This window comes from Haemophilus sp. oral taxon 851 str. F0397, from assembly GCF_000242295.1.
In the GTDB taxonomy this organism is placed as follows: domain Bacteria; phylum Pseudomonadota; class Gammaproteobacteria; order Enterobacterales; family Pasteurellaceae; genus Haemophilus.
Genome location: NZ_JH591072.1, coordinates 1 through 57671, shown reverse-complemented (window position 1 = coordinate 57671; position 57671 = coordinate 1). Strand labels below are relative to the sequence as shown.

The window sequence follows — 57671 nt, the reverse complement described above, 5'->3', positions numbered from 1 at the left end:
CCACTTCAGCGGGGGCGTATGAGGCGAAAATTATTGATTTGGTGGAAACCTTTAACTATTTGATTGGCTTGCGAGTAAGTGAAATCAATGACAAGCGTGAAAATGGCTTAGTTACGGTACAAGGCACAAATACAAGCGGCGAAAAAACGTTGGTGATCTGGCGTGATTGTGAAAAATACGACTATGACAGACTTAATGATTATTTAAACCGCCACAAAATCAATCCGCAAGAAAGCGAATTTGACGTAGTTTATATCAATGGTGACCATAATGTGGTAACCGCTTGGGAAGATTCTGATGGCGGTCTTAAAACGTTAAAAGTGCGATCAATTGAAAGCGAATTTTTAGCAAGAATGTTTGGGGAATAATTGCAATGGCGAAAAAAACGAAACCACAAAGCAAAACCACGTTTCACGATCATTTAATACTGAATCGTTATTTTTTATCGCTTTTTAATGCAGAGAAATTGCAAGATCTGAAAGCTCGTTTGGGGGATGATGGTCAGATTGAAAACGGTCAAACTCATTTCTTTGATGCGTTGGTGCATGGCCAGTTATTCCATACAGACGACATTAGCGAAAATGATTTATTGCGTTATGACAGAAACATTGTTCGCCATTGGCAAAAAATTACTGAAAAGCGGAATGATATTAGCGGGCATGTATTACAGATGAAATATTTTCAGTATTTGTCGTTATTGTTTACTGAAATTTATTTGGATTTTTACTTCAATCGCCAAGCGGCATTTCAAGCTGCTTTAAATGCACAGTTGAAAAAATACCAAACCGAATTGGGTGATAAAAATGCAGAAAAACGCACGCCATACACTGCAAGTGATTTAAACACGATTGCCTTTTGGAATGCCACAGGAAGTGGTAAAACCTTACTGATGCACGTGAACATTCTGCAATATTTGGATTATTGCCCTGAAAAAATCGACAAAATTATCGTATTAACACCAAGAGAAGGCCTGAGTAATCAGCATGTTATAGAGCTAGAAGAATCTGGTTTTTCGGCAAGTTTGTTTGATAAGAACCGTATTTCACCAAATTTATCCCTGAATTTTACTTCGTCTGATACGGTATCGGTAGAAGTGATCGATATAAATAAACTGGGAGAAAAATCAGGTGATAAAACCGTTGCTGTGGCAGAGTTAGATGGGCATAACCTTGTGTTAGTCGATGAAGGACATAGCGGTTCAAGTGCAGAAGATGGTGCATGGCAAAAACGTCGTGAAGCCTTAATTTCAGACGGCTTTGCTTTTGAGTATTCTGCAACACTTGGTCAAGCGGTGAGCGATAAAAAGAATACTTTATGTGAAAAATACGCTAAATGTATTTTATTTGATTACTCTTACAAGTATTTTTATGCCGATGGTTATGGAAAAGAAAGTTTGATTTTGAATCTGAAAAATGACTATTTTGCCGAACATGAAAAGCTCTATTTTACCGCTTGTTTGTTGTCGTTTTACCAGCAAATGTATCTGTTTGAAAAATTTTCAGACAAATTGACCACTTGGAATATTGAAAAGCCATTGATGGTATTTGTTGGAAAAAGCGTTGCAGACAAAACAAGTTCAAACGAAACTGCAGAGCAAAAACAAGAAAAATCCGACGTACAGAAAATTTTGGACTTTTTAGCGTTTTTCCTTAATGAGGCTGAATTAGCAAAAAGTTATTTGGCGGATTTGGTCGCAGATAAAGCCCGACTTTTAGATAATGCCGATAACAATATTTTCTTACAACGATTTACTGCATTAATGGACTTTGTTGGGCGTGAAGACGATTTGTATGCGGATATGCTCAAACGTTTATTTAACGCAGATAGCCAAGCTCGATTGCAGCTTAAATTGTTGAAAAAAGCATCTGGCGAATTATCACTTGCAGTGGGGAGTTATCCTGCTTTTGGGGTAATCAACATCGGTAGTGCAGCAGATTTTGCTAAAAGTGCAGAAAATAACCCTGCATTTGATACGACAAGTGATGAATTTGGTGAAGGTTTATTTGAAACTATCAACCAAAACTCAAGTTTAATTAATGTACTGATTGGAGCAAAAAAATTTACTGAAGGTTGGTCTAGTTGGCGAGTTTCTACAATGGGATTGCTCAATATGGGCAAAAAAGAAGGTAGTCAAATCATTCAAATGTTTGGGCGCGGTGTGCGCTTAAAAGGACGTCATTTTTCTTTGAAACGTAGTATGAGTGGAGAACGCCCTAAAGGTGTGCATTTAGAAAAATTAGAAACGCTCAATATTTTTGGCATCAATGCAAACTACATGGATCAATTCCGAAAATACTTGGCAGAAGAAGGCGTAAATCTTGATGAAATTATTACTATTGATTTTAAAGTGCAACCGAATTTACCCAAAGGGATAAAACTGAAAACACTTAAATTGGACGAAGAATATAAAGGTAATCGTCAGAAGAGCTTTAAACGTACAGAAAATGTTTATTTGTTTGAAATTCCTGAAAAATGGCAGGGTAAAGTAAAAGAACCGATTGCCATTCTTGACTGCTATCCTCGTTTGGAGTCTGTTGTAAGTAAAGGGAATCAACTCGAGCAAAGTTTAGATAAGCAAAAGAAACAAGGTCTTTTAGATAGTCGGCTATTTAATTTATTTGATTGGGATAAGATTTATCTCACGCTACAAAAAAGTAAAATGTTGCAATCATTAAATAATCTGCGATTGGATAGAGAGCGATTAAAAAAATTTGCCTACCGAAATGATTGGTACAAGCTCTATATTCCGCCAACAGAATTGGCAGTAACAGATTTTTCTTCAGTGCAAAAACAAGAAGGGTTGATGTTAGAACTGTTGACCGATTATTTAGAGGCATTCTACAAAGCGATGAAAGGGGCATATGAAGGTCAGTTTTATCGTGAAATACTTGTGGATGAAGAAAATGGTTCAATGGTGGAAAAGTATGAATTTACTGTCAATTTGAAAGCAGATGGAGGAGGTTATCAAGCCAAATTGGAAGATTTGAAAACACGAGTAGAATCGGGGGAACTAGCGAAAGTTTTGGGTTGGAAAGCACCAAACATAGAAGCGATTTGCTTTAATCCGCATTTGTTTTATCCAATTATGACCTTAGAAAATCAAGCGGCTTTACCTTTTACAATGAAGCCACTTTCAATGAAGGAAAAAAGTGAAATTCAGTTTGTAGAAAATTTGAAAAATGTACACTCTGCTGGTTTACTTAGTGAATGGACTGGTGGTAAAGAGTTGTATTTGCTACGCAATGCATCAAATAAAGCTAAAGGTTTGGGCTTTGCACTTGCGGGCAATTTCTATCCTGATTTTTTACTTTGGTTGGTGGATAAAGAAAATGGCAGACAATGGCTGACTTTTGTTGACCCAAAAGGCATTCGCAATATGACATGGGAACACCCGAAATTTAGCTTGTTTGAATCGGTTAAAACCTTGGAAAAAGAATTAAAACTCGGTTTAACACTTAATAGTTTTATCTTATCTATTACACCATATTCAGGCTTACTTAATGATGGGGCTGCAGCTTTGTATGATAAAACTGAAGAAGAATTTATCGATAAACATATTCTGTTTATGGATAAAGCTGATTATCTGCAAAAAATGTTTACGATGATTTTGGCTGATGCTGTTTAGAAAGAGGAAAATATGGTAACACCTTATCACGCTCGTTATTTTGCTAATGAAATCACGTGCCGCCGAACAGATGATAACCGTTTATCGCAATCACTATTTGATGCAAAGGTAGATTTAAATCCCCATCAAATTGATGCGGCATTGTTTGCACTTAAAAATCCGCTACAGGAAGGTGTCATGCTTGCCGATGAAGTTGGTTTAGGAAAAACCATTGAAGCAGGTTTAGTGCTTTGTCAAAAATGGGCAGAACGTAAGCGGAATTTGTTGATTGTTTGCCCTGCCATTTTGCGTAAACAATGGGGGAATGAGCTAGCTGAAAAGTTTGGTTTGCCAACAATGGTGGTAGATAAAACGGTTGTCAATCAAGCAATGAAAAAAACAAGCAGTGGAAAACTGTTTAATTTTTGCAAAAATCAAATTGGCAATAATGTGTTGATTGTTTCGCATCAGTTTGCTAGCAAAGAACAAGCAACATTTAAGCAGTTTGATTGGGATTTGGTGGTTATTGATGAAGCTCACAAGATGCGTAATGCTCACAAAGCCGACAACAAAATGGGGCAAGCAATGCGCAATGCCTTTGGGGGCAAGAAAAAACTATTGCTAACGGCCACACCTTTGCAAAATTCGTTGATGGAACTGTATGGCTTATCGACTTTGCTTGATGATCATATTTTTGGCGACCGCAAATTTTTCCAAAAAGAATTTGTTCGACGTGGCAATGTGACTGAACTCAAAGAGCGAATGGAAAGTTTTGTTAAACGTACGCTACGCAAGAATGTATTGGAATATGTGCGTTATACCGAACGTAAGACGATCACTCAAGAATTTATGCCAACGGCAGCAGAATTTACCCTTTATGAGAAAATCTCAGAATTTTTACGTAAAGAAAGTAGCTACGCGTTGCCAAAGCGACATAAACATTTAACGGCTTTGATCTTACGAAAACTGTTAGCCTCAAGCCCGCAAGCAGTTTTGGGGACGTTAAAAGCCATTTTGTTAAGGCTTCAACATTTACAGCAGCTGGAACAGAATCAAGATGAACCATTAAGTGAAATTGAAGCATTATTTGATGGTGAAGAATTAACCACAGAAGATGTAGAAGCCGATGAGTTGGAGGTGGAAGAGATAGAAGTTTCTGTTAGCGATGAATTAAATCAAGTAGCGTTACAGGCCGAAATCTCTGAAATTGAAGGCTTTATTCGTTTAGCAGAAGGTTTGCAACAAGACAGCAAAATTCTCGCATTATTGACCGCACTTCAAACCGGTTTTGCTGAAATGGAGAAACTGGGAGCAAATCAAAAAGCGATTATTTTTACCGAATCGGTACGCACGCAGAAATACCTTTTTGATTTTTTAACGCAAAATGGCTATGCCGATAATGTGGTGCTATTCAGTGGCACGAATAACGATCCAAATTCTGTAGCGATTTATCAAGATTGGCTTGTTCGCCATCAAGGCACAGAAAAAATTACAGGCTCGGCAGAAGTGGATAAGCGTTCGGCATTGATTGAGCATTTTAAAGAAAAAGCTCGAATTATGATTGCGACAGAAGCTGCCAGTGAAGGGGTAAACTTGCAATTTTGTTCATTACTGATTAACTATGATTTACCGTGGAATCCGCAGCGAGTGGAGCAGAGGATCGGGCGTTGTCATCGTTATGGGCAAAAATTCGATGTCGTGGTGATCAATTTCTTAAACAAACGAAATCTTGCTGATCAGCGCGTTTTAGAGTTGTTAACGGAAAAATTTAAATTGTTCCAAGGCGTGTTGGGTGCATCTGATGAAGTGTTAGGGCGAATTGAATCTGGTGTGGATATTGAAAATCAAATTGCGAATATTTATGCCACTTGCCGTACTGAAAACGAAATTCAGACAGCCTTTGATCAGTTACAAGCCCAATTTGCCGATGAAATTGAAGGAAGAGTGCAAGAAACAAAAAATGCATTGGTTTCAAGCTTTGATCAGTCAGTGCTAGAACGCCTTAAAGTGATGACAGAAGACCGTTTAAATGCAATGGAGCAGTGGTTTTGGGGATTAACGCAATTTGCGCTAAATGGTAAAGCTCAGTTTAATCAAACAGATTGGTATTTTTTACTCGAAAATTCACCTCTAGGCGGTATACCACTTGGGCGATATTTATTGCCACGCAAAGAACGTACAACAACGTTGCAAGGTTATGAATATCGCTTAAATCAACCACTTGGGCAATGGTGTATCAATGAAGCATTAAATGCTCATACACCAAATGCGACATTAGTTTTTGATTACACAAATTTTCCTGAAAAAATTAGTTTAGTAGAACAATCTCAAGGAAAATCTGGTTGGTTACGTTTAAATAAAATCAGTGTAGAGTCGAATGCGGAAAGTCAAGAATCGTTAGTATTTACTGTGTGTGATGAGCAAGGTAATTTGCTAGATAAAGAATTTGCACAAAAGCTATTTTTACTTTCTGCAGATTTGCAAAATTCTGTTCAAAATCCACCGCTTTTTTTTGAAAAGTTAGTAAGAGAACAAATAGATTCGGAAAAAGCTCGAATTAAGGCAGAAAATGATGCGTTGTTAAAAGCTGAAAGTGTTCGTATTAACGCTTGGGCAAAAGATCAAATGCAAGCTGCTGAAGATTTAATTAGCGAACTCAAAGAGGCAATGCGCGGCAAAGAAAAGGAATTGGTGCTAGCAGATGATATTGAACTACAAATTCAGTTACAAGAAGAGGTAACCAAACTGCGTAAACAGCTTCGCAGGGCTCGTAATGAATTGGATGATGTGCAAGATGAAATTGCCGAGCAGGAATTACAACTATTAAAAGAATTGAAAGGTAAAATTCATCAAACAATGCAGGAAAGTGTAGTGTTTGAGATTTTCTGGATGATTCAATAAACAGACATAAAGTACGATAACGGTATGTTTGTAATGACGTTTGTGGAGAATGAAACAACATAACGATATTAATTTTTTGGTTACCAAACTGACAAATTTCAACAAGGTTAAATTCTTCACAACATACACTTTTATTGTCATTTACAGTAAGGAAACGAATGATTACACCTCGTTAGCAATGTAAGTGCAGAGAATATAATGTGAAGATTTTATGGCGCTCTCAAGCGATTTAATGAGTTTCTTAATAATTAACCCCACTCAAAAAAGTGGGGTTAATTGCTTTATATGCGTCAGAAATTTGGTTTATGCAGGAACGCGTTCTGCTACGAGCATTTGTAGTTTTAGTAAAATAACATTTAATACTACACCATAGGCTGGGACGAACAAGATAATTCCTATAAATAATTTAAATAGATAATCTACAAAGCCGAGTTGTGCCCAATGTTCAGCCATGAAAGGATCTGCACTTTGGTAGAAGGCGATACTGAAGAACACAAAAGTATCCGCCATTGAGCCAAATGTCATTGAGCTAGTTGGTGCCACCCACCATGTTTTTAACTGGCGTAAACGGTTAAATACGATCACATCAAGTAATTGTCCTATAACGTAAGCGGCAAAACTCGCAATAGCAATACGGAATACAAATAGATCAAAATGCGTTAATGATTCGAAACCTTGGAATTTGCTTTCAGAGAATAAAACAGATATGACATAACTCACAACAAGAGCAGGAAGCATAACTACAAAGATGATTTTTCTAGCATCTTCTGCACCGAAAATGCGAACAGTTAAATCAGTAGCCAAAAAGATAAATGGGAATGTGAGCGTTCCCCAAGTGCTGTGGAAAGAAAAGTCATTTGCTGCACCAAGTGCGGTTAATTTTAGCGTGATTTCAAAAGGGATTTGTACAAAGTAATTGCTCGCTGCAATGATGAATATGTGGAAAAAGCTGAGCCAGATGATTGCACGACGTTTTTGTTGATCATTAAAGATCGGAGAGGTTAATTTCATGTTGTACCTTTTTAGTTTAAATAAATCGGGGTTAGGGAACCCGAGGTTGAATATAGGGGGCTAGATAATACGCATATTTTAAATAATTGCAAGATTTGATGTCATTTGAGTTTTATTTTATGAAAATTGATGAACGATTTTACAGACTTTATTCTATTTGCATTTTTCATCAAATTTGAAAGGGGAGAAAATGGAGTTACACAATATTCGCGATGAATATACGAAACGAGCGCTTTCACAACATGATTGCCATGAAAATCCAATCTCGCAATTTGAACAGTGGCAGAGAGAGGCAATTCATGCTCAAGTCAATGAGCCTACTGCAATGAATATTGTGACTGTTGATGAACAAGGTCGCCCAAATAGCCGAATGGTTTTGCTAAAAGAACTCAATGAGCAAGGATTTGTCTTTTTTACGAATTATCTTAGCCGAAAAGGCTGTTGTATTGAGCGTAATCCTTATGTTGCGCTGACTTTCTTTTGGTCTGAATTGGAACGCCAAGTGCGAATTGAAGGTAAGGCGGTTAAAATCCCAGCAGAACAATCCGATAAATATTTTGCTACCCGCCCTTACACCAGTCGCATAGGAGCTTGGGCAAGTGAGCAAAGTGCGGTGGTTTCTAATTATAAATCTTTGTTAGCAAAAGCCGCATTGGTTGCCGCTAAACATCCGTTAAACGTGCCTCGACCAGATTATTGGGGAGGCTATTTAGTCGTGCCAGAAACCGTGGAGTTTTGGCAAGGGCGACCAAGCCGTTTACATGACCGAATTCGTTATCGTAAAGCAAGTGATAATTGGATCAGAGAAAGACTTTCTCCTTAGTAAATTGAGCATAAAAATAACCGCACTTTAGTTGTATCCCGAAAGTGCGGTTAATTTTTTACAAATTTTCGTGCTAGCGTTGTTTATTAATGCGTGCTAGTACTTGTCGTTGTACGGTTTGCACGTTTACGATCGTTTTCCGTTAAAAGTTTTTTACGGATACGAATCGATTCCGGTGTCACCTCAACTAACTCATCGTCATCGATAAATTCAATCGCTTGTTCAAGACTGAATTTTACAGGTGTAGTCAGCACAATCGCATCGTCTTTACCTGAAGCACGCATATTGGTAAGTTTTTTACCTTGTAAGCAGTTCACGGTTAAGTCATTTGAACGGCTATGAATACCGATAATTTGACCTTCATAAACTTCCACGTTTGCATCAATCATTAACTTACCACGCTCTTGTAAGCCAAATAATGCGTAACCCAGTGCTTTACCTGTTGCATTAGAAATCAACACACCATTTTTACGTTGACCGATATCTCCACCTTTGATTTCATCGTAGTGACTAAAGCTTGAGTAAAGTAAGCCTGTACCAGAAGTCATGGTCATAAAGTCACCACGGAAGCCAATTAATCCACGGCTAGGAATGATGTATTCTAAGCGAACACGACCTTTACCGTCAGGCAACATGTCTCGAACTTCACCTTTACGGATACCTAGTGCTTCCATCACAGAACCTTGATGTTGTTCTTCCACATCAATAGTCACTTGTTCGTATGGTTCTTGTTTTTTACCATCAATATCACGGTAGATTACTTTAGGGCGAGAAACGGCAAGCTCATAACCTTCACGACGCATATTTTCGATTAACACAGAAAGATGTAATTCACCACGACCAGAAACACGGAATTCATCTGGGTTTGGGGTTTCTTCTACGCGTAACGCTACGTTGTGAACCAATTCTTTATTTAAACGTTCAAGAATTTGACGTGATGTAACGTATTTACCTTCTTGGCCCGCAAATGGAGAGGTATTTACGCAGAAGAACATTGTTACTGTTGGTTCATCAACAGTTAATGATGGAAGTGCTTCAACTGCATTGATATCACAAATCGTATCAGAAATATTTAATTCACCTAAACCAGTGATCGCCACGATATCGCCCGCGTAAGCAACATCTTCTTCATAACGTTGTAAACCAAGATGACCAAGTACTTGACCGATACGACCTTGACGAGTTTTTCCTTCACTATTGATGATAGTAACTGGTTGGTTTGGTTTAATCGAACCACGCTTAATACGACCAATGCCGATAACACCTACATAGTTGTTGTAGTCTAATTGTGAAATTTGCATTTGGAATGGCGCATCAAGTTCTACTTTTGGCGGTTCTACATGTTTCACAATAGCTTCAAATAACGGAGTCATATCTTCTGCTAATTCTTCGTGCTCAAGACCTGCAACACCATTTAATGCTGAAGCATAGATAATAGGGAAGTCTAACTGTTCATCTGTTGCACCAAGATTTACGAATAAGTCAAATACTTGATCCACAACCCAGTCTGGACGCGCACCAGGACGGTCAACTTTATTAATCACGACGATAGGTTTTAAGCCATGAGCAAACGCTTTTTGGGTCACGAAACGCGTTTGTGGCATCGGGCCGTCAAAAGCATCAACAACTAATAGAACAGAATCTACCATAGAAAGCACACGTTCAACTTCGCCACCGAAGTCTGCGTGCCCCGGTGTATCTACGATGTTAATGCGGTAGTTATTCCAGTTAATCGCGGTATTTTTTGCAAGAATGGTAATTCCACGTTCTTTTTCAAGATCGTTTGAGTCCATAACGCGTTCATCTACATCACCACGAGTGGATTCAAAAGTACCAGATTGTTGCAGAAGTTTATCTACAAGGGTGGTTTTACCATGGTCAACGTGCGCAATAATTGCGATGTTGCGCAGTTTGTTAATATCGATTTCGTTTTTCATTATCTAATGCTTCGAGTAGGGTGCAATTTTGCACGGTATATGATTTTATAGAAAAGGTGCAATTTACAGCACCTAATATAGGTTGTTGTCTCATGTTGAAGAAAACGGGACATTATACCTCAGATTTATTTACGTAGTCTCATTTTCTTTGCTTTCAAAGCGTATTTTATATCATTAGGTAAACGTAATATATCCCAGATCAACCGAAAAATCAGATTTTGGTAAATTCTTGGTTTGGAATATATACCAATTTTTTTATACACTGACTCCGGCGGAATTAAAATATCTTGCGTGTAATTTTTCTTTTCTTCGGGAAGAAAAGTAATTGGGTTATTCAGTGGTGATAAAGGAAAGTAATTACATAGAGGACTTTCTGGCGAAATACAGTAAATATTTATACCATAATGTTTTTGTAAAAAATGAAGTGCACTCAAATCATATTCCATAGAATGAATATTGCTTTGACTCTTACTTTGTGAAAAGGAAGGTAACAATTTAATAATATTTTCTTTTTGGTGATGAAATGCGTAAGGATTCCCTTTTTCTTGATAAAAATCAATGCCTGTCAAATAAAGATCTTTATAACCCATTGCAGTTGCCACTGCACACATATAGACGCCTGATGTAATCCTCTTATTCTCATATAGTTCGTGATATTGTAAATGAGCATCAAAAGATCGTAGTTTTTTTAAATAGCTATGACCAAGATCGATTTGTGGTAGTAATTTTTCTAAACGCTGGATTTTCTTTAATTCTGAATCCCCTAAATTTAGAAAAGATGATAAAATAATATCAGCATATTCATATTCATATTCATTATTTTTAATTAATTGCATAAATGTATAGTATTGTTCAAAAATTACAGAACAATTAAAAAATACCTTTTTTATTTTCTTGCCAAGAAAATAATGATCTTCAAAATAAAATTGATTGCAACGGAAAACATCATAATCTTTAGGTAATAAACTATGGTTAATTGATTTTAAACTAGTTCCATTACCTGCAATAATGACAGACTTTGATTGATTGATTGATTGATTGATTGATTGATTGGTTGGAGATATTGTACCGTTCATTGAATAAAATATAACTTATTTTAATACTAAAAAATAGCAGCCATTATACAGGTTTTCTGTGCTTTTTATTATAACGCCACAACAAATCTAATGAAAGTCAGATTTGATTAGACTATAATGCTTACCTAATTTTTTATATAGAAAGAGGATCTACTATGTCAAATGCCATTGCTTCCGTTTTTAAATTGATCGAAGAGAATGATATTAGGTTTGTATTGCTTCGTTTTACTGACATTAAAGGTAAAGAACATGGTGTTTCTATCCCAGTTAGCCTTGTTGATGAAGATATGTTTGAAGATGGCAAGATGTTTGATGGTTCCTCTGTAGAAGGATGGAAGACCATTAATAAAGCTGATATGTTGCTTATGCCAATGGCTGAAACAGCCGTGGTCGATCCATTCGCGCAAATTCCAACGCTTTCTATTCGTTGTAGTGTTTATGAACCAACGACAATGCAAAGCTATGATCGTGATCCGCGCTCTATTGCAATTCGTGCAGAAAATTATATGCGTTCAACTGGTATTGCAGATCAAGTTTTTTTCGGCCCAGAGCCAGAATTCTTCTTATTTGATGATGTGCGTTTTAATGTATCAATGAACAAAGCGTCTTTTTCTATTGATGATATAGAAGCAGCTTGGAACACCAACAAAAAATATGAAGGTGGTAACAACGCTTATCGTCCATTGAAAAAAGGCGGTTACTGTGCGGTTGCTCCAATTGATACGGCACACGATATTCGCTCTGAAATGTGTTTGATTTTAGAAGAAATGGGATTAGTTATCGAAGCACATCATCATGAAGTGGCTACTGCGGGACAAAACGAAATTGCGACTAAATTCAATACACTAACCTTAAAAGCAGATGAAACTCAAATCTATAAATACGTTGTGCAAAATGTGGCGTTAGAGCACGGCAAAACAGCGTGTTTTATGCCAAAACCAATTACTGGCGATAATGGTTCGGGTATGCACTGTAATATGTCGTTAAGTAAAGACGGTAAAAACATTTTCCAAGGCGATAAATATGCAGGGCTTTCTGAGACCGCACTTTATTATATCGGCGGTATTATTAAGCATGCTAAAGCATTAAATGCGTTCACTAACCCAAGCACTAATTCATATAAACGTTTAGTTCCTGGTTTTGAAGCGCCCGTATTATTAGCTTACTCAGCAAGTAACCGTTCTGCTTCAATCCGTATCCCAGCAGTAACCAACCCGAAAGCGATTCGCGTAGAAGCGCGTTTCCCAGATCCTTTAGCAAACCCATATCTGGCTTTTGCTGCATTATTGATGGCAGGCCTTGATGGTGTAGTAAACAAAATCAACCCAGGCGATGCAATGGATAAAAATCTTTACGATCTTCCACCAGAAGAATTAAAAGATATTCCAGCAGTAGCAAGCTCATTAGAAGAAGCGTTGAATTCATTAGAAAAAGACTATGAATTCTTAACTCAAGGTGGTGTGTTTGCGAAAGATTTTATTGATGCGTTTATTAGCATCAAACGTAAAGAAGTGGAACGTTTAAATATGGCGCCACATCCAGTTGAGTTTGAGATGTATTATGCGTAATCATCATTGATTAAATCATTTTTAAAAGTGCGGTAAAATTTACCGCACTTTTCGTTTGAAATTGTTTATAACGAGACCCAGGTAAAATGTCGAATACAAATAGAACAATTCTAGTTACTGGTGGAGCGGGTTTTATTGGTTCTGCGCTTGTCCGTTATCTTCTTGAAAAGACACATAATAAGATCGTAAATGTTGATAAGCTGACTTATGCAGGAAATTTAGCCTCACTTAAAACCATAGAAAACCATCCACGTTATGCTTTTGTACAAGCAGATATTTGTGATACTAAGGCGTTGTCTTATATTTTTACACAACATCAACCTGATGCCGTTATCCATCTTGCCGCTGAAAGCCATGTTGATCGTTCTATAAATGATTCTTCGGAGTTCATACAAACTAACATTGTAGGAACTTATAGGCTACTTGAATCGACTCTAGATTACTGGCATCGTTTAGATTATCAAAAAAAATACAGCTTCCGATTCTTACATATTTCCACCGATGAGGTTTATGGAGATTTAAAAAGTAATGAGGGTTTATTTACTGAAATATCAGCTTATAAACCTAGTAGCCCTTATTCTGCTTCAAAGGCGGCAAGCGATCATCTTGTGCAGGCTTGGTATAGAACATACGGGTTACCGACAATTATTACACATAGTTCAAATAATTATGGCCCGTATCAGTACCTTGAGAAATTAATTCCGTTGATGATTTTAAATGCGATAGAGGGAAAAACATTGCCTATTTATGGCGATGGTTTACAAATTAGAGATTGGTTATTTGTTGAAGATCATATTGCTGCATTGTATAGCGTTTTGACGAAAGGAAATATTGGGGAAACCTATAATATTGGAGGAAATAATGAAAAGTCCAATATTGATGTAGTACGTTCTATTTGCTCTTTGGTGGAAGAATGTTTACCTAATAAACCAAAACATATTGATAAATATGAAGATTTGATTTGCTATGTCAACGATAGACCTGGTCATGATATTCGTTATGCGCTTGATACAAGTAAAATCAATAATGAGTTAGGCTGGGTGCCTAAAGAGACTTTTGAATCTGGATTAAGAAAAACGGTAATTTGGTATTTAAACCATCGAGAATGGTGTCAAAGAGTTTTAAATAATGTTAAATAAAAAATAAAACTGGTATAGTTTTATTCCGCGATGAGCTTATATTCGAGAAATAAAAATGGAAATTATATTATCAATAAACCAAGCCGCTGACGCTTGGGGCAAAAATGCTATTTTGAGCTTTAACTCTAATAAAGCTACGATTCATTTAAAAAATAATGAAAAAGCTGACCGCACTTTAGTTCAACAAGCTGCTCGTAAATTACGTGGGCAAGGGATTAAAGATGTGGAATTAGTCGGTGAAGAATGGGATTTGGAATTTTGCTGGGCGTTTTATCAAGGTTTTTATACCGCAAAACAAGATTACGCGATTGAGTTTCCACATTTAGATGATGAGCCGCAAGATGAATTGTTAGCGCGTATTGAATGTGGCGATTTTGTGCGTGGAATTATTAATGAACCAGCACAAAGTTTAACGCCAGTTAAATTAGCGGAGCGAGCGGCTGAATTTATTTTAAACCAAGCTGATATTTATAATGAAAAAAGTGCGGTAAGTTTTAAGATTATTTCTGGTGAGGAACTTGAGCAACAAGGTTATCATGGAATTTGGACGGTGGGTAAAGGCTCTGCTAACTTGCCAGCCATGTTGCAACTTGATTTCAATCCAACACAAGATCCGAATGCGCCAGTGTTAGCTTGTTTAGTTGGTAAGGGGATTACCTTTGACAGTGGCGGTTACAGTATCAAACCAAGCGATGGAATGAGTACAATGCGAACCGATATGGGGGGGGCTGCATTATTAACGGGGGCTTTAGGTTTCGCTATCGCTCGCGGATTAAATCAACGTGTTAAACTGTATTTATGTTGTGCAGAAAATTTGGTAAGCAATAATGCTTTTAAACTAGGCGATATTATTACTTATAAAAATGGCGTGAGCGCAGAAGTGCTGAATACTGATGCTGAAGGTCGTTTGGTGTTAGCCGATGGATTGATTGAGGCTGATAACCAAAATCCAGGTTTTATTATTGATTGTGCGACTTTAACCGGGGCGGCAAAAGTGGCTGTAGGAAATGACTATCATTCTATATTGTCTATGGATGATGATCTCGTGAATAATCTTTTCCAATCAGCAAAAGAAGAAAATGAACCTTTCTGGCGTTTACCATTTGAAGATTTTCATCGTTCACAAATTAATTCATCTTTTGCCGATATTGCTAATATTGGTTCGGTTCCAGTTGGAGCGGGTGCAAGTACTGCAACTGCATTTTTATCTTATTTTATAAAAAATTATCAGCAAAATTGGTTGCATATTGATTGTTCCGCTACTTATCGTAAATCTGATAGTGATTTATGGGCTGTTGGGGCCACAGGGATTGGTGTGCAAACTTTAGCAAATTTAATGTTATCAAAATCATTGAAGTAAGGAGATATGATGACAGAAAGAACTTTTTCGATTATTAAACCTGATGCGGTAAAGCGTAATCTAATTGGAACGATCTTAACTCGTTTTGAGCAAAATGGCTTTAAAATCATAGCCTCTAAAATGGTGCGCTTAACTCGTGAGCAGGCTGAAGGCTTTTATGCAGAACATCAAGGCAAAGAATTTTTTGCTCCTTTAGTTGATTATATGATGTCTTCACCGATAGTAGTTTCTGTTCTTGAAAAAGAAAATGCAGTGAAAGATTACCGCACTTTGATTGGTACAACGAATCCAGAAACTGCAGCAGAAGGTACAATTCGTAAAGATTTTGCATTAAGTCAGCGTGAGAATTCGGTTCATGGTTCGGATAGTGTGGAAAGTGCAAATCGTGAAATCGCCTATTTCTTTACTGATTCTGAAATTTTTGAGTGTTGATTGATAGTAAAAAGCACCTAAACAATAGTTTAGGTGCTTTTAAATTTTTAATGTTTATAAAGTTAGACCTTCTTAAGGTTTATAAATGAACTCAATTCCTTCATCATCTTCTTCGGTCCAATCATCATCCCAATCTTCGTCATCATCAAATTGATGCTCTGCTAGTTTTTCTTGATGATAATCTTCCCATTTGAATTTTACTTCTTCAGGTGCAACTTGTTGTATTTCAGCTTCGCGTGGATTCGCTATGATAAAGTCCATAATATCACGACAAAGTGATGGAACATTTTTTCCTGTAGCAGCTGAAATCAAGTAATAATCTTCTTCCCAACCTAATTGTTCAGCAATTTCTCGAGCTCGCTCTTCAGATTCTTCATCGCTCATCGTATCAATTTTATTGAATACCAACCAACGTGGTTTTTCTGATAATTTTTCACTGTATTGGAAAAGTTCAGATTCAATAATAGCCACGTTATCTGCTGGATTAGATCCATCAATTGGGGCTATATCAACTAGGTGAATAAGCACTCTACAACGTTCTAGATGTTTCAAAAAGCGAATTCCTAGTCCTGCGCCATCTGCTGCGCCCTCAATTAATCCTGGAATATCAGCGACTACGAAACTATGTGAGTCGTCAACTTTCACAACACCTAGACTTGGAACTAAGGTGGTAAATGGATAATCTGCAACTTTTGGTTTGGCTGCTGAAACGGCACGAATAAAAGTGGATTTACCCGCATTAGGTAAACCGAGCATTCCCACATCGGCAAGTAGCATTAACTCTAGTAATAAATCGCGTTTTTCGCCTGGCGTTCCCATTGTTTTTTGACGCGGTGCACGGTTTATCGATGATTTGAAACGGGTATTCCCTAAACCGTGATAACCACCTTTGGCTACCAACATTTTTTGACCGTGTTGGGTTAAATCTCCCAAAGTTTCTTTAGTATCGTTATCAATAGCGCGAGTTCCTACGGGAACAGGTAAAATAATATCTTTACCGCGACGCCCTGTACAATCTGAACTTCGTCCATTCTCTCCACGCTCTGCGGCAAAGCGTTTATTAAAGCGATAATCGATTAAGGTATTAAGGTTTTCATCCGCTTGTAAATATACATCGCCACCATCACCACCGTCGCCACCATCAGGGCCGCCTTTAGGAATAAATTTCTCTCGACGGAAACTTACGCAACCGTTGCCACCATCCCCAGCCTCAATTCGAATAAGGGATTCATCAATAAATTTCATTAAAACTTCTCCAAAATAAACCGCACTTTAATGAGTTTTATGCGGTAATAATTTATGTCCAATCGCGGATAAAATTGCCCCGCATACTACAACAAATGCGCCAATATAGCTAATATTATTCAATTCTGGTGTGGCAAAATCTGATGGGCTAAAATAATGAGCAATATGAGAAAATAGGATCGTGAAAAGCGGTACAAGTGTGATAACAACACTGACTTTTGATACATCCCAACGATTAAGTGCTTCCGCATAAGAGCCGTATCCAATTAAGGTATTTAAACAACAGTAAATAAAACAAATCAAAGCTAAAGGTGTGAGTTCTTGTACTTGCGAGAATTCAGCCATCGGCATAAAGGCTATGGCACAACCTAAATACATCATTAGCAAGATTTGTTGTGAATTAAATTTACGCAACATTAATTTTTGCGCCATTCCATAAGCGACCCAAATAAGGGATCCTGCTACGCTTAAGATGACACCTGTTGAATACTGATTTAGTCCGGCAAATACATCAAAACGATCATTAAAGAATAAGCCTAAACCAATTAACAATAAGAAAAGTCCGATCTTTTGGTGCATCCCCAATTTTTCTTTGAAGATCAGTACACCACAGATAAGCATTCCAAAAGAGGATAAATGAATAAAAATTTGTGCAACTGAAGGTTCAATATAATTCAGCGAACTACTAAATAATAGAAAATTGCCAGTAAGACCAATTACCCCAATAATAGCAAGCCAAGCATATTGGCCGACCTTCATTAGTTCAGGTAATTTCTTTTTATAAGCAAGTAGAGCTAATAATGAGATCGCCGCTACAATAAAACGATACCATACGATAGTTTGCGCATTCATTACAGATAAAGCTTGTTTGAGAGCGATAGGTAAGGATCCCCAAGCCATAGCGGTAATAAGCGCAAAGGTAAAGCCTAATAAAGGTTGTTGTTTCATTGCTTGCTCGCTTATGTGAAATTAAAAAAGACAAAACGCCCCACAAAATTGTAGGGCGTTTCAATCGAATAGATTTTAAATTATTCAGTAACAATACTTACGTATTTACGGCTTTTCTCGCCTTTTACTTCAAATTTAACTTTGCCATCTGCAGTTGCGAATAAGGTGTGGTCTTTACCCATACCTACGTTGCTACCCGCGTGGAATTTAGTACCACGTTGACGAACAATGATGCTACCTGCTAATACAGATTCGCCACCGAAACGTTTAACACCAAGGCGTTTAGCTTCAGAATCGCGACCGTTACGAGTTGAACCACCAGCTTTTTTAGTTGCCATCTACTTGATCTCCTCTGAAATTATGCTTGAATCCCAGTGATTTTCACTTCTGTGAACCACTGACGATGACCTTGTTGTTTACGGCTGTGTTTGCGACGACGGAATTTAACGATTTTAACTTTCTCGCCACGACCTTGTGCAACTACTTCAGCCACTACTTTTGCGCCAGCAACTACTGGTGCACCGATTTTAACATCTTCACCATTAACGACCATCAACACAGAATCGAACTCAACTGTTGCGCCAGTTGCAAGTTCAAGTTTTTCTAAACGAACAACTTGACCTTCGCTCACACGGTGTTGTTTACCGCCACTTTGGAAAACTGCGTACATAAATACTCCGCTTAATTGTGTTTCCCTGCTCTTTAGCAGTCCACACTTAAAAATTCATATAAATAGGTCGCAAATTCTACGGAAAAATCCTACCTATGGCAAGAATTTATTTACAATAAAATAAAAAAATTCCCTTCATTTGCGGATTGATTTCAGAAAGTCTGAAAATTCGGGTAAAATGCACCGCACTTTTGACTAATAATTGATGAAAAAATGAAGAAACAAGATCTTATGAGCATAGACGAGATCCAGAAACTTGCAGCTCCCGATATGAAAAAAGTTAATCAAAATATTCTTGCTCAGCTTAATTCAGATGTTCCATTAATAGGGCAGTTAGGTTTTTATATTGTTCAAGGTGGGGGTAAGCGGATCCGTCCATTGATCGCAGTTCTCGCAGCTCGATCTTTAGGATTCGAAGGCGCTAATTCAATTACTTGTGCTACTTTCGTTGAATTTATTCATACTGCTTCTTTATTACATGATGATGTGGTGGATGAGTCTGATATGCGTCGTGGGCGCGCTACGGCGAATTCAGAATTTGGGAATGCAGCAAGTGTACTTGTAGGAGACTTTATTTATACGCGTGCATTTCAATTAGTTGCACAATTAGAGTCATTGAAGATTTTGGGAATCATGGCCGATGCGACTAACGTTTTAGCGGAAGGCGAAGTTCAGCAGCTAATGAATGTTAATGATCCTGAAACGAGTGAAGCTAATTATATGCGTGTAATTTATAGCAAAACTGCTCGTTTGTTTGAAGTGGCTGGTCAGGCTGCTGCAATTGTCGCAGGTGGAACAGAAGATCAAGAAAAGGCTTTACAAGACTATGGGCGTTATCTTGGCACTGCATTTCAGCTCGTGGATGATGTATTGGATTATAGTGCAAATGCGCAAGCTCTAGGTAAAAATGTAGGCGATGATTTAGCTGAAGGAAAACCAACCCTTCCTCTGCTACACGCTATGCGTCATGGTAATGCTCTGCAGGCAGCTTTAATTCGCGAAGCGATTGAGCAAGGCGGTAAACGTGAAGCTATTGATGAAGTATTAGCTATTATGGCTGAGCATAAGTCTTTAGATTACGCGATGAATCGTGCAAAAGAAGAAGCTCAAAAAGCAGTAGATGCAATTGCAATGTTGCCAGACAGTGATTATAAGAAGGCATTGATTTCTTTGGCTTATTTGTCTGTGGATAGAAATTATTAGTCCTTAATTTAGCTTATATACTTGATACCAATTAATTTTAATTAAACTTTATGAATACAGAACTTCAATCTAAACCTGAGCAAAGTGCGGTTAATTTTCAAGGTAAAACTCGTAAACAAAAGGTACGCAAAGATCCTAATGCACCTTTTATTCGTGAAAAACTGGAGTTGCCAGATGGACATAATAAACTTCTTTTACATTCATGCTGTGCGCCTTGCTCGGGGGAAGTAATGGAAGCAATCCTTGCATCTGGTATTGAATTTACGATTTATTTTTACAATCCAAACATTCATCCACTCAAAGAATATTTAATTCGTAAAGAAGAAAATATTCGTTTTGCTAAAAAATTTGGCATTCCATTTATTGATGCAGATTACGATCGTCAAAATTGGTTTGATCGTGCCAAAGGAATGGAATGGGAGCCTGAGAGGGGAATTCGTTGTACTATGTGTTTTGATATGCGCTTTGAAAAAGCTGCTGAATATGCTCATGAACATGGTTTCCCTGTATTTACTAGTTGCTTGGGTATTTCTCGTTGGAAGGATATGAATCAAATCAATGGCTGTGGGCATCGCGCTGCGGAAAAATATGATGATGTTATTTATTGGGATTATAACTGGCGAAAAGAAGGTGGCTCGCAACGCATGATTGAAATTAGTAAGCGTGAGCGGTTTTATCAACAGGAATATTGCGGTTGTGTATATTCTTTACGTGATAGTAATAAATGGCGTGAAGAGACGGGGCGTCAAAAAATTGAAATCGGAAAATTGTATTATAGTGCTGATTAATATGATGAATGCAAAAAAGGCTTGGAATTCCAAGCCTTTTTCTTTGCGAAATTATTCGCCCAAACGCTCTTTAATACGAGCAGATTTACCTGAACGTTCACGTAAGTAGTAAAGTTTAGCTTTACGTACCGCACCTTTACGTTTAACTGCGATAGAATCTACAGCTGGAGAGTGAGTTTGGAATACACGCTCAACGCCTACGCCGTTAGATACTTTACGTAAAGTAAATGCTGAGTGCAAGCCACGGTTACGAATTGCAATAACCACGCCTTCGAATGCTTGCAAACGACGTTTGCTACCTTCAACTACCCATACTTTAACTTCTAGAGTATCACCTGGGCGGAAGCTAGGTACGTTTTGTTTTAATTGTTCTTGTTCAAGTTGTTTGATAATGTTAGACATTGTTTGATCCTTTATTGATCCTAGATGTAACTGAAACTAACTGTTATGCTCGGCTTGCGCTTCTTTTAACAGTTTACGTTGTTCGTCAGTCAGAGCTAGGCCTTCTAAGAGCTCAGGGCGTCGGAGCCAGGTTCTTTGTAGCGATTGTTTTAATCGCCATTTCCGAATTTCTTCGTGATGTCCCGACATCAGCACGGGCGGTACAGTTAATCCTTCTAACACGTCCGGTCTAGTATAATGCGGACAATCTAATAAGCCGTCTGCAAAAGAATCCTCTTCTGCGGAGGCTTGCTTGCCTAATACACCGGGAATAAAACGCGCAACAGCATCAATTAATGTCATTGCCGGCAATTCCCCACCGGTTAGAACGTAATCGCCAATTGACCATTCTTCATCGATTTCAGTTTGAATCAATCGCTCATCAATACCTTCGTAACGTCCACATACCAAAATCAATTTCTGATTTTGAGCAAGTTCCGTTACGCCGCCTTGATCGAGTTTACGTCCTTGTGGCGAAAGGTAAATTACCTTTGCGTCTTCTCCTGCCGCTGCTTTCGCAGCATGAATGGCATCCCGTAAAGGTTGCACCATCATCAGCATTCCCGGGCCACCACCATAAGGGCGATCATCCACGGTTTTATGCTTGTCGAATGTAAAATCTCTTGGATTCCAACATTCCACTTGCAGAAGATTATGTTTTACAGCTCTACCTGTAACCCCAAATTCCGTAATCGCTTTAAACATTTCGGGGAATAATGAAATCACTCCTATCCACATAAAAAGCCTACTACATTACGTTTGTGCATACTTGAGATTAGAAACCAGCGTCCCAATCCACTTCAATTGTTTTCGTGGTGAGATCGACTCTTTTAACTACTTGTTCATACAAAAACGGAATTAACCGCTCTTGTTTTCCAAAAGCATCTTTCGTATTGGCTTTAACTACTAACACGTCATTAGAACCGGTTTCCATCATTTCTGTTACCGTTCCCATTGTATAACCTTCTAGGTTTATGACTGAGCAACCAATTAAATCGTGCCAGTAATAATCGCCTTCTTCCAGTTCTGGGAAAACAGATAAATCCACACCAATTTCAACATTTGCTAAAATTTGTGCGGCTTCACGATCATCAACGCCTTTTAATTTCACGATGATTTCGTGATTATGATGACGCCAGTTTTCTAATTCTGTTGGCTGCCATTCACCTTTGATTTTTAAAAACCAAGGTTGATACTCAAAAATGCTTTCAGCTTGTTCTGTTGATGAATAAATACGTAACCACCCACGAATACCGTAGGTTGAGCCTAATTTGCCCACAACTTCAATACGTTGTTGTTCCATATTTCTCACCTATCTTAGTTTAAGAACTAAATCAAAAAGCAAAATTATGCTGCTTTTTGTGCTTCTTTTACCAAGCTCGCAACACGATCAGAAAGTGATGCACCTTGACCAACCCAGTGGTTAACACGGTCTAGGTCGATACGAACACGTTCTGCGTTACCCTGTGCGATTGGGTTGAAGAAACCTACACGCTCAATGAAACGACCGTCACGTGGTGAACGGCTGTCAGCTACTACGATTTGATAAAATGGGCGTTTTTTAGCTCCGCCACGAGATAAACGAATGGTTACCATAACCTTCCTCTAAATGTTTAATTACTAAAAGAATATTCCCAAATTCGAAAGTGATTTAAGAATATAGCTTACTTTTTTCTCTGTATATATAGACAAAAAGCCTGAGAATTTTATACTTTTTGAACAAAATTGCAAGTTTTGGATGAGCATTCTAATCGGTACGTTATTTTCTCTTGAAAAGGTAAATATTATCATTCACATGCAATTTTGTTTTACGTATAATCTAAGAAACTCTCAAATAGTTTTAGGTCAAGTTTACGCGTTAAGCGGTATTTTATATTGATAAAATATCAGTTAAATGAGGTTTATTATGAAAATCGGTTTTCATTCTGTGTTACTTGGATTAGCGTCATGTATTGGCATTCAACAATCTGTGATAGCGAGTCCTCCTCCGTCTTCTCAACAATCAGTATCTACTGAGTCCGCTGAGGCTTTAAAACAACAATTTTCAATCGCTTTAGCCAAACAAGAAAAGCAACAAGTTTCGATTTTACAGAAAAAACTCACCGCACTTTTTTCTTTATCTCCTCAATTCCTAGACAATCAGATCCAAATAAGCGAAAAAATCCTCACTCGAATTTTTAAAACAGATAAAAATCTCACCCCTAAATTTCTTGATTATTTATACTTTGAGCCGGTAAATACTGGGGATGCTAATTTAATTCAGGAAATGAAGAAAAACTTACTGGTGTCTTTTTTAGCGAATGAGCAGGCAAAAATTTATATTCGTCAAACAGATAATGCGGAGCAATTTGTTCAGGCTTTACTCGAACGGGGAGCAAAAGCAGATCAAATCATATTATTGTCTTTGGATGCTAAAGGCATATTTCAAAAAATTATTGAACAGATACATCAAGATTTTCCTAATCAAACAACTTTTTCTATTACTGAGAATCGAGTGAGTTTGATAACCCCTTCTTCTGAAATTAAGCCCCGTCTCGCTCTAGCTAATATGATGTTTGCTCGCCAATTTAACGGGGTGGAGGTTGATGATTTTTCGTATTTAGATCAAGCACGTGAAAATCTTCAACACAATAACTATGCTATTCGTTATAAGACTTTCCAAGCAATGCTTGAAGGCTTAAATTAATCTGTTTACTCATAAGGAGCCATTATGTTTTTATCTAAAAAATCAGTTACCTTTGCTGTTAGTGCGTTAGCAATGCTTTGCTCTGGCGCCATCTTTGCTAAAGAAGCACCGCAAGCACATAAAGCGGTGGAGTTAAGTATCTTACATATTAATGACCACCATTCTTACTTGGAACCGCACGAAGCGAGAATTAATTTAAATGGTCAACAAACAAAGGTTGATATTGGTGGTTTTTCTGCTGTGAATGGAAAACTTTATGAGTTACGCAAAAAGTATAAAAATCCATTAGTGCTACATGCTGGTGATGCGATTACGGGTACGCTGTATTTCACCCTTTTTGGCGGTTCCGCTGATGCGGCTGTCATGAATGCAGGGAATTTTGATTATTTTACTTTGGGTAATCATGAATTTGATGCGGGCAATGAAGGTTTATTAAAACTACTTGAGCCATTAAAAATTCCAGTACTTTCAGCCAATGTTATTCCTGATAAAAATTCAATTTTATATAACAAATGGAAACCTTACGATATTTTCACTGTGGATGGAGAAAAAATTGCCATTATCGGTTTAGATACCGTGAATAAAACGGTTAATTCCTCTTCACCAGGTAAAGATGTGAAGTTCTATGATGAAATTGCTACCGCACAAATTATGGCAAATGTGCTAAAACAACAAGGTATTAATAAAATCATCCTACTTTCACACGCAGGTAGTGAAAAAAATATCGAAATCGCTCAAAAAGTAAATGATATTGATGTGATCGTTACTGGCGATTCGCATTATTTATACGGAAATGATGAATTACGTGGTTTAAAACTTCCAGTAATCTATGAATATCCACTTGAATTTAAAAATCCAAATGGCGAACCGGTATTTGTAATGGAGGGTTGGGCTTATTCTGCTGTTGTGGGTGACTTAGGTGTTAAATTCAGTCCTGAAGGTATTGCGTCTATTACTCGTAAAATTCCTCACGTGTTAATGAGTTCTCATAAACTTCAAGTGAAAAATGCGGAAGGTAAATGGACTGAATTAACTGGCGATGAACGTAAAAAAGCACTTGATACTTTAAAATCAATGAAGAGTATTTCACTTGATGATCATGATGCAAAAACAGACATGCTTATTTCAAAATATAAAAGTGAAAAAGATCGTTTAGCACAAGAAATTGTTGGTGTTATCACTGGTTCTGCAATGCCGGGTGGTTCAGCAAACCGTATCCCAAATAAAGCAGGCTCAAATCCAGAAGGTTCTATCGCAACGCGTTTTATTGCAGAAACAATGTATAACGAACTTAAAACAGTGGATTTAACCATTCAAAATGCAGGTGGTGTGCGTGCGGATATTTTACCGGGCAATGTAACCTTTAATGATGCTTATACTTTCTTGCCTTTCGGGAATACCTTATATACCTATAAAATGGAAGGTTCGTTAGTGAAACAAGTGCTTGAAGATGCAATGCAATTTGCTTTAGTTGATGGCTCTACAGGGGCATTCCCTTATGGCGCAGGCATTCGTTACGAAGCGAATGAAACACCAAATGCGGAAGGTAAACGTTTAGTCAGCGTGGAAGTCTTGAATAAACAAACCCAACAATGGGAACCAATTGATGATAATAAACGTTATCTCGTTGGTACCAATGCTTATGTAGCTAGCGGTAAAGATGGTTATAAAACGTTTGGTAAATTATTTAACGATCCAAAATATGAAGGCGTTGATACCTACTTACCTGATGCGGAAAGTTTCATTAAATTTATGAAAAAACATCCGCACTTTGAGGCTTACACTTCATCAAATGTAAAATTTAATGCTTCTAGTGATGCATTACCTAAAAAATAACATTGAAAAATAGACTGAAAATAGCGCGTACTTAACGCGCTATTTTTGTTCTTAGTCTGTAGCTTGAAAACTTCATAGATGATTGAGAATATTGATTATTCCACACCTGAATGGTTTCTCGTGGAAAATAAATTCCCTAGAAAGGTTGAAAAATAGGGTGGTTTATTGCGATAATCTAGGCCATTTTTGGGGAGATCTTTCAAGTAGTCAAATTTGTTTTAGGCTGTTTATTTTAGTTAGAAAGATCAAATTTTTATTTCACCTTTAATTTAATTAGAAAAGAACAATGGCGGAAAAACGTAATATTTTTTTAGTGGGACCAATGGGGGCAGGTAAAAGCACTATCGGTCGTCAATTAGCACAACAGCTTAATATGGATTTTATTGATTCCGATGCCGTGATTGAAGAGCGTACTGGCGCGGACATTAGCTGGATTTTTGATTTGGAAGGTGAAGAAGGCTTCCGTAAGCGTGAAGAACGCATTATTAATGAGCTTACTCAAATGCAAGGCATTGTGCTTTCAACTGGTGGTGGCGCGGTACTTTCTAAAGAAAGTCGTAATTATCTATCTGCACGTGGCATTGTGATTTATTTGGAAACAACGGTGGAAAAACAATTCCAACGTACTCAACGTGATAAAAAACGTCCATTGCTTCAAGATGCAGAGAATCCTCGTCAAGTATTGGAAGATTTAGCAAAAATTCGCAATCCGCTTTATGAAGAAATTGCGGACATCACTTTGCCAACTGATGAGCAAAATGCCAAAGTAATGGTAAATCAAATTGTTGATTTAATTGATAATATGAATGGATTGAATGGTGCACTTTAAACACACCTAAGGATAAATTATGCTGTGCGTCAACGTGGAATTGCAAGAGCGTCGCTATCCTATTTTAATTGGTAGCGGATTGTTACAAGATGAACGTAGTTACCCGATTAAACTAGGGGATCGCGTGATGATTGTAACGAATCCCACGGTCGCACAGTTTTATCTCGATACAGTCATCTATGCGTTAGAAAAACGTGGTTGCGTGGTCGATCATGTTTTATTGCCAGATGGCGAAAAATACAAAACGCTTGAATCTTTAAACTTAATTTTCACCGCACTTTTGCAAGGTAATCATGGACGAGATACCACGATTATTGCATTGGGCGGCGGCGTAATTGGCGATGTTGCTGGATTTGCTGCGGCAAGTTATCAGCGAGGTGTCCGTTTAATTCAAATTCCAACCACATTGCTTTCACAAGTGGATTCTTCAGTGGGCGGTAAAACGGCGGTTAATCATGAATTAGGCAAAAATATGATTGGCGCATTCTATCAGCCATCAATGGTTATTATTGATACGCTGACGCTTAATACGCTCCCTAAACGTGAAGTAAACGCGGGTTTTGCCGAAGTTATCAAATATGGCGCCATTTTAGATTACGAATTTTTTGAATGGCTAGAACAACATATTGATGAACTTATCGCTTTGCATCCTGAAGCGCTTCAACATTGTATTTCTCGTTGTTGCCAAATTAAAGCGGATGTAGTTGCGAGAGATGAAACAGAAAAGGGCGATCGTGCATTGCTCAATCTTGGACATACTTTTGGGCATGCCATTGAAACTCACTTAGGTTATGGAAACTGGCTTCATGGCGAAGCTGTTTCGACGGGAATGATGATGGCAGCAGCGCTTTCGGAAGAACTTGGTGATATTTCTATTGCAGATGTATCTCGCCTTGAAAAATTACTTGCTCGTGCCAATTTGCCCACCGTATCACCGGATACGATGCTGCCGGAAGACTATTTACCGCATATGATGCGTGATAAAAAAGTTCTAGCGGGTAAATTGCGTCTGGTGCTACTCAAATCTCTAGGCCAAGCTTATGTGGCGAATGATACCGAACATACCCTCGTGTTAAACGCAATTCGTCGTTGTACTCAAACGGATTAAGATGTTACGTCCGAAAAAACAATCTTTAAAACCTAAGTTAAAACACCGTCCATTTTTAAAATGGGCGGGGGGAAAATTTCGCTTAACGGACGATATAAATAAAGCCTTTCCAAACAAAAAAAACTGCTTAATTGAGCCATTTGTGGGCGCTGGAGCAGTATTTCTTAATTCTAATTTTGAACGCTATATTTTGGCAGATATCAACCCAGATTTAATCAATCTATTTAATATTGTTAAAGAAAATGTAGAAGGTTATATTGAAGCTTGTAAGCCAATTTTCTTCGCTGATGATGCTAATACACCCGATTATTACTATACCAAACGTCGTCAATTCAATGCTTCTACGGATCCTTTCGAACGTTCGATTATTTTTTTATATTTGAACCGTTTTGGTTTTAACGGATTATGCCGTTACAACAGCAAGAATGAATTTAATGTGCCTTTTGGGGCTTATAAAACTCATTATTTTCCAGAGGATGAATTACGTTATTTTGCGCATAAAGCGCAAAGTGCGGTGTTTTTATGCTGTGATTTTCAGAAAACTTTTGAATTTGCCGATAAAGATTCAGTGATTTATTGTGATCCGCCTTATGCTCCGCTACAACAGGATACTAATTTTACTGGTTATGCAGGGAATGAGTTTGGCTTGGCGCAGCAACGTGCTTTGGCTGATTTAGCGAAATCTATACAAAAAGAAAAACAAATTCCTATATTGATTTCTAATCACGATACCAAATTTACCCGTGAAATTTACAATGGTGCTAAATTTAAACGAGTCAAAGTTCAACGTTCTATTAGTCAGAATTCAGAAAAACGCGTAAAAGTGAAAGAATTGATTGCGATATTTGGAGTCCGTAAATAATAAAAATAAACCGCACTTTTGCTAGTTATCAATTAGATTACTGTTTTTCTTTAAATCATTCAGCGTATTAAAATTCTCGAAATTTCCTTCTTCTTTCGTAAATTTTACTGAAATCCCGCCATTTTCTTTCATAAACTGTAAAAGACGTCGTTCACCCGATGCTAAGTAGTGTCGCAATTTTTCTTTTAGCTGAACGGACATCAAACAAAAAACGGGATGTTCACGTTCCTCATCGCAAGCATAGGCAATTAAAGTGCGGTCATTTTTAACCGCACTTTTGAGTTTATCTAAAAGATTCATAGGAAAAAAAGGCGTATCACAAGGTGTAAAAAGGATAAACTCACTTTTTGTCTTTTCTAGGGCTGTTAACATGCCACTTAATGGCCCTTGAAAATCGGGCAGTTCATCGGAAAAAACAGGAAACCCAAATTTTGCATATTCTGTTTGATTTCGGTTAGCGTTAATCGAAATATCATGAATTTGTGGTTGCAAGCGATTAACAATATGTTCAATTAAAGATTGTTTACCCAAAATCTGTAATCCCTTATCTTGCCCACCCATTCTGCGTGCTTTGCCACCTGCCAAAATTACCGCGCTTATTGTGATTGTCATATTTTAATCTATCGTTATTTCAAGTATCATTTGCCTATTTTTTACGATTAAAAAGGAAATAGCAATGAAATGTAAGCGTTTAAATGAAGTTTTGGAACTTTTACAGCCTTATTGGTCTAAAGCCCCAGACTTGAGCTTAATGGAAATTTTGCAAAAAATTGCCAATGAATCAGGTTTCCAAAAGCCATTAAATGAATTAACTGATGAAGTGATTATTTATCAGTTAAAAATGGATGGTACAGATAAACATGAGCCAATTCCTGGTCTCAAAAAAGATTACGAAGAAGATTTTAAAACCGCATTGCTCCGTGCTCGCGGTATCATTAAATAAGAAGGAAAGCAAATGAAAAAAGTATTACTTGCGTTAGGTTTAGGTATCAGCGCGCTTATGTCTGTAAATAGTTTTGCTGCAGATTTACAAGAAGGCAAACAATATGTTCAAGTGAGTCAACAGGCTTCACAGCAAAAAGAAGTGATTGAATTTTTCTCATTCTACTGTCCGCATTGTTACGCCTTTGAAATGGAATACAAAATTCCACAACAAGTCGCAGATGCTTTACCAAAAGACGTGAAATTTAAACAATATCATGTGAATTTCTTAGGTCGCCAGTCTGAAAACTTAACTCGTGCTTGGGCGTTAGCAATGGCATTAGGTGCTGAAAGCAAAGTAAAGGCACCATTATTTGAAGCGGCTCAAAAGGATGCCTTAAAATCAATGGATGATATTCGAGCTATTTTCTTATCAAATGGAGTCACCGCCGAGCAATTTGATGGTGGCATTAATAGTTTTGCAGTGAATGGTTTGGTTAATAAACAAGTGAATGCAGCAGAACAATTTAAAGTGCGTGGCGTACCTGATTTTTATGTCAATGGTAAATTCCGTGTAAACCCTGAAGGGCTAAATTACGATGATTTCGTGAAAGATTATGTACAAACCGTAAAAGGTTTATTGCAAAAATAACGAAAAATTGGTTTAATGCCTGCCCTATTTTGTAAATATTAATGAAAGAAGAGAGAATATTATGGCTGCAAGTTTTAGCGTAACACGTCGTTTCTTTGACGACAAAAACTACCCACGTGGTTTTTCCCGTCACGGTGATTACACAATCAAAGAATCACAGGTGCTTGAGCAATATGGCCAAGCGTTCAAAGCATTAGACTTAGGGGAACGTGAGCCAGCGACTAAAGAAGAAAAAGATTTCGTCGCTTTTTGCCGTGGTGAGCGCGCAGCAGAGACTTTCTTTGAAAAAACTTGGAATAAATATCGCACTCGTATTAATACTAAAAAACGTGTTTACACCTTATCTGGTGATGTGAGTGAAGCTGCCTCTGGCGGTGAAGATTATTCCGGCGAATAAGATACCTTAAATAAGGCAGGCGGGAGTCTGCCTTTTGTTTTTGAATAGCTTGTGAAATCTTGCGTAATTCACGGCTGATAACTTTATTCTCCTATCTTTGTATGAATGATTCGTCTTCATACACCCTATGAATACTAATTTCTATGCAATTACCGATTTCTCAATACAACGAACTGCTACAAAAAAAACTTGAAAAATTAACCGCACTTTTACGCCCTTTCAATGCACCTGATATTCAGGTTTTTGACTCTCCAACAAGTCATTATCGTATGCGTGCGGAGTTTCGTATTTGGCACGAGCAAGATGATTTTTACCATATTATGTTTGATCAAGCGACGCTACAGCGTTATCGCGTGGATGAATTTCCAATCGCTAGCACGCTGATTAATCGTATGATGCAAACCTTATTACCTTTGTTAAAAAAACAAGAGGTGCTACACAAAAAATTATTTCAAATTGATTACCTTAGCACCTTGAGTAATAAGATTATTGTGAGCTTGCTTTATCATAAAACACTCACTGAAGAATGGGAAAGTGCGGCTAAAAATCTGAAAGATTTACTCGAAAAGCAAGATTTTGATGTGCAAATAATCGGACGTGCAAGTAAACAAAAAATTTGTTTTGTGCAAGATTATGTGGATGAAGTTTTAACTGTGAATGGCAGAAATTATGTTTATCGCCAAGTTGAGAATAGTTTTACTCAGCCAAACGCAACGGTAAACTGCAAAATGCTTGAATGGGCAATTGATTGTACCCAAAATAGTGAAGGTGATTTATTAGAACTTTACTGCGGAAACGGTAATTTTTCTATCGCACTTGCACAAAATTTCCGTAAGGTATTGGCAACAGAAATCGCCAAACCTTCCGTGGCTGCTGCACTGTTTAATATCGTTGAAAATAAAGTCGATAATTTACAAATTATCCGGATGTCGGTAGAAGAGTTTACGCAGGCTATGAATGGAGTTCGATCCTTTAATCGCTTGAAAGGGATTGATTTAAAATCTTATGAATGTAATACCATTTTTGTCGATCCACCTCGAGCTGGGCTTGATCCTGATACAGTGAAACTTGTACAAAATTACGATCGCATTTTGTATATTTCCTGTAATCCACATACGCTGTGCGATAATCTTGTTGAACTGTCAAAAACGCACCGTATTGAAAAAGCAGCGTTATTTGACCAGTTCCCTTATACTGACCACATGGAAAGCGGCGTATGGCTCATTCGCAAGTAGGTATTCAACTAATTTCTGAATCTTCAGAAAAAACATTAGCAGAATTGACCGCACTTTGTGTTGAACATAACATTATTCATGATGAACAAAGCCCACTTGCGCTTGTTCAAACCGATGAACGTTTAGAGCTTCGTAAATTAGATGAACCTAAACTTGGGTCGGTTTATGTTGATTTTGTAGGCGGCACAATGGCTCATCGTCGTAAATTCGGTGGTGGTCGCGGTGAGGCTGTAGCAAAAGCGGTAGGGATTAAAGGTTCAGAATTGCCAACAGTTATTGATGCCACAGCAGGTCTAGGACGAGATGCCTTTGTGCTAGCCTCGATTGGCTGTCAAGTTCGTTTAGTGGAACGTCATCCTGTTGTTTTTTTACTTCTGCAAGATGGTTTAAATCGTGCTTATCAAGATGAGGAAATCGGCGAGATGTTGCAACAAAATTTGCACTTGCTGAATGTTCATCATATTAATGAACTTGATCCTAATAGCGATTATGCCGATGTGGTTTACCTCGATCCAATGTATCCGCATAAACAAAAATCTGCACTAGTAAAAAAGGAAATGCGTGTATTCCAGCATTTAGTCGGGGCTGATTTAGATGCCGATGAATTGCTTTTACCTGCATTACAACTCGCTAAAAAACGTGTGATCGTGAAGCGTCCTGACTATGCAGAGTTTCTTGGTGGAAAACAACCACACTTTAGCCGTGAAACAAAAAATCATCGCTTTGATATTTATATGGGAGCATCCCAATGCTAAGAGAAAGTGCCGTTGTTATTAGCTATGAAAATGGTATTGCCAAAGTGAAATGCCAATCCCAAAGTGCCTGTGGACAATGCGCTGCCAAAAACAGTTGTGGAACATCAAGCCTTTCCGAATTAAACGGCAAACGTGGCGAGCATATTTTTCATGTGGAAACATTAATGCCATTACGCGAAGGTCAAATTGTTGAAATTGGATTAGAAGAAAAGTCGATGTTGTTGTCGGCATTATTAATGTATGTTGTACCGCTTTTGACCTTATTGATTGCGACGATGTTGTCCGATTGTATCAGCGATAATGAAATCCTACGTGCAATTTTAATCTTTGGCTTAACCGCACTTTCTTTCATTTTTGTAAAATCTTATAGCAGGAAATTAGGGCAACAAACAGAATTTCAGCCTGTTTTATTGCGCGTATTATCTTGAGTTTTTTACTTGCTTTTTATTATTGCTGCGATCTAGATCGCAAACTATAAAGCTAGTTGGGAAATTTTCTTTCTATTCCAGCAAAATTTCTCTTTTATTAATCGGAGAAACTATGCTGAATTTATTTAAATTACCCATTGAAAAAAGCTCTTTAGAGGCTTGGTCAAAACTTAGTGATGATGTGGCAAAAGTTGCTATTCTAGCAATGCCTGTTATACTTTATGGCGAGCAACCGCTTTTCCTAAAAGGATTAAATATTAGTTTTTTGCTCATTATTGCTTATGTTTGTCTCGTAATGGGGCGTAAATTTCGTCAATTAGTGGAGGGAAAATAATATGTGGCTTACTATAGGGCTTGGCATTGTTGCTCTTCTTGCTATAGGCGGACTTATTTTTGCCAATTATGTAGCAAAACATTCTTAATTTATTAACCCCGATCTTTCGGGGTTTTCCGTATCTAAAGTGCGGTTATTTTTAAGGTTATTTTTATGAACAATCAGATTCCTTTACTTGGAATTACCGGTTATAGCGGTAGTGGTAAAACAACATTATTAGAAAAACTTATTCCAGAACTTATAGCTCGTCACATTCGCGTTTCAGTGATTAAACATAGCCATCACAATATGCAAGTTGATAAAGAAGGAAAAGATAGCTGGCGTATGAAAGAGGCAGGTTCTTCTCAAGTCATTTTAGCGAATGATGAACGCTGGGCGATCATGACGGAAACTTCAAAACCTGTTTTATTGGATTATTTAGCACAACAATTTGACCGCACTTTAACGGATTTAGTGTTGGTAGAAGGCTTTAAACAAGAGCCAATTCCAAAGATTTTGCTCCATCGTCAGGAAATGACAAAACCTTTACCCGAAATTGACGAATATGTGCTCGCAGTTGCAACGGATTATCCCCTTGAAATTGACCGCACTTTGTTGGATATTAACCGTATTCCGCAAATTGCCGATTTTATTGAAAATTGGTTGCACCATTTTCACGGAGCACGATGACTGAATCCAATGCCTATCGCGGTTTAGCTTGGGTAGCAGCAATGGCACTTTTTATGCAAAGCCTCGATGCGACCATTCTAAATACAGCTTTACCCGCGATATCTTCCGATTTACATAAACCCGCTTTTGAAATGCAAATGGCGATTATTGCTTATTCTTTAGCCGTTGCATTATTTATTCCTCTTACCGCTTGGGCGGCTGCAAAATTTGGGACATTGAGCGTTTTTCGTGGTGCAGTTTTCACGTTTATTTTAGGTTCTATCGCTTGTGCAGCTGCGCCTAATTTAGAAAGTTTAATCTTAGCCAGAGTGATTCAGGGGATGGGCGGTGCTTTTATGATGCCAGTGGCGCGTTTAGCTATTATTCAAGCTGTCCCCAAACAACAATTAGTTAATGCTTGGAATTTAATGGCAACTGCAGGTTTGATCGGGCCAATTCTAGGGCCTATTTTAGGTGGATGGCTAGTCATTCACGCCAGTTGGCACTGGATTTTTTTAATTAATATTCCAATTGGTGCACTAGGGATTTTGGCATCGGGCAGCGTGATGAGTAATATGAAAGGGGAGTCAGAGAAACTAGATTGGACAGGTTTTTTACTGTTTGCATTGGGGTTAGTTGGCATCACACTTGGTTTGGATTTACTCGGTGAAAGCCAGCATAGTGCAATTACAACCTATAGCGTGTTAGTTGTTGGTGTTCTGTTACTCGTGGCGTATTGTAGCTATGCCAAAAACAATGAATATGCCATTTTACCTTTATCCCTTTTCCGCACTCGTACATTCAGATTAGGCATCATTGCCAATATTTTTATCCGGTTATCTGCATCTGGCGTTCCCTTTTTATTGCCTTTGATGTTCCAATTATCTTTCGGTTACAGTGCTGAAATGTCAGGCTGGCTATTAGCACCGATTGCGCTAATTTCTGTGATTTTGAAAATATTAATTGGACGAATTTTAAATCGTTGGGGCTATAAAACAACGTTAATTTCATCCGCACTTTTGATGGCGGGATCTGTGATTTCAATGGCTTGGTTAGATAAACAAAGCTCTCTGACTTGGATTATTTGCAATCTCATGTGGTACGGTGCTTGCATGTCGATAATTTTCACTTCAATTAATACGTTGACTGTAGGCGATCTTTCAAAACAACAGGCAGGCACAGGTTCTACAGTATTAAGTATTGTGCAGCAAGTTGGGATTGGATTTGGTATTGCCATTTCATCGATAATTCTAAATCTTTATAGACATTTCTTTAGCGCAAATGATGGCTTACAACAGGCATTTAGCTATACTTTCTTAACCTCATCACTTTTTGCAATCGCCTTAGTTTGGTCGCTTATGAAATTACATAAACATGATGGCGATCATTTACGGAAGAATCCTTAGATTAATTTGTTATAATCCATAGAATTTTTTTATTTAAAAAAAGCGATATTTGCTTATATCTTATTAAACATTTATTTTAGATAGGATTTATCTAGCATTTTGGTATCACTATGCTCGAATAAATCTCTGCCAACAAAGTGAGGAACTATCATGAAGTTAAAAGCAACACTAACTCTTGCGGCTGCAACGCTTGCATTAGCTGCCTGTGATCAATCAGGTTCAACAAATAAACCGACCGCACAAGCTGAAACCAAATCTGCGTCTAACAACACTTTCGTTTACTGTACAGCAAAAGCACCTTTAGGATTTAGCCCTGCACTTGTAATGGAGGGAACATCTTATAATGCAAGCTCACAACAAGTGTATAACCGCTTAGTTGAATTTAAAAAAGGCTCAACGGATATTGAACCGGCTTTAGCAGAAAGCTGGGAAATTAGCGATGATGGTTTAACTTACACATTCCATTTAAGAAAAGGTGTTAAATTCCATACAACAAAAGAATTTACCCCAACACGTGATTTTAATGCGGATGATGTTGTGTTTTCATTCCAACGTCAGTTAGATCCAAATCATCCATACCACAATGTATCTAAAGGAACTTATCCATATTTCAAAGCAATGAAATTCCCTGAATTATTAAAATCAGTGGAAAAACTAGATGACAACACAATTCGTATTACCTTGAACAAAAAAGATGCGACTTTCTTGGCAAGTTTAGGTATGGATTTTATTTCTATTTATTCCGCAGAATATGCGGATGCAATGCTGAAAGCAGGTAAGCCAGAAACAATTGATAATCGCCCAGTAGGGACGGGACCATTTGTATTTGTTGATTACAAAACGGATCAAGCTGCTCAATATGTCGCAAATGAAAATTATTGGAAGGGTAGAACGCCATTGGATCGTTTAGTTATCAATATTGTGCCAGATGCGACAACACGTTATGCAAAATTACAGGCTGGCTCTTGTGATTTAATTTTATTCCCGAATGTAGCGGATTTAGCCAAAATGAAAACAGATCCAAAAGTACAACTTTTGGAACAAAAAGGTTTGAACGTAGCGTATATCGCATTCAATACCGAAAAAGCACCATTTGATAATGTCAAAGTTCGTCAAGCACTGAACTACGCAGTGGATAAAAAAGCGATTATTGAAGCGGTTTACCAAGGCGCGGGTACACCAGCTAAAAATCCACTTCCTCCAACAATTTGGAGTTACAACGATGAAGTTCAAGATTATCCGTACGATCCAGAAAAAGCAAAACAACTTTTAGCAGAAGCGGGTTACCTAAATGGTTTTGAAACTGATTTTTGGATTCAACCTGTTGTACGTGCGTCTAACCCAAATCCAAAACGTATGGCTGAACTTATCATGGCGGACTGGGCTAAAGTTGGTGTAAAAACCAACCCTGTTACCTATGAATGGGCGGATTACCAAAAACGTGCGAAAGCAGGTGAGTTAACTGCTGGTATCTTTGGCTGGTCTGGTGATAATGGTGACCCTGATAACTTCTTATCTCCATTATTGGCAAGTTCAAACGCGGGCAATTCCAATATGGCTCGTTTTAAAAATCCAGAGTTTGATGCATTACTAGATAAAGCAATCGGATTAACAAATAAGGAAGAACGCACCGTACTTTATAAACAAGCGCAAGTTATCATTCATAATCAGGCACCTTGGATTCCAGTGGCACATTCTGTTGGTTTTGCACCACTTAGTCCACGCGTAAAAGGCTATGTACAAAGCCCATTTGGCTATGATGCTTTCTATGGCGTGAGTGTAGACGGTAAATAATTAATACTATTTCAGTTCTTTTTGGGCCCTTATTTCGTAAGGGCCTTTTTATTTATATGATTCTAATTTAACTAATTTAAAACATTAACCTGCTCTAAAAATTCTTCTTCTGTTAATACTGTAATATTTAGTTCTTGTGCTTTGGCGAGTTTAGAGCCAGCTGCGTCACCTGCGATGACAAAGTCCGTTTTGCTGGAAACTGAGCCACTTACTTTTGCGCCTAGCTGTTGTAGTAATGCTTTTGCTTCGTTGCGACCCATTTGAGTGAGAGTGCCGGTGAGGACGACGGTTTTATCTTTGAATAAGTTTTCACTGGCTTCTTTTACTTCCACAGTTTCCCAATGTACGCCTTGTGCGATTAAATCATCAACGACGGCAACATTATGCGCTTCACGCCAGAATACAAAAATTCTGTTTGCTACAACTTCACCCACATCCGGCACTTGTTGAAGTTGTTCAAGATCAGCGGCTTTAAGCGCATCTAAGGTTTTGAAGTGATTAGCAAGATTTAATGCAGTGGCCTCACCTACTTCACGTATGCCTAAAGCAAAAATAAAGCGAGCAAGAGTTGTGCTTTTGGCTTTCTCAAGACTATTGAGAGCATTTTCTGCAGACTTTGCGCCCATTCTTTCTAAGCGTGTGAGTGTAGTTAAATCAAGTTTAAACAAGTCCACTGGTGTATGAATCAGTTCTCGGTCGACTAATTGTTCTATTAATTTTCCGCCTACACCATCAATATCCATTGCTTTACGAGAGACGAAATGTTTTAACGCCTCTTTACGTTGTGCAGCACAGAATAATCCTCCTGTACAGCGAGCCACCGCTTCGCCTTCAATACGAATAATTTGAGAATCGCACACTGGGCAGTTTGTCGGGAAAATAATTGGTTTAGCATTATCAGGGCGACGTTCATGTAGTACACTGATAATTTGTGGTATCACATCGCCTGCTCGACGAATCACAACAGTATCGCCAATAGCAATATTTAAACGTTCAATTTCATCGCCATTGTGTAAGGTGGCATTACTTACTGTAACACCTGCAACAAATACTGGTTCTAATTTAGCGACTGGTGTGATTGCACCCGTTCGGCCAACTTGGAATTCAACATCATTCAGCACCGTTAATTCTTCTTGAGCTGGGAACTTATAAGCAATTGCCCAACGAGGTGCTTTAGAAATAAATCCTAACTCATTTTGTAAGGCTATATCATTGATTTTTAATACTGTCCCATCAATGTCATAACCCAGCGAGCTTCGTTTATTCTGAATATCTCGGTAAAAATCTAAAACTTCATTCGTGCCATTACATAAACGAATTTCTGGATTCACTGGAATACCGATAGATTTTAGCCATTGCAAACGAGAATAATGAGTGCTTGGTAGTTCAACTCCTTCAGCAATCCCAATGCCATAAGCATTTAATACCAATGGGCGTTTACTTGTAATATTAGGATCAAGTTGACGCAAAGAGCCAGCCGCAGCATTACGAGGGTTAGCAAAGGTCTTTTCACCATGTTCTAGCGCATATTCATTTAAACGCTCAAATCCTGCGTGTGGCATAAAAACTTCGCCTCGCACTTCTAAACGTGCTGGAGGATTGTCTGTTAGAAGTTGTAATGGAATATTACGAATAGTACGGATATTAGCCGTAATATCTTCGCCTGTGGTGCCATCACCACGAGTGGCAGCTTGGGTGAGAATGCCATTTACATACAAAATACTCACTGCCAAACCATCAAGTTTAGGTTCACAACAGAAGGTAAGTGGTTTAGGTAATACGATTAAACGATCTTCAATGCGTTTTACAAAGGCATTGAATTCTTCATCGGAAAAAGCATTATCCAAAGAGAGCATGGGAATTTCATGGCGAATTTGGCTAAACCCAGAAAGTGGTTTTGCCCCAACTCGTTGAGTTGGTGAATCTGAAGTAAGAAATTCAGGATGTTCTAGTTCTAATGCTTTTAGCTGATGAAATAGACGATCATATTCGCTATCAGGCACTATGGGATTATCTAGAACGTGATATTCGTATTCATATTGGCGTAAGGTTTTGCGTAGATTATCTATTTGAGTTTGAATATTTGTCATAAAATTCTCGGGAAAAAATAACCGCACTTTTTGCTTGTTTAGAGTGAAAATAGACAGGCATAAAGCCTGTCTCAATAAAGATAAAAGTGCGGTAAATTTAAGATATGAATTTACACGCGAGCAAGATATGTTTGCTCTGCATTTTCATCAAAGATTTCTTGTTCTTCAGTAAGCACGATGCCTTGTAAATCTTCGGCTAATGTATGTGCTGCGCGGATCATCATTCGTAAATTAGCGAGATTATTACCTGGTGATGGCAGTTGCATGAAGAATACAATTCCCATTGTGCTGAAATCTACTAAGTTATAGGAATCGAATATTCCTGGTTGCTCTAAATTTGCCACGCTGAAGAGAACGGGGCTTGCCACACTTAAATCTAAGTGGCGGTGATACATTTCATCCTCACCCAAGATAAACCCTAAGTTTTCAAGTGCTTGTACTAATTTCGCACCATTGAATTGGTCGCTAGATTTTGGAATAAGATAAAGTTGAATATAGCCAGTTTTTTGTTTCGGTTTAGTTGTGGTTTCTGCTTTTGGTTCATTAAAAGATACGTTGTAGTCCACTTGACGTTCTTCGTGAGCTAATTCCGCAAGTTGCGCTCTTAATTCTGGTGATGATGAATTAATTCCATCGAAACTAGCATTTTGGCTTTGTTCTTCAATTTGTTCCAATGTCATATTCGCAATGCTATTTGATGTCGGCATATCATATTGTGGTTGAGTCGGCTTTAACGGCTCTGAACGATGATTTCCCATATCATAAACAGGTTGAACATTTGGAATTGAAATCTTAATGTCATCGACACTTTTTTCACTTTGTCTATAATCAACAGGTTCTTGAGTCACAGCTGCATTAGGCATGACTTGATGACGAATTGGTGCATTTGCTTGAGCTGTAGTGACGTGAGACAAATTAGCATTTGTTGGCATCGTATCTTCTTGAGGATGTGATCTTTGCACATGAGAAGTGCGGTCAAATTTATTAGCTTTATCAAAATATTTTGATTTCTCACGACGATTTGACCATAATCCGTGCACGATTAAGGCAACAAGTGCCAAAATGCCCACAATAATCAAAATTGTATTTAAATCCATCTTTATTCCTTACGCGTGCTAGTCCTGCGAGAATACTATTAATGGCGCTAATCCTACCATATTTCAGTAGGTGAAAAAATACTTCAATGCGTGGAATTTTAAGGGAAAAGAGCGGTCTGTTTTAGGCGTATTTTTATTGAAAGGAAAGAAAAATGTTGAACCCCAATGAATTAAAATCTGGTTTCCATTATTTTGTAATGGGCTGGCATTACATCACACAAAAAGGTTTGCGTCGGTTTGTTATTATTCCAATTTTGCTCAATACTGTTTTGCTTTGTGGTTTATTTTGGCTTTTTATTAGCCAAATTACGAGCGCTATTGATTGGGTGATGAATTTTATTCCAGACTGGCTGAGTTTTCTTAGTGTAATTTTGTTAACCCTGTCCATTTTAACAATTTTATTGCTCTTTTATTTTACTTTCACCACACTTTCCGGCTTTATCGCCGCCCCTTTTAATGGCTTGCTAGCGGAAAAAGTAGAAAAAATGCTGACAGGTGAAAATATTAATGATGATAGTCTTGTGGATGTAATGAGAGATGTGCCTCGTATGCTTGCTCGAGAATGGCAAAAATTACGTTATAGCCTACCCAAAATTATCGCTTTGTTTTTACTGAGTTTTATTCCTTTGGTTGGGCAAACCATCGTGCCTGTACTTACTTTCTTGTTCACTTGTTGGATGATGGCAATTCAATATTGTGATTATCCTTTTGATAATCATAAAGTCTCTTTTGATATCATGAAAAATGCGCTTGGCAATCAACGAACTCAAAGTTTAACTTTTGGTGGATTAGTGACTTGTTGCACATTTGTGCCTGTGATTAATTTATTAATTATGCCTGTTGCAGTATGTGGTGCGACGGTGATGTGGGTGGAAAATTATCGTAATGGCTTACGTTTTAATATGAATAACCGTTCTTCATCTCAAACAGGGCTTGATGTTCGTTCAAAAAATACAGGGATTGTTAAATAGCCTACAGTTATAAAATAGATCAAATAACTATTTTTTTAATCAAAAGTGCGGTGCTATAAATAAACCAACATTAACGAAGTCCAACAAAAGGGAAATATTATGACAATTTATGCAGACAATTCTTATTCTATCGGAAATACGCCACTTGTGCGTTTAAAACATTTTGGTCATAACGGCAATGTGGTGGTGAAAATTGAAGGTCGTAACCCAAGCTACAGCGTAAAATGTCGTATTGGAGCGAATATGGTGTGGCAAGCAGAAAAAGATGGCACGCTCACGAAAGGAAAAGAAATTGTAGATGCAACGAGCGGTAATACAGGTATCGCTTTGGCCTATGTTGCAGCCGCTAGAGGTTATAAAATCACGCTCACCATGCCAGAAACAATGAGCCTAGAAAGAAAACGTTTATTGCGCGGATTGGGTGTGAATTTAGTGCTTACCGAAGGCACAAAAGGAATGAAAGGCGCGATTGCGAAAGCGGAAGAAATTGTTGCTTCTGATCCAAGCCGCTATGTCATGCTTAAACAGTTTGAAAATCCAGCCAACCCACAAATTCATCGAGAAACAACAGGTCCTGAAATTTGGAAAGATACGGATGGTAAAGTCGATGTTGTGGTTGCTGGCGTAGGAACAGGTGGCACAATTACGGGTATTTCTCGTGCGATTAAATTAGATTTTGGTAAACAAATCACTTCTGTTGCGGTTGAGCCAGCGGAATCTCCAGTTATTACTCAAACTTTAGCGGGCGAAGAAGCAAAACCAGGCCCGCACAAAATTCAGGGCATCGGTGCAGGTTTTATTCCAAAAAATTTAGATTTATCTATTATTGATCGTGTAGAAACCGTTGATAGTGATACCGCTCTTGCCACAGCTCGTCGCCTAATGGCAGAAGAAGGCATTCTTGCAGGTATTTCATCTGGCGCAGCTGTCGCGGCTGCAGATCGCCTAGCTAAATTACCAGAATTTGCTGATAAACTCATTGTTGTTATTTTGCCTTCAGCCTCTGAGCGCTATTTAAGTACAGCTCTGTTTGAAGGGATTGAGGGATAAATAAAAAAGAATAAAGTGCGGTGGATTTTCACCGCATTTTTGTATTTGGTATATCTGGAAAACAAAAAGCCTAGCATTTGCTAGGCTTCTTCAATATTGATTATTTTGCGCAGTTGCAGTGTGCTGTTTTTTGTTCAAAACGTTCTGCAACGAAATCCCAGTTTACCACGTTCCAGAACTCTTTAATGTAGTCTGGACGACGGTTTTGGAATTTTAAGTAGTAAGCGTGTTCCCAAACGTCTAAACCTAAAAGTGGGAAACCTTCACAACCTGCCACTTCTTTACCCATTAATGGGTTATCTTGGTTTGCTGTTGATACAACGGCTAATTTACCTTCAGCAGTTAATACTAACCACGCCCAACCTGAACCGAAACGAGTTGCGGCTGCTTTTTCAAATTCAGCTTTAAATGCATCTACAGAACCGAAATCACGTTCGATAGCATCTTTTAATGCACCCTGTAAGGTTGTACCTTTTTTCAAACCTTTCCAGAATAAGCTGTGGTTTGCATGACCACCAGCGTTATTGCGTAATACGCCGCGTTTTTCTGCAGGGATTTTGTCAAGGCTAGAAACTAATTGACCTGGGCACATCTCCACTAACTCAGCAGGTAAACCTTCTAATGCAGCGTTTGCATTGTTTACATAAGCTTGGTGGTGTTTGCTATGGTGGATTTCCATTGTTTGCGCATCGAAATGTGGTTCTAATGCATCGTAGGCGTAGCCTAATTCAGGTAGAGTGTAAGCCATAATTTATTCCTTCTATGTAAAGACAAATTTCGTTGAGGGTTTTGGTCTATAACCAAAAGTGGGCAAATAATAGCAAAAATTTTGATTTAGATCATTAAATGTTTTTCCTTTTGCATTAATAGACGAATTTATTAAACCTTGTTTTAAATCAATAAACCTATCGATCTACACCTAAAGAGTTATTTGTTTTGGGGGCTAGAATCTCGTCAAATGTTTCTCTTGTGATAGAATACCGCCACTTTTTATTTTCCCTATGCAATTATGTTTGAACCACACAAGTTATCTCTGCAAAATTTATCCTGTCAACGTGGCGAGCGCGTACTTTTTCGTGCTTTGACTTGCGATTTTAATAGCGGTGATTTTGTACAAATTGAAGGGCATAACGGCATAGGTAAAACCAGTTTATTGCGTATTCTTGCTGGTTTAGCTCAACCTTTAGAAGGCGAAGTGCGGTGGGATGCTGAAGCAATTTCTAAACAACGTGAACAGTATCATCAGAATTTGCTTTATTTAGGTCATCTTTCGGGCGTAAAACCAGAATTAACCGCATGGGAAAATTTGCAGTTTTATCAACGAATTAGTCAAGCTGAACAAAATACTGATATTTTGTGGGATTTGCTTGAGAAAGTGGGATTGTTAGGTCGTGAAGATTTGCCAGCCGCACAACTTTCTGCTGGACAACAAAAGCGTATCGCGTTAGGTCGTTTATGGCTGTCTCAAGCACCCTTATGGATTTTAGATGAGCCGTTTACTGCGATTGATAAAAAAGGCGTGGAAATTCTAACCGCACTTTTTGATGAGCATGCTCAACGTGGAGGTATTGTATTATTGACCAGCCACCAAGAAGTGCCAAGTCCTCATCTGCAAAAATTGAATTTAGCGGCTTACAAAGCGGAATAACTTAATGATTTTTTTAGAAATAATTAAACGCGAACTTCAAATTGCGATGCGCAAAAATGCGGAGATTTTAAATCCGCTATGGTTCTTTTTGCTTGTGATTACTTTGTTTCCGCTTGTTATTGGACCAGATCCAAAATTGCTTTCCCGTATAGCACCAGGTATTGCATGGGTAGCCGCGTTACTTTCAGCATTGCTTTCTTTTGAACGTTTATTCCGTGATGATTTTATTGATGGTTCTCTTGAACAATTAATGTTAACCGCGCAGCCTTTGCCGATGACGGCTTTAGCCAAGGTCGTTGCTCATTGGTTGCTCACTGGTTTGCCACTTATTTTGCTATCACCTATTGCCGCTTTGTTACTTTCTCTTGAGGTCAATATTTGGTGGGCATTGGTTTTGACATTGTTACTGGGCACTCCTGTATTGAGTTGTATTGGTGCAATTGGCGTGGCTTTAACGGTGGGATTGCGAAAAGGGGGCGTGTTGTTGAGTTTGCTTGTTGTTCCGTTGTTTATTCCTGTTTTAATTTTTGCCTCATCAGTATTAGAGGCAGCAGGACTAAATGTGCCTTATGGAGGGCAACTGGCGATTTTAGGTGCAATGATGGTTGGCGCAGTAACGCTTTCGCCTTTTGCCATCGCTGTGGCACTGCGAATTAGTTTAGATAATTAATTTCATTTCACCGTATAAAAGTGCGGTGGTTTTTCTCTTAAATTTTTAAGGATCTTTTTTATGTGGAAGTGGTTACATCCTTATGCAAAACCCGAAACTCAGTATCGTATCTGCGGTAAATTGAGTCCGCTATTTGCATTTTTAACACTTATTTTACTCGGTGTTGGCATTGTATGGGGCTTAGCATTCGCCCCAGCAGATTACCAACAGGGTAATAGTTTCCGAATTATGTATGTTCATGTGCCGACAGCGATTTGGTCAATGGGAGTGTACGGTTCAATGGCGATTGCGGCTGTGGTTGCCCTTGTGTGGCAAATTAAGCAAGCTCACCTCGCCATGATTGCAATGGCGCCAATTGGTGCATTGTTTACTTTTTTATCGCTTGTTACGGGCGCCATTTGGGGTAAACCAATGTGGGGCACTTGGTGGGTGTGGGATGCTCGCTTAACTGCAGAATTGATTTTATTCTTTCTTTATCTTGGTATCTTAGCGCTTTATTCTGCTTTTTCAGATCGTAACGTAGGGGCAAAAGCGGCTGGGATTTTATGCATTACAACGGTCGTGATTTTACCGATTATTCATTTTTCTGTGGAATGGTGGAACACGTTACATCAAGGTGCGAGTATCACTAAACTGGAAAAACCATCCATTGCAATTCCAATGTTGGTTCCATTAATTTTGTGTATCTTCGGTTTTTTAACCTTGTATATTTGGCTTACTTTAGTTCGTTATCGCGTGGAATTATTGAAAGAAGATGCGAAACGTCCTTGGGTTAAAGCATTAGCTCAAACACTGAAATAAAGTGCGGTTAGTTTTTAGCGATTTTTATAAGGAATATTTTATGTTTTTCCAGACTTGGAGTGATTTTTTTAATATGGGTGGCTATGGTTTTTACGTATGGTTATCCTATGCAGTAAGTTTAGTGGCAGTGATTGCCTTAATTGTTCAAAGTGTAAAACAACGCAAGACAGTGTTACAAAATGTATTGCGTGAGCAACAACGCGAAGAACGTTTACAACAAGCAAATAAAGGGAACACACTATGAATCCAAGACGTAAATCCAGATTTAAATTAGTCATTTTTGTTGTGCTCGGCATTGCTATTGCAAGTGGATTGATGCTGTATGCGTTACGTCAAAATATCGACTTGTTTTATACGCCATCTGAAGTGATTCAAGGTAAGGATAATAACCCGAATCAAAAACCTGAAGTAGGGCAACGTATTCGTGTTGGCGGTATGGTGGTTGAAGGCACAGTAGTGCGTGATCCAAAAAGCTTGAAAGTGCGGTTCGATTTAAATGATATTGGCCCTGCGATCACTGTTGAATATGAAGGTATTTTGCCGGATCTTTTCCGCGAAGGGCAGGGTATTGTGGCTCAAGGTGTATTAACTCAGCCAACCGTCTTAACCGCGACAGAAGTATTGGCTAAACACGATGAAAATTATGTGCCACCAGAATTAGGTGAAAAAATGCAAAAAGTGCATAAACCAATGGGTATCGGTGATGCGGATTTAAAAGGCGAAAGCACACGTGATCGTCAAGAAAAAGAAGGCGCAAAATGATTGCTGAATTAGGAAATTATGCGCTGGCTTTAAGTTTAGCCGTATCGCTTATGTTAGCGATTTTCCCTTTGTGGGGGGCCGAAAAAGGCAATGTACAATTAATGGCATTAGCTCGCCCAATGACTTATGGTTTATTGGCAAGTTTAAGCATTGCTTTTGCTGCATTATTTTATTTATTCGCAGTAAATGATTTTAGTGTTCAGTATGTCGTGAATAACTCTAATACGGCTTTACCTATTTATTATCGTTTGTCTGCCGTATGGGGTTCTCATGAAGGTTCTTTATTACTGTGGATTTGGTTACTCGCCGTTTGGTCATCTGCCGTTGCTTTGTTGAGTAAACATTTACCCCAAGAAGCGGTTGCTCGCGTGCTTGGTATTATGGGGATTATTAGCGTAGGTTTTGTGTTGTTCGTCTTGTTCACCTCAAATCCTTTTACGCGTACTTTCCCTGATTTCCCAGTGGACGGAAAAGAGCTTAATCCAATGTTGCAAGATGTAGGCTTGATTTTCCACCCTCCATTACTTTATATGGGCTATGTCGGTTTTTCTGTGGCATTTGCGTTTGCGATTGCATCCTTAATGACTGGAAAATTAGATTCAGCTTGGGCGCGTTGGTCACGTCCTTGGACGCTTGCCGCTTGGATATTTTTAACTTTAGGTATCGTACTCGGTTCTTGGTGGGCTTATTATGAGCTTGGCTGGGGTGGCTGGTGGTTCTGGGATCCAGTAGAAAACTCCTCGTTTATGCCTTGGCTTGCTGGTACAGCATTGATTCACTCTCTTTCTGTGACAGAAAAACGTGGTTCTTTCAAAGCTTGGACGGTATTACTTGCGATTTTAGCCTTTTCACTTTGTTTACTCGGTACGTTTTTAGTTCGTTCTGGTATCTTAGTTTCAGTTCACGCATTTGCATCGGATCCAACTCGTGGTTTGTATATTTTGGCTTATCTCGTTGTGGTGATTGGCGGTTCGCTTGCGCTCTATGCGTATAAAGGCAGTCAAATTCGCTCTCGTGATAATGCAGAACGCTATTCACGCGAAAGTATGTTGTTATTAAATAATATCTTATTAATGACCGCACTTTGCGTTGTATTCTTAGGAACGTTGTTACCACTCGTTCACAAACAACTTGGTTTAGGTTCTATTTCTATTGGTGCGCCATTCTTTGATCAAATGTTCTTAATTATTATGACACCATTTGCATTATTGCTTGGTATTGGACCTTTAGTGAAATGGCGTAGAGACCAATTTTCTGCAATTCGTACGCCTGTTGTTATCAGCGTATTTGTTATGGTGATTACAGGTTTTGCGTTACCTTACTTCTTGCAAGATAAAATTACCGTGAGTTCGGTGCTTGGTTCAATGATGACCGTGATTATCGTGTTACTTGCGCTTTATGAACTGCAACAACGTGCGACGCATCGTGAACCATTTTTTGTTGGCGTACGCAAACTATCTCGTTCTCATTGGGGTATGATGTTAGCTCACTTAGGCGTAGCAATGACTGTTTGGGGGATCGCCTTTAGCCAAAACTTCAGCGTAGAACGTGATGTTCGAATGAAAGTCGGCGAGAGCGCACAAATTGGTCGTTACGATTTTAAATTCGCCGGTGTGACGGATGAAAACGGTCCAAACTATATTGGTGGAAAAGCGCAAATTGATATTTCTAAAGATGGGCAACCAGAGGCAAGTTTATTCGCAGAAAAACGTTTTTACACAGTAAGTCGGATGTCTATGACGGAAGCCGCTATTGCTGGTGGTTTAACTCGTGACCTTTATGTGGCACTTGGTGAAAAACTTGAGGACAATTCTTGGGCGTTACGCTTATATTACAAGCCATTTATTCGCTGGATTTGGATTGGCGGCTTATTTATGGCTTTAGGTGGATTGTTGTGTATGTTCGATCGACGCTATCGGTTTAATGCGTTGTTGAAGAAATAGTTTTATTCTTGCCTTCCCCTGCTTGCGGGGGAAGGTGCCCGAAGGGCGGAAGGGGGATTACGATATCCCCCCTTAGTCACTTCGTGACAGCTCCCCCCATAAATGGGTGGAGCAAAGTTAATAAAAAAGTGCGGTAAAAAATGAAAAAAAAATTACTCGTTCCTCTTATTCTCTTTTTATCGATAACAATTGCATTTTTAGTGCAATTAAAACGTAATGCGCAAGGTGAAGATATTAAAGCACTAGAATCTGCTTTGGTTGGAAAGCCTGTGCCAGCAAAAAATTTAACGGAGTTGTTTGAAAATAAAGCTTACACGACTGAATTGTTTCAACAAGGTAAGCCAGTTTTGCTTAATGTGTGGGCGACTTGGTGTCCGACTTGTTATGCCGAACATCAATATTTAAACAAACTTGCTAAAGACGGTGTGCGAATTATAGGTTTAGATTATAAAGATGAATCACCTAAAGCAATGAAGTGGTTAAAAGATCTTGGCAATCCTTATAAAGTTGTTTTAAAAGATGAAAAAGGTTCTTTCGGTTTGGATTTAGGGGTATATGGTGCGCCAGAAACTTTTATTATAGATGGTAAAGGCGTGATTCATTATCGTTATGCCGGTGATGTAAACGAGAAAGTTTGGACTCAGACTTTAAAACCAATTTATGACAAACTTTCGGAGCAACAATAATGAAAAAAACATGGCTATTTTTGACCGCACTTTTGTTTAGCTCAGTGGCGTTTTCATCCATTGATGCGCTTAATTTTAGTTCTCCACAGCAAGAGAGTGATTACCACCAATTAACACAATCTTTGCGTTGCCCTCAATGTCAAAATAACAATATTGCGGATTCCAATGCAACTATCGCTGTGGATATGCGTGGCAAAGTATTTGAGCTTTTACAAGAAGGCAAATCGAAAAATGATGTGGTGGATTATATGGTGGCGCGCTATGGCAATTTTGTAACTTACGATCCACCTATGACAGCGAGTACATTAGTGCTATGGATTGCCCCGTTATTGCTTGTGTTGTTAGGCGTGGTATTTTTATTAAGACGTAAACCAAAAGCTCAAAGTGCGGTGAAATCCCAAGATGTTTTAACTGATGAAGATAATGAGCGTTTGGCAGAATTATTAAACAAGGATAAATAGATGAATTTTGCATTAATTTTTATATTAACCACTTTAGTTGTGGCGTTAATTTGTTTTTATCCTTTATTGCGTCAATTCAAAGTGAAACATGGGCAAAAACGTGATGATTTAAATAAGGCGTTATATTTCTCGCGCTTGGAAGAAATTGAGCAAGATAATTCCCAAGGTTTAGTTGAAAATGTTGAGCAACTCAAACAAGAATTACAGAAAACCTTGCTTGATGATGTGCCGAGCAAGGTTCAAGAGAATGTGGATTCTTCAGGCAAATCTTATGGAAAAGTGTGGTTTGCGTCTGGCGTGTTGGCGCTAGGAATTATCGCGGGCTCTTCTTATTTTATGGTGGGATCTTGGCAAGCTGAATCGATGCTAGAGCAAACTTATGCGAAATTGCCATATTTCTTTGAACGAATGAAAGATGAAGATAAAAATCCATTTTCTGATGCAGAAATGCAGCAATTTTCTACCGCACTTCGAATCGATTTGCAGAAAAATCCAACTGATGCAAAAAAATGGTGGATGCTTGGTCAAATTGGGATGAATTTAGGTGATGCGCGTTTGGCATTTGATAGCTATCAAAAAGCTAACAAACTTGAACCAGATAATGTGCAATATAAATTAGGTTATGCTCGTATATTGATGTTCTCTGAAGATGCGACTGATAAACTTAAAGGTGGCGATTTATTGCGTGAAGTGATTCGTCAAGATCACACTAACATTGAAGCATTGAGTTTACTCGCATTCCGTTATTTTGAAACGGAAGATTATAAAATGGCGGCAGTGACTTGGGCGATGATGCTACGTTTAATGCCTAAAGATGATGAGCGTGTTCCATTAATCGAAAAAAGTATTCGTGCCGCACGTGATGCTTTAGAAGCTCAAAATGAAGAAAAATCAAAAAGTATTACCCCAGAAAAATAATCTAGTATCATACAAGCCTTTTTGGTATAGTGGGGTTATATCACTTACATGCGGCTAGTTGTTCGTATTTCATGTGAGAAATACAGGCCAAGATATGAAGGAAAACGGTAAATGGATTATAAAAATCACACATTTTTTTCTTTATTTTGTTGCATGCTGATTAGCTTGCTTATACCACGCTTATCTCTTGCAGAAGGAATGTCTAGCTCAGTAACTTATGTTGATGAAAAAGATAAAAAGGCTTTTAGCTCAAATGTTTCTGATAATGATGTGCAGAAACTTGCACAAAGTATTGAGTTAAAAGTTTATAAAATTGACGAGATGAGTTCATCGGAGAGTGTTTTTGAGTCTCCAGCAGGCATTTGTCAGGGATTTAAAGTGAAAAGAGGTGTAGATTATACAAATTCAACTCACAATTATCTTTCGCCAAATGATAAAAGTGAATATTACGGTAGTGTAACGGGGGCGACGATTTATAATCAAAAAGATCCTCAAAATTTAAGTTATGTGCCAGTTTATTCAATTACAGATAAAGATTTATCTAAGCGTATTCAGTTAAAAGAAAATAAAACATTAAAGGAAAAAGCAGCGAATTATGTATCAGAAGGCAGGGCAGTGCTAACTGATGTAATTTGTAAATAGGATGTATTTAATGAGAAAAATAGTTTTTGTTAGTTGTGCAATTTTAGGTTTAGCAGCATGTTCATCTCAACCAGAACAAACTGGTGGCGGTGTTTATGATATGAAGGCTGTGCAAGAGTATAACACTCGTGTAACAAGTGGTAATACGGTTACTCAGGCGCAGAAAGATAAAGTGGCAAGTCAAGTTGATACTAACTTAAAATTGAATGCGAGTGATAATAAGGTTAAAACGCGAGTGAGAAGTTCGCTACCGGTTATCCCTGTAGTCCCAAGTGTCGGGTATCATTATAATTACCATTATTTTAGATAGAAAAACTAAAGCCTTGATTATCAAGGCTTTAGTTTTATCAATGTAGCTTGGCTGGGTCATCTTTTAGTAAATTAACATCAATAATATTTTCCCAGTCAAAAACTTTTATTTTTTGCTCTTTAGGATTAAAGAAATCAACTCCAGATAAATGTTTTTCTTTTATTCCTAGCCATTGAGTAAAACCATACATAAAATTAAATGCCGATTGTTTTTCATTAATTTCTATTCTTTTAATTGAATCACTTGAAAACATAATAAATGGAACTTCGTAGTCTTGTTTATATAAATTACTAACATGTAAGGAATCATTTTTATGTGCTAAACCATGATCTGAAAAATATATCACGGAAAAAGATTCATTATTTTTAATTAATAACTTATTTATATCTTCAATGAATTTATCGGTGTATTTTATTGATTCTAAATAACAAGACATTTGTTGATTGATGAAATAATTTTCAACTTTATAAGGTAATCTTTCACAAAAGATTGGGTGCGACCCCATTAAGTGTAATACTATTAATTTATTTGTATTTTTTTCTTTTTCCAAAATCTCTTTAAATTTTGGCAATAATTCAGTATCAAATTTTTTCTCAGTGTCATACCATAAATCTCTTGTAAAAAAATTGTAATCTGCATTAACTCCCAAGCGGGACGCCATAGTGTCAAATTCTCCCATTTTCCCTTGATTTGAAAGCCAATATGTTTTTATATTTGCTAATTTTAATAGAGAAATTATATTGTCAGTATAAACAGTTTTATAATTTTCCTGCCTATATAGTGTTCTTTGTAACGATGGTTGTGTATTTGGTGCTGCAGAATAGTAATTATTAAAAATAGTACCATTTATACTATCTAAGAATGGAGTTGTCTTGATTGGATAACCATATAAGGACATATAATCCTTTCTCATACTCTCACCAATAATAAGAATGTAGTTCTTATATTTAGGTGAGACAGAGACAATGTGCCATTTGGAATCTTCATCAAACGCTCGATCAAGAAAGTGCTTTTGTTTGAAGTACTCTGAGACTACCCTGACTGTTTCAGAATAAAAAGATAATGGATATAACTTAGATTGAGAAAAGTAATATGAATAAGAAATATCAGATGATTTTGATTTTATAATGCCATTAATTGGTTTTATTAATACGTAAGAAAGTAAAGTTATCCATATTAAAATGAATGTTTTTTTCTTCTTTCTCGATGTGATAAATTTGCTTGCTTGCTTGCTTGAATATATTACACTAATTAACACAAAAAAATAAATACACATTAAAGCATAAATATAATTTGGGATTGAAGATAAATACTCTAATGTTTCGTTTATGTTAGTTTCATATATTGATGCTATAATTCCAAAAGAGGGACCGCCATAAGATACTCCTGCTGGATAATAAATTATAGAGGTTATAAATAATATACTAGACGTAATCAAGCCAATGATTCTTGATGATGAAAATATTAATATTAGAAAAATATATAATGTAATATGGCTAGATGAAAAAATGTTTCCTGTATGGGCTTTCCCTAAGCCAATATTTGTTAGGAATGAAAAAATCAAAAGCGACAAATGAAAAAATATATTCACTTTATTTATTTGATGTCTTAGAATTGTTGTTTTCAATGTATTTCCCTCTTTAATATATGAAATAATCAATAAAAATAATTTGATTCTGATTTATTAACTTTTTTGTTGCTTGTTAGTTACAAACAATCTTAACTGCAAGTCCGCCTTGAGATGTTTCGCGATACTTGGCGTTCATGTCTTTGCCTGTTTCATACATTGTTTCAATCACTTTATCCAAGGTTACTCTTGGATTAGTGGTACGGCGTAAAGCCATACGTGATGCATTGATTGCTTTTACTGAAGCAATTGCATTGCGTTCGATACAAGGTACTTGAACTTGACCGCCGACAGGGTCGCACGTTAATCCTAAGTTATGCTCCATTGCAATCTCAGCAGCGATGCATACTTGCAGTGGATTGCCACCCAGAATTTCAGCTAGTCCTGCAGCAGCCATTGAACAGGCTACACCCACTTCACCTTGGCAACCCACTTCTGCGCCAGAAATCGAAGCATTCATTTTATAAAGTGAACCAATCATTCCTGCTGCTAATAAATAGCGTTCAATGATTTCAGGTGTTAATGGTGAGATGAACTTCTCATAGTAAGCTAATACTGCTGGAATAATCCCGCATGCACCGTTGGTTGGAGCTGTGACTACGCGTCCACCCGCTGCATTTTCTTCATTGACAGCAAGCGCAAACATATTAACCCAGTCGATCACACGCATTGGATCGTTAGATAAATTAGTATTTGCTTGCAACATACGATAAAGAGAAGCAGCACGACGTGGTACTCGTAATGGCCCAGGTAAAATCCCTTCAGTATGAATACCGTGTTCGATACAAGCTTGCATCGTCTTCCAGACATTATCTAAATGAGCACTAACAGCTTCTTTGCCATGCAAGGCGACTTCATTTTCTAGCATCACGGTGGAAAGCATTAAGCCGTTATCACTACAATGTGTCAAAATATCTTCTGCATTTTTGTAAGGATAAGGCACTTGGACAGTGGTTTTTTCCTCTTGCCCAAAATGAGCTTCATCGACAATAAAACCACCCCCGATCGAATAATAGGTTTGGCGATAAAGTTCTGTGCGATTTTCATCAAGAGCGGTAATTGTCATGCCATTTTCATGCAATTTTAAAAAAGTGCGGTGGAAAATGAGGTTATTTTCAAAATCAAATTTTACCGTTTTTTGACCAACATTAATTGGTAAAAGAGCTGTTTGTTTCACTTTCTCGATGAAACCTGAAATCATATCGATATCCACATTATGTGGTAAATAACCCGCTAACCCCATAATGATGGCGATATCCGTACTATGTCCTCTCCCTGTCATCGAAAGAGAACCATATACATCCACATGAATTTCAGCGGTTTGTTCAAACTGATCTCGTTCAATTAAGTCATCTATAAATTGTTTGCCAGCCTTCATCGGGCCGACAGTGTGGGAACTGGATGGCCCAATTCCCACTTTAAACATATCAAATACGCTAATCATAAATTTCTCAAAATTCGCTAAACTTTAAAGGGCGCTTATAATAATCCATAAACAACCGCAGAGATAGCGATTAATCCCATAATCGTTACAAAAACATTACTGAAACGTCCGCTGTAGCGTTTCATCGCTGGGATTTTGCGAATCGCGTACATTGGCATGATAAACAATATCATCGCAATGATTGGGCCGCCAAGAGATTCGATTAAGCCTAAGATACTAGGATTAATAATCGCCACGCCCCATAACGTTAATAAGAAGAAAAGAGCGGTCGCATAATTGAGTTTTTTACGATTTACAGATTCGCCTTTCATTTTCAAATATAAGCCTTCTAAGCCTTCACGTGCGCCCATATAGTGACCGAAGAATGAGCTAGTAATCGCTAAGAATGCAACAAGCGGGCCAAAATAAGAGATATATGGATTATCAAATTTATTCGCTAAGAAAGACAAAATACTGATATTTTGTGCTTTTGCCGCTACTAATTCTTCAGGTGTTAATGTTAATACACAGCTAAATACGAAGAACATTACAAAGAATAACAAAATCGTTGAGGTGCCTTTTTCTGTATGGCCGATATGGCGTTCTGCACCATCGAAAGTTTTGTATTCACGGAATTGTGAGCAAGTGAAAGATGAAATTGCTGGTGAATGGTTAAATGAGAATACCAATACAGGAATCGTAAGCCACAATGTGGTGACAAAACCGCCTGCTGTTGGGAATTCATGTAACATCGCACCATTCCATTCTGGAATTAAGTAAATAGAAAGTGCGAATAAAATTAATACTAATGGGTAAACAAGCCATTCTGTGATTTTTAACATCACTTTTTCATTAAATAGCATGACGGAAATCAATACTGCAATTAATACAAAAGAGAGAATAGCTCGGTTTGGCGATGCCATGCCAAGTTGATTCACAATGAAAGAATCGACAGTGTTAGTAATACCGTTACCGTAAATTAAAAGAATAGGGAAAATCGCGAAGAAATAAAGTAGGGTGATAAGTTTACCCGCTGTTTTACCAAAGTGTTCTTCCACTACTTCAGTAATATCGCTGCCAGGATTTTTTGATGAAAGTACAAAATAGGCTAAGCCTCGGTGAGCAAAATAGGTCATTGGTCCGACGATAATTGCCATTAAAACTAACGGCCAAAATCCACCCATCCCAGCGTTAATCGGTAGGAATAAGACGCCAGCGCCAACCGCCGTACCGAAAAGGTTTAACATCCATGTTGCATCAAATTTGTTCCATTTGAGTTTTTCTGTTGGTTTCATAGTTTGCTCCAAAGCATAAATTACTTAAATTTGTCAATTTGCAGAGCAAAATATGCCCTAACAAAATTTGAGTATTATGTTATGCCGATAAATAGAGAATCTCAAAGAGCAAATTCTAAAATTGTGATCAAGTTAAAATTTTTTTATCAAAAGTGCGGTAATTTTCAACGACAAAAAAATCGGTGCGATCACGACACCGATTGCGTATAAAAATAAATGAAATTAGATCCGCACTTTTTTCAATCTTAAGGCATTCATCAATACGGAAATTGAACTCATCGCCATCGCGGCGCCTGCAATCACTGGATTTAGAAAACCGAAAGCGGCAAGGGGTATGCCGAGAATATTGTAAATCAATGCAAAAAATAGATTTTGTTTGATATTTTTCAAGGTTGCCCTTGCAATAAAAAGCGCATCCACAAGTTGATTTACCGAATGTTGCATAAGCGTTGCTGAGGCCGTTTGTTCTGCAATATCTGAACCTGATTTCATCGCAAAACTGACGTTTGCAGCGGCTAAAGCAGGCGCATCATTTATTCCATCACCTACCATTGCTACAACATGACCAAGATCTTTCAGCTTTTGAATTTGTTCCGCCTTATCTCTAGGGCTGAGTCCACCAAAGGCTTTCTTAATGCCGAGCTGTTTTGCTATATAATCCACGACAGATTGTTGATCGCCACTCATAATTACTACATCAATATTTTGCTGTTGTAAGCGTTGAATGGCATGCAAGCTATCGTTTTTTAAGGTATCCGTCAGCGCAAATGCGCCAATGGGTTTATTATTTATAGATACCGCGACAATGCTCGCAATTTGCCAGATATCCTCTAAATTTTTAGGCAAGATTAAACCGCAATAATCTGGTTTGCCTACTTTTATTGTTCCTACTTGTTCTAATTCGGCTTGAATGCCTTGACCGACTTCCATCTTTGAAAAAAGTGCGGTGGGAATGTCTAACATTTTTTGTTCTGCTGCTTGCACAATAGCTTTTGCAATTGGGTGGTTAGCTTGTCGTTCAACGGCTGCGGCAAAACGATACAAATCGTCTTCAGAATACACCGCACTTTGTGGTTGCCATAGTGCTGAAATTTCAAGCTCTCCCTTTGTTAGTGTGCCAGTTTTATCAAGTACAACGGTATCCACATAGGCAGTTCCCTCCATTGCTGCTGCATCTTTAAACCATACGCCAGCATTGACCGCTTTACCTAAACCAACCATTATGGATGCTGGTGTGGCTAATCCCAAGGCACAAGGGCAAGCAATCACAAGCACGGATACCGCGTGAATAAGTGAAGACACACTATCATTCGTCAGAACGTAAGTTAACGCGAAAGTAACAAGTGAAATCACTAATACAGCTGGCACAAACACTGACGCAACTTTGTCTGCAAATCGTGCAATTGGTGCTTTTGAGCCCTGCGCATCTGATAATGCATTCATCATATCGCCAAGTAAGGTTTGGCTACCAAGTTGATTCGCTCGATAGATAATAGAACCTTCTGTTACCATCGCCCCAGCTAATACTTTTCCACCTTTCTGTTTTTCTTCTGGACGAGATTCACCCGTTAAATGGCTTTCGTCACACCACCCATTTCCACTTTCAATTATGCCGTCTGCTGCAATACGCTCGCCTTGATTGGCACGAATGATCTCGCCAATATTGACTTGGTCAAGAGCAATTTCAGTCCATTTGTCATTACGCAGAGCAGTGACTTTTTTCGGTGTCAGTTGCAAGAGCATGCTTAAGCTATTTAGGCTGTGCTTTTTAGTGCGATCTTCAAGAAATTTTCCAAGACTGACAAAACCAATCACCATAACAGAAACTTCAAAGTACACATGTCCCATTGCATGATTGTCGTGGTAAAACAACATGAAAGCAGAATAAAGATAAATGGTGAGCGTTCCTGTACTGACAAGGACATCCATATTGGCAAGTCCACCACGAATACTACCGATTGCTCCGCGATAAAATGGAATGGCTAACCAAAGTTGCACAATGCTCGCTAATGCAAATTGCCAAATAGGTGGCAACATTAAGTTATGTGAGCCACTCATCATGCCAAGCATACCAATCAGAAATGGAATATTGATTATCCAAAGTAGGATTAATCGCCAAGGGATTGATATATTTTTTTCTTCTATTGGTAATTCGTTGGCTTGTTTGATATGAGCAGAAAAACCTGTTTTATGAATAATCTCTATAATTTCAGTTTCGCTTACTTGCGTAGAGTCAAATA

The 57671-nt window shown here is 38.0% G+C and carries 57 protein-coding genes (1 of these 57 running past the window's edge); 38 read left to right on the top strand and 19 right to left on the bottom strand.

The annotated features are described in order from the left end of the window. The 3 genes in view from HMPREF9096_RS05985 to HMPREF9096_RS05995 are tightly spaced (at most 12 nt apart) and all read left to right on the top strand, a layout consistent with a single transcriptional unit that may run on beyond the window. Nucleotides 1–368, top strand: the final stretch of a protein-coding gene (locus HMPREF9096_RS05985) for a site-specific DNA-methyltransferase (protein ID WP_009500132.1). Its footprint begins 2518 nt before the window's first position; 368 of the gene's 2886 nt are visible here — the last part of the coding sequence; its start codon lies off the left edge, out of view; its stop codon occupies nt 366–368. Nucleotides 369–373: 5 nt separating this feature from the next. After that, nucleotides 374–3625 carry a DEAD/DEAH box helicase family protein gene (locus HMPREF9096_RS05990; RefSeq protein WP_009500131.1) on the top strand — a complete coding sequence of 1084 codons (3252 nt, stop codon included), beginning with the start codon at nt 374–376 and terminating at the stop codon, nt 3623–3625. Nucleotides 3626–3637: 12 nt separating this feature from the next. Then, nucleotides 3638–6505: an SNF2-related protein gene (locus tag HMPREF9096_RS05995; protein ID WP_009500130.1), complete on the top strand. Its 2868-nt coding sequence runs from the start codon at nt 3638–3640 to the stop codon at nt 6503–6505. A gap of 303 nt (nt 6506–6808) precedes the next feature. Here HMPREF9096_RS05995 and HMPREF9096_RS06000 read toward each other — a convergent pair whose 3' ends face one another. Further along, nucleotides 6809–7516: a 7-cyano-7-deazaguanine/7-aminomethyl-7-deazaguanine transporter gene (locus tag HMPREF9096_RS06000; protein WP_009500129.1), complete on the bottom strand. Its 708-nt coding sequence runs from the start codon at nt 7514–7516 to the stop codon at nt 6809–6811. Between the two features lie 190 nt (nt 7517–7706). Between HMPREF9096_RS06000 and pdxH the strand changes: the two genes are divergently transcribed. Continuing rightward, nucleotides 7707–8339, top strand: a complete 633-nt coding sequence (gene pdxH, locus HMPREF9096_RS06005) for a pyridoxamine 5'-phosphate oxidase (RefSeq protein WP_009500128.1) — start codon at nt 7707–7709, stop codon at nt 8337–8339. An 86-nt stretch (nt 8340–8425) separates the two neighbouring features. On the opposite strand, the gene typA is transcribed toward pdxH, so the two are convergent. Beyond that, a complete protein-coding gene (gene typA, locus HMPREF9096_RS06010; protein ID WP_009500127.1) occupies nt 8426–10276 on the bottom strand; it encodes a translational GTPase TypA in 1851 nt (616 codons plus the stop codon). 125 nt (nt 10277–10401) lie between these two features. Beyond that, nucleotides 10402–11352, bottom strand: a complete 951-nt coding sequence (locus tag HMPREF9096_RS06015) for an alpha-2,3-sialyltransferase (protein WP_009500126.1) — start codon at nt 11350–11352, stop codon at nt 10402–10404. Nucleotides 11353–11507: 155 nt separating this feature from the next. Between HMPREF9096_RS06015 and glnA the strand changes: the two genes are divergently transcribed. The 4 genes from glnA to ndk all read left to right on the top strand — a co-directional run bounded on the left by glnA (nt 11508) and on the right by ndk (nt 15851). Next, complete coding sequence (gene glnA, locus HMPREF9096_RS06020) at nt 11508–12920, top strand: type I glutamate--ammonia ligase (RefSeq protein ID WP_009500125.1); 1413 nt, start codon at nt 11508–11510, stop codon at nt 12918–12920. Between the two features lie 86 nt (nt 12921–13006). Next, nucleotides 13007–14059 carry a dTDP-glucose 4,6-dehydratase gene (gene rfbB, locus HMPREF9096_RS06025; protein WP_009500124.1) on the top strand — a complete coding sequence of 351 codons (1053 nt, stop codon included), beginning with the start codon at nt 13007–13009 and terminating at the stop codon, nt 14057–14059. A 55-nt stretch (nt 14060–14114) separates the two neighbouring features. Then, on the top strand, nt 14115–15419 hold the full coding sequence (gene pepB / locus HMPREF9096_RS06030; protein ID WP_009500123.1) for an aminopeptidase PepB: 1305 nt from the start codon (nt 14115–14117) through the stop codon (nt 15417–15419). Between the two features lie 9 nt (nt 15420–15428). Beyond that, nucleotides 15429–15851 (top strand): nucleoside-diphosphate kinase, encoded by a 423-nt coding sequence (gene ndk / locus HMPREF9096_RS06035; protein WP_032803312.1) that lies wholly within the window; start codon nt 15429–15431, stop codon nt 15849–15851. 72 nt (nt 15852–15923) lie between these two features. Here the strand turns inward: ndk and cgtA are convergent, their stop codons facing one another. From cgtA to rplU, 4 genes are all read right to left on the bottom strand, one after another. After that, on the bottom strand, nt 15924–17096 hold the full coding sequence (gene cgtA / locus HMPREF9096_RS06040) for an Obg family GTPase CgtA (RefSeq protein WP_009500121.1): 1173 nt from the start codon (nt 17094–17096) through the stop codon (nt 15924–15926). 27 nt (nt 17097–17123) lie between these two features. After that, a complete protein-coding gene (locus HMPREF9096_RS06045) occupies nt 17124–18044 on the bottom strand; it encodes a DMT family transporter (protein WP_009500120.1) in 921 nt (306 codons plus the stop codon). An 80-nt stretch (nt 18045–18124) separates the two neighbouring features. Beyond that, entirely contained in the window at nt 18125–18382 is a 258-nt protein-coding gene (rpmA, locus tag HMPREF9096_RS06050) for a 50S ribosomal protein L27 (RefSeq protein WP_005626413.1), read from the bottom strand. Nucleotides 18383–18402: 20 nt separating this feature from the next. Then, a complete protein-coding gene (gene rplU / locus HMPREF9096_RS06055) occupies nt 18403–18714 on the bottom strand; it encodes a 50S ribosomal protein L21 (RefSeq protein ID WP_005626416.1) in 312 nt (103 codons plus the stop codon). 213 nt (nt 18715–18927) lie between these two features. Here rplU and ispB point away from each other — a divergent pair, with 213 nt between their 5' ends. Then, nucleotides 18928–19917 (top strand): octaprenyl diphosphate synthase, encoded by a 990-nt coding sequence (gene ispB / locus HMPREF9096_RS06060; protein ID WP_009500119.1) that lies wholly within the window; start codon nt 18928–18930, stop codon nt 19915–19917. A gap of 50 nt (nt 19918–19967) precedes the next feature. After that, nucleotides 19968–20705 carry an epoxyqueuosine reductase QueH gene (locus HMPREF9096_RS06065; protein WP_009500118.1) on the top strand — a complete coding sequence of 246 codons (738 nt, stop codon included), beginning with the start codon at nt 19968–19970 and terminating at the stop codon, nt 20703–20705. A 51-nt stretch (nt 20706–20756) separates the two neighbouring features. Here HMPREF9096_RS06065 and rplS read toward each other — a convergent pair whose 3' ends face one another. Genes rplS through rpsP form a run of 4 tightly spaced genes read right to left on the bottom strand, consistent with a single transcriptional unit; the run spans nt 20757 to nt 22742 of the window. Continuing rightward, complete coding sequence (rplS, locus tag HMPREF9096_RS06070) at nt 20757–21107, bottom strand: 50S ribosomal protein L19 (RefSeq protein WP_005626422.1); 351 nt, start codon at nt 21105–21107, stop codon at nt 20757–20759. Between the two features lie 36 nt (nt 21108–21143). Next, entirely contained in the window at nt 21144–21884 is a 741-nt protein-coding gene (gene trmD, locus HMPREF9096_RS06075; RefSeq protein WP_009500117.1) for a tRNA (guanosine(37)-N1)-methyltransferase TrmD, read from the bottom strand. A gap of 37 nt (nt 21885–21921) precedes the next feature. Continuing rightward, nucleotides 21922–22449, bottom strand: coding sequence for a ribosome maturation factor RimM (gene rimM, locus HMPREF9096_RS06080; RefSeq protein ID WP_009500116.1), 528 nt, complete (start codon nt 22447–22449; stop codon nt 21922–21924). Between the two features lie 44 nt (nt 22450–22493). Continuing rightward, nucleotides 22494–22742 (bottom strand): 30S ribosomal protein S16, encoded by a 249-nt coding sequence (gene rpsP, locus HMPREF9096_RS06085; protein WP_005626429.1) that lies wholly within the window; start codon nt 22740–22742, stop codon nt 22494–22496. A 310-nt stretch (nt 22743–23052) separates the two neighbouring features. On the opposite strand from rpsP, the gene HMPREF9096_RS06090 reads away from it, so the two are divergent. From HMPREF9096_RS06090 to HMPREF9096_RS06110, 5 genes are all read left to right on the top strand, one after another. Next, the gene (locus HMPREF9096_RS06090; protein WP_032803310.1) at nt 23053–23832 is read left to right on the top strand and encodes a hypothetical protein; all 780 of its coding nucleotides are present in this window, start codon (nt 23053–23055) and stop codon (nt 23830–23832) included. 24 nt (nt 23833–23856) lie between these two features. After that, nucleotides 23857–25668: an NAD nucleotidase gene (gene nadN / locus HMPREF9096_RS06095; protein WP_009500114.1), complete on the top strand. Its 1812-nt coding sequence runs from the start codon at nt 23857–23859 to the stop codon at nt 25666–25668. 286 nt (nt 25669–25954) lie between these two features. Then, the gene (aroK, locus tag HMPREF9096_RS06100; protein ID WP_005626436.1) at nt 25955–26497 is read left to right on the top strand and encodes a shikimate kinase AroK; all 543 of its coding nucleotides are present in this window, start codon (nt 25955–25957) and stop codon (nt 26495–26497) included. 19 nt (nt 26498–26516) lie between these two features. After that, nucleotides 26517–27605, top strand: coding sequence for a 3-dehydroquinate synthase (aroB, locus tag HMPREF9096_RS06105; protein WP_009500113.1), 1089 nt, complete (start codon nt 26517–26519; stop codon nt 27603–27605). Nucleotide 27606: 1 nt separating this feature from the next. Beyond that, nucleotides 27607–28467, top strand: coding sequence for a Dam family site-specific DNA-(adenine-N6)-methyltransferase (locus HMPREF9096_RS06110; protein ID WP_009500112.1), 861 nt, complete (start codon nt 27607–27609; stop codon nt 28465–28467). 21 nt (nt 28468–28488) lie between these two features. Here the strand turns inward: HMPREF9096_RS06110 and mobA are convergent, their stop codons facing one another. Then, entirely contained in the window at nt 28489–29079 is a 591-nt protein-coding gene (gene mobA / locus HMPREF9096_RS06115) for a molybdenum cofactor guanylyltransferase MobA (protein WP_009500111.1), read from the bottom strand. A 64-nt stretch (nt 29080–29143) separates the two neighbouring features. Between mobA and HMPREF9096_RS06120 the strand changes: the two genes are divergently transcribed. The 10 genes from HMPREF9096_RS06120 to HMPREF9096_RS06165 all read left to right on the top strand — a co-directional run bounded on the left by HMPREF9096_RS06120 (nt 29144) and on the right by HMPREF9096_RS06165 (nt 37037). Further along, a complete protein-coding gene (locus tag HMPREF9096_RS06120) occupies nt 29144–29410 on the top strand; it encodes a YihD family protein (protein ID WP_009500110.1) in 267 nt (88 codons plus the stop codon). Nucleotides 29411–29422: 12 nt separating this feature from the next. Then, entirely contained in the window at nt 29423–30040 is a 618-nt protein-coding gene (locus HMPREF9096_RS06125) for a DsbA family protein (protein ID WP_009500109.1), read from the top strand. Between the two features lie 61 nt (nt 30041–30101). Then, nucleotides 30102–30437 carry a DUF413 domain-containing protein gene (locus HMPREF9096_RS06130; RefSeq protein WP_005626449.1) on the top strand — a complete coding sequence of 112 codons (336 nt, stop codon included), beginning with the start codon at nt 30102–30104 and terminating at the stop codon, nt 30435–30437. A gap of 143 nt (nt 30438–30580) precedes the next feature. Continuing rightward, a complete protein-coding gene (gene trmA, locus HMPREF9096_RS06135; protein ID WP_009500108.1) occupies nt 30581–31672 on the top strand; it encodes a tRNA (uridine(54)-C5)-methyltransferase TrmA in 1092 nt (363 codons plus the stop codon). Continuing rightward, nucleotides 31654–32427: a class I SAM-dependent methyltransferase gene (locus tag HMPREF9096_RS06140; RefSeq protein WP_009500107.1), complete on the top strand. Its 774-nt coding sequence runs from the start codon at nt 31654–31656 to the stop codon at nt 32425–32427. The genes trmA and HMPREF9096_RS06140 overlap by 19 nt, the downstream gene beginning before the upstream one ends. Beyond that, nucleotides 32421–32855, top strand: a complete 435-nt coding sequence (locus HMPREF9096_RS06145; protein WP_009500106.1) for a SoxR reducing system RseC family protein — start codon at nt 32421–32423, stop codon at nt 32853–32855. Before HMPREF9096_RS06140 ends, HMPREF9096_RS06145 begins: the two co-directional genes overlap by 7 nt. Before the next feature lie 112 nt (nt 32856–32967). Continuing rightward, nucleotides 32968–33189: a hypothetical protein gene (locus tag HMPREF9096_RS06150; protein ID WP_009500105.1), complete on the top strand. Its 222-nt coding sequence runs from the start codon at nt 32968–32970 to the stop codon at nt 33187–33189. A 153-nt stretch (nt 33190–33342) separates the two neighbouring features. Beyond that, nucleotides 33343–33858: a molybdopterin-guanine dinucleotide biosynthesis protein MobB gene (gene mobB / locus HMPREF9096_RS06155; RefSeq protein WP_009500104.1), complete on the top strand. Its 516-nt coding sequence runs from the start codon at nt 33343–33345 to the stop codon at nt 33856–33858. After that, entirely contained in the window at nt 33855–35243 is a 1389-nt protein-coding gene (locus tag HMPREF9096_RS06160; protein ID WP_009500103.1) for an MDR family MFS transporter, read from the top strand. The genes mobB and HMPREF9096_RS06160 overlap by 4 nt, the downstream gene beginning before the upstream one ends. A gap of 150 nt (nt 35244–35393) precedes the next feature. Further along, on the top strand, nt 35394–37037 hold the full coding sequence (locus tag HMPREF9096_RS06165) for an ABC transporter substrate-binding protein (protein WP_009500102.1): 1644 nt from the start codon (nt 35394–35396) through the stop codon (nt 37035–37037). A 71-nt stretch (nt 37038–37108) separates the two neighbouring features. Here the strand turns inward: HMPREF9096_RS06165 and ligA are convergent, their stop codons facing one another. Beyond that, the gene (gene ligA / locus HMPREF9096_RS06170) at nt 37109–39127 is read right to left on the bottom strand and encodes an NAD-dependent DNA ligase LigA (RefSeq protein ID WP_009500101.1); all 2019 of its coding nucleotides are present in this window, start codon (nt 39125–39127) and stop codon (nt 37109–37111) included. Nucleotides 39128–39237: 110 nt separating this feature from the next. Next, entirely contained in the window at nt 39238–40224 is a 987-nt protein-coding gene (zipA, locus tag HMPREF9096_RS06175) for a cell division protein ZipA (protein WP_009500100.1), read from the bottom strand. Nucleotides 40225–40376: 152 nt separating this feature from the next. Between zipA and cysZ the strand changes: the two genes are divergently transcribed. Further along, nucleotides 40377–41195 (top strand): sulfate transporter CysZ, encoded by an 819-nt coding sequence (gene cysZ, locus HMPREF9096_RS06180; protein ID WP_009500099.1) that lies wholly within the window; start codon nt 40377–40379, stop codon nt 41193–41195. Nucleotides 41196–41294: 99 nt separating this feature from the next. After that, nucleotides 41295–42245 carry a cysteine synthase A gene (cysK, locus tag HMPREF9096_RS06185; RefSeq protein ID WP_009500098.1) on the top strand — a complete coding sequence of 317 codons (951 nt, stop codon included), beginning with the start codon at nt 41295–41297 and terminating at the stop codon, nt 42243–42245. A gap of 100 nt (nt 42246–42345) precedes the next feature. Here the strand turns inward: cysK and sodA are convergent, their stop codons facing one another. Next, nucleotides 42346–42993, bottom strand: a complete 648-nt coding sequence (gene sodA, locus HMPREF9096_RS06190) for a superoxide dismutase [Mn] (RefSeq protein ID WP_009500097.1) — start codon at nt 42991–42993, stop codon at nt 42346–42348. Nucleotides 42994–43254: 261 nt separating this feature from the next. On the opposite strand from sodA, the gene ccmA reads away from it, so the two are divergent. From ccmA to HMPREF9096_RS06245, 11 genes are all read left to right on the top strand, one after another. After that, nucleotides 43255–43893 (top strand): cytochrome c biogenesis heme-transporting ATPase CcmA, encoded by a 639-nt coding sequence (gene ccmA / locus HMPREF9096_RS06195; protein ID WP_009500096.1) that lies wholly within the window; start codon nt 43255–43257, stop codon nt 43891–43893. A gap of 4 nt (nt 43894–43897) precedes the next feature. Beyond that, nucleotides 43898–44563 carry a heme exporter protein CcmB gene (ccmB, locus tag HMPREF9096_RS06200; RefSeq protein ID WP_009500095.1) on the top strand — a complete coding sequence of 222 codons (666 nt, stop codon included), beginning with the start codon at nt 43898–43900 and terminating at the stop codon, nt 44561–44563. A gap of 60 nt (nt 44564–44623) precedes the next feature. Then, nucleotides 44624–45364 (top strand): heme ABC transporter permease, encoded by a 741-nt coding sequence (locus HMPREF9096_RS06205; RefSeq protein ID WP_005634316.1) that lies wholly within the window; start codon nt 44624–44626, stop codon nt 45362–45364. 40 nt (nt 45365–45404) lie between these two features. Next, the gene (gene ccmD / locus HMPREF9096_RS06210; RefSeq protein ID WP_005634314.1) at nt 45405–45608 is read left to right on the top strand and encodes a heme exporter protein CcmD; all 204 of its coding nucleotides are present in this window, start codon (nt 45405–45407) and stop codon (nt 45606–45608) included. Beyond that, nucleotides 45605–46126 carry a cytochrome c maturation protein CcmE gene (gene ccmE / locus HMPREF9096_RS06215; RefSeq protein ID WP_005631161.1) on the top strand — a complete coding sequence of 174 codons (522 nt, stop codon included), beginning with the start codon at nt 45605–45607 and terminating at the stop codon, nt 46124–46126. The genes ccmD and ccmE overlap by 4 nt, the downstream gene beginning before the upstream one ends. Beyond that, nucleotides 46123–48069, top strand: a complete 1947-nt coding sequence (locus HMPREF9096_RS06220; RefSeq protein ID WP_009500094.1) for a heme lyase CcmF/NrfE family subunit — start codon at nt 46123–46125, stop codon at nt 48067–48069. The genes ccmE and HMPREF9096_RS06220 overlap by 4 nt, the downstream gene beginning before the upstream one ends. A gap of 140 nt (nt 48070–48209) precedes the next feature. Then, entirely contained in the window at nt 48210–48755 is a 546-nt protein-coding gene (locus HMPREF9096_RS06225; RefSeq protein ID WP_009500093.1) for a DsbE family thiol:disulfide interchange protein, read from the top strand. Then, nucleotides 48755–49216 carry a cytochrome c-type biogenesis protein gene (locus HMPREF9096_RS06230; protein WP_009500092.1) on the top strand — a complete coding sequence of 154 codons (462 nt, stop codon included), beginning with the start codon at nt 48755–48757 and terminating at the stop codon, nt 49214–49216. The genes HMPREF9096_RS06225 and HMPREF9096_RS06230 overlap by 1 nt, the downstream gene beginning before the upstream one ends. Continuing rightward, nucleotides 49217–50134 carry a c-type cytochrome biogenesis protein CcmI gene (ccmI, locus tag HMPREF9096_RS06235; RefSeq protein WP_009500091.1) on the top strand — a complete coding sequence of 306 codons (918 nt, stop codon included), beginning with the start codon at nt 49217–49219 and terminating at the stop codon, nt 50132–50134. 111 nt (nt 50135–50245) lie between these two features. Beyond that, the gene (locus HMPREF9096_RS06240) at nt 50246–50776 is read left to right on the top strand and encodes a hypothetical protein (RefSeq protein ID WP_032803304.1); all 531 of its coding nucleotides are present in this window, start codon (nt 50246–50248) and stop codon (nt 50774–50776) included. A gap of 10 nt (nt 50777–50786) precedes the next feature. Further along, nucleotides 50787–51086, top strand: coding sequence for a hypothetical protein (locus tag HMPREF9096_RS06245; protein ID WP_009500089.1), 300 nt, complete (start codon nt 50787–50789; stop codon nt 51084–51086). A gap of 37 nt (nt 51087–51123) precedes the next feature. Here the strand turns inward: HMPREF9096_RS06245 and HMPREF9096_RS0108670 are convergent, their stop codons facing one another. The 4 genes from HMPREF9096_RS0108670 to HMPREF9096_RS06260 form a co-directional block, all read right to left on the bottom strand. Beyond that, a complete protein-coding gene (locus HMPREF9096_RS0108670) occupies nt 51124–52713 on the bottom strand; it encodes a phosphoethanolamine transferase (protein ID WP_253269207.1) in 1590 nt (529 codons plus the stop codon). Nucleotides 52714–52789: 76 nt separating this feature from the next. After that, the gene (locus tag HMPREF9096_RS06250) at nt 52790–54157 is read right to left on the bottom strand and encodes an L-serine ammonia-lyase (protein WP_009500086.1); all 1368 of its coding nucleotides are present in this window, start codon (nt 54155–54157) and stop codon (nt 52790–52792) included. A 35-nt stretch (nt 54158–54192) separates the two neighbouring features. Then, nucleotides 54193–55431 (bottom strand): HAAAP family serine/threonine permease, encoded by a 1239-nt coding sequence (locus tag HMPREF9096_RS06255; protein WP_005634295.1) that lies wholly within the window; start codon nt 55429–55431, stop codon nt 54193–54195. Nucleotides 55432–55653: 222 nt separating this feature from the next. Beyond that, nucleotides 55654–57671 (bottom strand): copper-translocating P-type ATPase (locus HMPREF9096_RS06260; RefSeq protein WP_009500084.1); only part of this gene is annotated, 2018 nt, incomplete at its 5' end.

What these genes read in the sequence shown, in the direction of transcription:
- HMPREF9096_RS05990 (WP_009500131.1), top strand. Translation starts at nt 374, where the DNA reads ATGGCGAAAAAAACGAAACCACAAAGCAAAACCACGTTTCACGATCAT.
- HMPREF9096_RS05995 (WP_009500130.1), top strand. Translation starts at nt 3,638, where the DNA reads ATGGTAACACCTTATCACGCTCGTTATTTTGCTAATGAAATCACGTGC.
- HMPREF9096_RS06000 (WP_009500129.1), bottom strand. Translation starts at nt 7,516, where the DNA reads ATGAAATTAACCTCTCCGATCTTTAATGATCAACAAAAACGTCGTGCA.
- pdxH (WP_009500128.1), top strand. Translation starts at nt 7,707, where the DNA reads ATGGAGTTACACAATATTCGCGATGAATATACGAAACGAGCGCTTTCA.
- typA (WP_009500127.1), bottom strand. Translation starts at nt 10,276, where the DNA reads ATGAAAAACGAAATCGATATTAACAAACTGCGCAACATCGCAATTATT.
- HMPREF9096_RS06015 (WP_009500126.1), bottom strand. Translation starts at nt 11,352, where the DNA reads ATGAACGGTACAATATCTCCAACCAATCAATCAATCAATCAATCAATC.
- glnA (WP_009500125.1), top strand. Translation starts at nt 11,508, where the DNA reads ATGTCAAATGCCATTGCTTCCGTTTTTAAATTGATCGAAGAGAATGAT.
- rfbB (WP_009500124.1), top strand. Translation starts at nt 13,007, where the DNA reads ATGTCGAATACAAATAGAACAATTCTAGTTACTGGTGGAGCGGGTTTT.
- pepB (WP_009500123.1), top strand. Translation starts at nt 14,115, where the DNA reads ATGGAAATTATATTATCAATAAACCAAGCCGCTGACGCTTGGGGCAAA.
- ndk (WP_032803312.1), top strand. Translation starts at nt 15,429, where the DNA reads ATGACAGAAAGAACTTTTTCGATTATTAAACCTGATGCGGTAAAGCGT.
- cgtA (WP_009500121.1), bottom strand. Translation starts at nt 17,096, where the DNA reads ATGAAATTTATTGATGAATCCCTTATTCGAATTGAGGCTGGGGATGGT.
- HMPREF9096_RS06045 (WP_009500120.1), bottom strand. Translation starts at nt 18,044, where the DNA reads ATGAAACAACAACCTTTATTAGGCTTTACCTTTGCGCTTATTACCGCT.
- rpmA (WP_005626413.1), bottom strand. Translation starts at nt 18,382, where the DNA reads ATGGCAACTAAAAAAGCTGGTGGTTCAACTCGTAACGGTCGCGATTCT.
- rplU (WP_005626416.1), bottom strand. Translation starts at nt 18,714, where the DNA reads ATGTACGCAGTTTTCCAAAGTGGCGGTAAACAACACCGTGTGAGCGAA.
- ispB (WP_009500119.1), top strand. Translation starts at nt 18,928, where the DNA reads ATGAAGAAACAAGATCTTATGAGCATAGACGAGATCCAGAAACTTGCA.
- HMPREF9096_RS06065 (WP_009500118.1), top strand. Translation starts at nt 19,968, where the DNA reads ATGAATACAGAACTTCAATCTAAACCTGAGCAAAGTGCGGTTAATTTT.
- rplS (WP_005626422.1), bottom strand. Translation starts at nt 21,107, where the DNA reads ATGTCTAACATTATCAAACAACTTGAACAAGAACAATTAAAACAAAAC.
- trmD (WP_009500117.1), bottom strand. Translation starts at nt 21,884, where the DNA reads ATGTGGATAGGAGTGATTTCATTATTCCCCGAAATGTTTAAAGCGATT.
- rimM (WP_009500116.1), bottom strand. Translation starts at nt 22,449, where the DNA reads ATGGAACAACAACGTATTGAAGTTGTGGGCAAATTAGGCTCAACCTAC.
- rpsP (WP_005626429.1), bottom strand. Translation starts at nt 22,742, where the DNA reads ATGGTAACCATTCGTTTATCTCGTGGCGGAGCTAAAAAACGCCCATTT.
- HMPREF9096_RS06090 (WP_032803310.1), top strand. Translation starts at nt 23,053, where the DNA reads ATGAAAATCGGTTTTCATTCTGTGTTACTTGGATTAGCGTCATGTATT.
- nadN (WP_009500114.1), top strand. Translation starts at nt 23,857, where the DNA reads ATGTTTTTATCTAAAAAATCAGTTACCTTTGCTGTTAGTGCGTTAGCA.
- aroK (WP_005626436.1), top strand. Translation starts at nt 25,955, where the DNA reads ATGGCGGAAAAACGTAATATTTTTTTAGTGGGACCAATGGGGGCAGGT.
- aroB (WP_009500113.1), top strand. Translation starts at nt 26,517, where the DNA reads ATGCTGTGCGTCAACGTGGAATTGCAAGAGCGTCGCTATCCTATTTTA.
- HMPREF9096_RS06110 (WP_009500112.1), top strand. Translation starts at nt 27,607, where the DNA reads ATGTTACGTCCGAAAAAACAATCTTTAAAACCTAAGTTAAAACACCGT.
- mobA (WP_009500111.1), bottom strand. Translation starts at nt 29,079, where the DNA reads ATGACAATCACAATAAGCGCGGTAATTTTGGCAGGTGGCAAAGCACGC.
- HMPREF9096_RS06120 (WP_009500110.1), top strand. Translation starts at nt 29,144, where the DNA reads ATGAAATGTAAGCGTTTAAATGAAGTTTTGGAACTTTTACAGCCTTAT.
- HMPREF9096_RS06125 (WP_009500109.1), top strand. Translation starts at nt 29,423, where the DNA reads ATGAAAAAAGTATTACTTGCGTTAGGTTTAGGTATCAGCGCGCTTATG.
- HMPREF9096_RS06130 (WP_005626449.1), top strand. Translation starts at nt 30,102, where the DNA reads ATGGCTGCAAGTTTTAGCGTAACACGTCGTTTCTTTGACGACAAAAAC.
- trmA (WP_009500108.1), top strand. Translation starts at nt 30,581, where the DNA reads ATGCAATTACCGATTTCTCAATACAACGAACTGCTACAAAAAAAACTT.
- HMPREF9096_RS06140 (WP_009500107.1), top strand. Translation starts at nt 31,654, where the DNA reads ATGGCTCATTCGCAAGTAGGTATTCAACTAATTTCTGAATCTTCAGAA.
- HMPREF9096_RS06145 (WP_009500106.1), top strand. Translation starts at nt 32,421, where the DNA reads ATGCTAAGAGAAAGTGCCGTTGTTATTAGCTATGAAAATGGTATTGCC.
- HMPREF9096_RS06150 (WP_009500105.1), top strand. Translation starts at nt 32,968, where the DNA reads ATGCTGAATTTATTTAAATTACCCATTGAAAAAAGCTCTTTAGAGGCT.
- mobB (WP_009500104.1), top strand. Translation starts at nt 33,343, where the DNA reads ATGAACAATCAGATTCCTTTACTTGGAATTACCGGTTATAGCGGTAGT.
- HMPREF9096_RS06160 (WP_009500103.1), top strand. Translation starts at nt 33,855, where the DNA reads ATGACTGAATCCAATGCCTATCGCGGTTTAGCTTGGGTAGCAGCAATG.
- HMPREF9096_RS06165 (WP_009500102.1), top strand. Translation starts at nt 35,394, where the DNA reads ATGAAGTTAAAAGCAACACTAACTCTTGCGGCTGCAACGCTTGCATTA.
- ligA (WP_009500101.1), bottom strand. Translation starts at nt 39,127, where the DNA reads ATGACAAATATTCAAACTCAAATAGATAATCTACGCAAAACCTTACGC.
- zipA (WP_009500100.1), bottom strand. Translation starts at nt 40,224, where the DNA reads ATGGATTTAAATACAATTTTGATTATTGTGGGCATTTTGGCACTTGTT.
- cysZ (WP_009500099.1), top strand. Translation starts at nt 40,377, where the DNA reads ATGTTGAACCCCAATGAATTAAAATCTGGTTTCCATTATTTTGTAATG.
- cysK (WP_009500098.1), top strand. Translation starts at nt 41,295, where the DNA reads ATGACAATTTATGCAGACAATTCTTATTCTATCGGAAATACGCCACTT.
- sodA (WP_009500097.1), bottom strand. Translation starts at nt 42,993, where the DNA reads ATGGCTTACACTCTACCTGAATTAGGCTACGCCTACGATGCATTAGAA.
- ccmA (WP_009500096.1), top strand. Translation starts at nt 43,255, where the DNA reads ATGTTTGAACCACACAAGTTATCTCTGCAAAATTTATCCTGTCAACGT.
- ccmB (WP_009500095.1), top strand. Translation starts at nt 43,898, where the DNA reads ATGATTTTTTTAGAAATAATTAAACGCGAACTTCAAATTGCGATGCGC.
- HMPREF9096_RS06205 (WP_005634316.1), top strand. Translation starts at nt 44,624, where the DNA reads ATGTGGAAGTGGTTACATCCTTATGCAAAACCCGAAACTCAGTATCGT.
- ccmD (WP_005634314.1), top strand. Translation starts at nt 45,405, where the DNA reads ATGTTTTTCCAGACTTGGAGTGATTTTTTTAATATGGGTGGCTATGGT.
- ccmE (WP_005631161.1), top strand. Translation starts at nt 45,605, where the DNA reads ATGAATCCAAGACGTAAATCCAGATTTAAATTAGTCATTTTTGTTGTG.
- HMPREF9096_RS06220 (WP_009500094.1), top strand. Translation starts at nt 46,123, where the DNA reads ATGATTGCTGAATTAGGAAATTATGCGCTGGCTTTAAGTTTAGCCGTA.
- HMPREF9096_RS06225 (WP_009500093.1), top strand. Translation starts at nt 48,210, where the DNA reads ATGAAAAAAAAATTACTCGTTCCTCTTATTCTCTTTTTATCGATAACA.
- HMPREF9096_RS06230 (WP_009500092.1), top strand. Translation starts at nt 48,755, where the DNA reads ATGAAAAAAACATGGCTATTTTTGACCGCACTTTTGTTTAGCTCAGTG.
- ccmI (WP_009500091.1), top strand. Translation starts at nt 49,217, where the DNA reads ATGAATTTTGCATTAATTTTTATATTAACCACTTTAGTTGTGGCGTTA.
- HMPREF9096_RS06240 (WP_032803304.1), top strand. Translation starts at nt 50,246, where the DNA reads ATGGATTATAAAAATCACACATTTTTTTCTTTATTTTGTTGCATGCTG.
- HMPREF9096_RS06245 (WP_009500089.1), top strand. Translation starts at nt 50,787, where the DNA reads ATGAGAAAAATAGTTTTTGTTAGTTGTGCAATTTTAGGTTTAGCAGCA.
- HMPREF9096_RS06250 (WP_009500086.1), bottom strand. Translation starts at nt 54,157, where the DNA reads ATGATTAGCGTATTTGATATGTTTAAAGTGGGAATTGGGCCATCCAGT.
- HMPREF9096_RS06255 (WP_005634295.1), bottom strand. Translation starts at nt 55,431, where the DNA reads ATGAAACCAACAGAAAAACTCAAATGGAACAAATTTGATGCAACATGG.